The organism is Nostoc sp. UHCC 0302 (assembly GCF_038096175.1).
Lineage (GTDB): Bacteria > Cyanobacteriota > Cyanobacteriia > Cyanobacteriales > Nostocaceae > UHCC-0302.
The window spans coordinates 6,924,423-6,982,093 of record NZ_CP151099.1 but is presented as its reverse complement, the minus strand read 5'-3'; the positions used below and the strand labels follow the sequence as shown (position 1 = coordinate 6,982,093).

At 41.3% G+C, this 57,671-nt stretch carries 53 protein-coding genes and 1 pseudogene (2 of these 54 cut by a window edge); 24 read left to right on the top strand and 30 right to left on the bottom strand.

Features of this window, described 5'->3' with window-relative positions:
• Positions 1-439: the 5' portion of a 30S ribosomal protein S4 gene (gene rpsD, locus WKK05_RS30180; protein WP_341526683.1), read on the bottom strand. Its footprint begins 170 nt before the window's first position; the window shows 439 of its 609 coding nt (coding positions 1-439); its start codon is at positions 437-439; its stop codon lies beyond the left edge, outside the window.
• Positions 440-810: 371 nt separating this feature from the next.
• Here rpsD and WKK05_RS30175 point away from each other — a divergent pair, with 371 nt between their 5' ends.
• Positions 811-1,506 carry a hypothetical protein gene (locus tag WKK05_RS30175; protein WP_341526682.1) on the top strand — a complete coding sequence of 232 codons (696 nt, stop codon included), beginning with the start codon at positions 811-813 and terminating at the stop codon, positions 1,504-1,506.
• Positions 1,507-1,777: 271 nt separating this feature from the next.
• On the opposite strand, the gene hetR is transcribed toward WKK05_RS30175, so the two are convergent.
• The 4 genes from hetR to WKK05_RS30155 form a co-directional block, all read right to left on the bottom strand.
• Entirely contained in the window at positions 1,778-2,677 is a 900-nt protein-coding gene (gene hetR / locus WKK05_RS30170; protein WP_341526681.1) for a heterocyst differentiation master regulator HetR, read from the bottom strand.
• A 1,244-nt stretch (positions 2,678-3,921) separates the two neighbouring features.
• A complete protein-coding gene (locus WKK05_RS30165) occupies positions 3,922-6,225 on the bottom strand; it encodes an EamA family transporter (protein ID WP_341526680.1) in 2,304 nt (767 codons plus the stop codon).
• Between the two features lie 663 nt (positions 6,226-6,888).
• Positions 6,889-8,193, bottom strand: coding sequence for an inorganic phosphate transporter (locus WKK05_RS30160; RefSeq protein WP_341526679.1), 1,305 nt, complete (start codon positions 8,191-8,193; stop codon positions 6,889-6,891).
• A gap of 88 nt (positions 8,194-8,281) precedes the next feature.
• The gene (locus WKK05_RS30155) at positions 8,282-9,331 is read right to left on the bottom strand and encodes a zinc-dependent dehydrogenase (protein ID WP_341526678.1); all 1,050 of its coding nucleotides are present in this window, start codon (positions 9,329-9,331) and stop codon (positions 8,282-8,284) included.
• 305 nt (positions 9,332-9,636) lie between these two features.
• Between WKK05_RS30155 and WKK05_RS30150 the strand changes: the two genes are divergently transcribed.
• The 3 genes from WKK05_RS30150 (at position 9,637) to WKK05_RS30140 (ending at position 13,434) form a co-directional block, all read left to right on the top strand.
• Positions 9,637-11,406, top strand: a complete 1,770-nt coding sequence (locus WKK05_RS30150; protein ID WP_341526677.1) for an FAD-dependent oxidoreductase — start codon at positions 9,637-9,639, stop codon at positions 11,404-11,406.
• A 107-nt stretch (positions 11,407-11,513) separates the two neighbouring features.
• Positions 11,514-11,735 (top strand): hypothetical protein, encoded by a 222-nt coding sequence (locus WKK05_RS30145; RefSeq protein ID WP_341526676.1) that lies wholly within the window; start codon positions 11,514-11,516, stop codon positions 11,733-11,735.
• 644 nt (positions 11,736-12,379) lie between these two features.
• Positions 12,380-13,434 (top strand): IS630 family transposase gene (locus WKK05_RS30140; RefSeq protein WP_341525019.1). Its coding sequence is split into 2 segments (ribosomal slippage): positions 12,380-12,772 and positions 12,775-13,434, totalling 1,053 coding nucleotides; the frame shifts between segments, so codons are not numbered across the junction.
• Between the two features lie 189 nt (positions 13,435-13,623).
• Here the strand turns inward: WKK05_RS30140 and WKK05_RS30135 are convergent.
• Positions 13,624-14,682 (bottom strand): methyltransferase domain-containing protein, encoded by a 1,059-nt coding sequence (locus WKK05_RS30135; protein ID WP_341526675.1) that lies wholly within the window; start codon positions 14,680-14,682, stop codon positions 13,624-13,626.
• Between the two features lie 308 nt (positions 14,683-14,990).
• Here WKK05_RS30135 and WKK05_RS30130 point away from each other — a divergent pair, with 308 nt between their 5' ends.
• Positions 14,991-15,191, top strand: coding sequence for a hypothetical protein (locus WKK05_RS30130; RefSeq protein WP_341526674.1), 201 nt, complete (start codon positions 14,991-14,993; stop codon positions 15,189-15,191).
• A gap of 251 nt (positions 15,192-15,442) precedes the next feature.
• Here the strand turns inward: WKK05_RS30130 and glnA are convergent, their stop codons facing one another.
• Positions 15,443-16,867, bottom strand: a complete 1,425-nt coding sequence (gene glnA / locus WKK05_RS30125) for a type I glutamate--ammonia ligase (protein ID WP_341526673.1) — start codon at positions 16,865-16,867, stop codon at positions 15,443-15,445.
• Positions 16,868-17,226: 359 nt separating this feature from the next.
• Here glnA and apcB point away from each other — a divergent pair, with 359 nt between their 5' ends.
• The 4 genes from apcB (at position 17,227) to WKK05_RS30105 (ending at position 19,228) form a co-directional block, all read left to right on the top strand.
• On the top strand, positions 17,227-17,736 hold the full coding sequence (gene apcB, locus WKK05_RS30120) for an allophycocyanin subunit beta (RefSeq protein ID WP_341526672.1): 510 nt from the start codon (positions 17,227-17,229) through the stop codon (positions 17,734-17,736).
• 170 nt (positions 17,737-17,906) lie between these two features.
• Entirely contained in the window at positions 17,907-18,095 is a 189-nt protein-coding gene (locus tag WKK05_RS30115) for a hypothetical protein (RefSeq protein ID WP_341526671.1), read from the top strand.
• Between the two features lie 41 nt (positions 18,096-18,136).
• Positions 18,137-18,271, top strand: a complete 135-nt coding sequence (locus WKK05_RS30110; RefSeq protein WP_341526670.1) for a hypothetical protein — start codon at positions 18,137-18,139, stop codon at positions 18,269-18,271.
• 138 nt (positions 18,272-18,409) lie between these two features.
• Positions 18,410-19,228 (top strand): TlyA family RNA methyltransferase, encoded by an 819-nt coding sequence (locus tag WKK05_RS30105; protein ID WP_341526669.1) that lies wholly within the window; start codon positions 18,410-18,412, stop codon positions 19,226-19,228.
• On the opposite strand, the gene WKK05_RS30100 is transcribed toward WKK05_RS30105, so the two are convergent.
• From WKK05_RS30100 to WKK05_RS30085, 4 genes are all read right to left on the bottom strand, one after another.
• Positions 19,225-19,458 carry a Calvin cycle protein CP12 gene (locus tag WKK05_RS30100; RefSeq protein ID WP_341526668.1) on the bottom strand — a complete coding sequence of 78 codons (234 nt, stop codon included), beginning with the start codon at positions 19,456-19,458 and terminating at the stop codon, positions 19,225-19,227. The genes WKK05_RS30105 and WKK05_RS30100 overlap by 4 nt on opposite strands.
• A gap of 685 nt (positions 19,459-20,143) precedes the next feature.
• On the bottom strand, positions 20,144-20,944 hold the full coding sequence (locus WKK05_RS30095) for an EndoU domain-containing protein (protein ID WP_341526667.1): 801 nt from the start codon (positions 20,942-20,944) through the stop codon (positions 20,144-20,146).
• A 224-nt stretch (positions 20,945-21,168) separates the two neighbouring features.
• On the bottom strand, positions 21,169-22,560 hold the full coding sequence (locus tag WKK05_RS30090) for a cytochrome P450 (protein ID WP_341526666.1): 1,392 nt from the start codon (positions 22,558-22,560) through the stop codon (positions 21,169-21,171).
• Between the two features lie 171 nt (positions 22,561-22,731).
• Positions 22,732-23,703, bottom strand: coding sequence for a terpene synthase family protein (locus WKK05_RS30085; RefSeq protein ID WP_341526665.1), 972 nt, complete (start codon positions 23,701-23,703; stop codon positions 22,732-22,734).
• Between the two features lie 487 nt (positions 23,704-24,190).
• On the opposite strand from WKK05_RS30085, the gene WKK05_RS30080 reads away from it, so the two are divergent.
• Positions 24,191-25,245, top strand: a protein-coding gene (locus WKK05_RS30080; protein ID WP_341525019.1) for an IS630 family transposase whose coding sequence is annotated in 2 segments (ribosomal slippage) — positions 24,191-24,583 and positions 24,586-25,245 — 1,053 coding nt in all. Because the reading frame shifts where the segments join, the coding sequence is not laid out codon by codon here.
• A 419-nt stretch (positions 25,246-25,664) separates the two neighbouring features.
• Here WKK05_RS30080 and WKK05_RS30075 read toward each other — a convergent pair.
• Positions 25,665-26,243 (bottom strand): annotated as a pseudogene (locus tag WKK05_RS30075) (Uma2 family endonuclease).
• Positions 26,244-26,382: 139 nt separating this feature from the next.
• On the opposite strand from WKK05_RS30075, the gene WKK05_RS30070 reads away from it, so the two are divergent.
• Positions 26,383-27,711, top strand: a complete 1,329-nt coding sequence (locus WKK05_RS30070) for a hypothetical protein (protein WP_341526664.1) — start codon at positions 26,383-26,385, stop codon at positions 27,709-27,711.
• Positions 27,712-28,002: 291 nt separating this feature from the next.
• Here the strand turns inward: WKK05_RS30070 and WKK05_RS30065 are convergent, their stop codons facing one another.
• Both WKK05_RS30065 and WKK05_RS30060 read right to left on the bottom strand, forming a co-directional pair.
• Positions 28,003-29,370, bottom strand: a complete 1,368-nt coding sequence (locus WKK05_RS30065) for a DUF3370 domain-containing protein (RefSeq protein ID WP_341531232.1) — start codon at positions 29,368-29,370, stop codon at positions 28,003-28,005.
• Between the two features lie 40 nt (positions 29,371-29,410).
• Positions 29,411-29,923 (bottom strand): peptidase C15, encoded by a 513-nt coding sequence (locus WKK05_RS30060; protein WP_341526663.1) that lies wholly within the window; start codon positions 29,921-29,923, stop codon positions 29,411-29,413.
• Positions 29,924-29,982: 59 nt separating this feature from the next.
• Between WKK05_RS30060 and hisH the strand changes: the two genes are divergently transcribed.
• Together hisH and rsmD are read left to right on the top strand one after the other, a co-directional pair.
• Complete coding sequence (gene hisH, locus WKK05_RS30055; RefSeq protein WP_341526662.1) at positions 29,983-30,618, top strand: imidazole glycerol phosphate synthase subunit HisH; 636 nt, start codon at positions 29,983-29,985, stop codon at positions 30,616-30,618.
• 147 nt (positions 30,619-30,765) lie between these two features.
• Positions 30,766-31,338 carry a 16S rRNA (guanine(966)-N(2))-methyltransferase RsmD gene (rsmD, locus tag WKK05_RS30050; RefSeq protein ID WP_341531231.1) on the top strand — a complete coding sequence of 191 codons (573 nt, stop codon included), beginning with the start codon at positions 30,766-30,768 and terminating at the stop codon, positions 31,336-31,338.
• 55 nt (positions 31,339-31,393) lie between these two features.
• On the opposite strand, the gene petG is transcribed toward rsmD, so the two are convergent.
• The gene (gene petG / locus WKK05_RS30045) at positions 31,394-31,513 is read right to left on the bottom strand and encodes a cytochrome b6-f complex subunit PetG (protein ID WP_341531230.1); all 120 of its coding nucleotides are present in this window, start codon (positions 31,511-31,513) and stop codon (positions 31,394-31,396) included.
• Between the two features lie 211 nt (positions 31,514-31,724).
• Here petG and WKK05_RS30040 point away from each other — a divergent pair, with 211 nt between their 5' ends.
• The gene (locus tag WKK05_RS30040) at positions 31,725-32,099 is read left to right on the top strand and encodes a cytochrome c (RefSeq protein ID WP_341526661.1); all 375 of its coding nucleotides are present in this window, start codon (positions 31,725-31,727) and stop codon (positions 32,097-32,099) included.
• Positions 32,100-32,459: 360 nt separating this feature from the next.
• Entirely contained in the window at positions 32,460-33,248 is a 789-nt protein-coding gene (locus WKK05_RS30035; protein WP_341526660.1) for a peptidylprolyl isomerase, read from the top strand.
• 23 nt (positions 33,249-33,271) lie between these two features.
• Here the strand turns inward: WKK05_RS30035 and WKK05_RS30030 are convergent, their stop codons facing one another.
• Together WKK05_RS30030 and WKK05_RS30025 are read right to left on the bottom strand one after the other, a co-directional pair.
• Positions 33,272-34,996 carry an ABC transporter ATP-binding protein gene (locus tag WKK05_RS30030; RefSeq protein WP_341526659.1) on the bottom strand — a complete coding sequence of 575 codons (1,725 nt, stop codon included), beginning with the start codon at positions 34,994-34,996 and terminating at the stop codon, positions 33,272-33,274.
• 363 nt (positions 34,997-35,359) lie between these two features.
• Positions 35,360-35,965: a VTT domain-containing protein gene (locus tag WKK05_RS30025; protein ID WP_341531229.1), complete on the bottom strand. Its 606-nt coding sequence runs from the start codon at positions 35,963-35,965 to the stop codon at positions 35,360-35,362.
• A 149-nt stretch (positions 35,966-36,114) separates the two neighbouring features.
• On the opposite strand from WKK05_RS30025, the gene WKK05_RS30020 reads away from it, so the two are divergent.
• The gene (locus tag WKK05_RS30020) at positions 36,115-36,897 is read left to right on the top strand and encodes an ABC transporter permease (protein WP_341526658.1); all 783 of its coding nucleotides are present in this window, start codon (positions 36,115-36,117) and stop codon (positions 36,895-36,897) included.
• Positions 36,898-37,092: 195 nt separating this feature from the next.
• Here WKK05_RS30020 and WKK05_RS30015 read toward each other — a convergent pair whose 3' ends face one another.
• A complete protein-coding gene (locus tag WKK05_RS30015) occupies positions 37,093-37,815 on the bottom strand; it encodes a Uma2 family endonuclease (RefSeq protein WP_341526657.1) in 723 nt (240 codons plus the stop codon).
• A gap of 574 nt (positions 37,816-38,389) precedes the next feature.
• On the opposite strand from WKK05_RS30015, the gene WKK05_RS30010 reads away from it, so the two are divergent.
• The 5 genes from WKK05_RS30010 to WKK05_RS29990 all read left to right on the top strand — a co-directional run bounded on the left by WKK05_RS30010 (position 38,390) and on the right by WKK05_RS29990 (position 43,368).
• Positions 38,390-39,115: a pyridoxine 5'-phosphate synthase gene (locus WKK05_RS30010; protein WP_341526656.1), complete on the top strand. Its 726-nt coding sequence runs from the start codon at positions 38,390-38,392 to the stop codon at positions 39,113-39,115.
• A gap of 180 nt (positions 39,116-39,295) precedes the next feature.
• Complete coding sequence (locus WKK05_RS30005) at positions 39,296-40,012, top strand: ester cyclase (protein ID WP_341526655.1); 717 nt, start codon at positions 39,296-39,298, stop codon at positions 40,010-40,012.
• Positions 40,013-40,076: 64 nt separating this feature from the next.
• The gene (locus tag WKK05_RS30000; RefSeq protein ID WP_341526654.1) at positions 40,077-40,406 is read left to right on the top strand and encodes an MgPME-cyclase complex family protein; all 330 of its coding nucleotides are present in this window, start codon (positions 40,077-40,079) and stop codon (positions 40,404-40,406) included.
• A 265-nt stretch (positions 40,407-40,671) separates the two neighbouring features.
• Complete coding sequence (locus WKK05_RS29995; protein ID WP_341526653.1) at positions 40,672-41,310, top strand: hypothetical protein; 639 nt, start codon at positions 40,672-40,674, stop codon at positions 41,308-41,310.
• A 459-nt stretch (positions 41,311-41,769) separates the two neighbouring features.
• Positions 41,770-43,368: a DUF4070 domain-containing protein gene (locus WKK05_RS29990; RefSeq protein WP_341526652.1), complete on the top strand. Its 1,599-nt coding sequence runs from the start codon at positions 41,770-41,772 to the stop codon at positions 43,366-43,368.
• Positions 43,369-43,460: 92 nt separating this feature from the next.
• Here the strand turns inward: WKK05_RS29990 and WKK05_RS29985 are convergent, their stop codons facing one another.
• From WKK05_RS29985 to WKK05_RS29965, 5 genes are all read right to left on the bottom strand, one after another.
• Entirely contained in the window at positions 43,461-45,521 is a 2,061-nt protein-coding gene (locus WKK05_RS29985; RefSeq protein ID WP_341526651.1) for a ribonuclease R family protein, read from the bottom strand.
• A 121-nt stretch (positions 45,522-45,642) separates the two neighbouring features.
• Positions 45,643-45,858, bottom strand: a complete 216-nt coding sequence (gene rpsR, locus WKK05_RS29980) for a 30S ribosomal protein S18 (protein ID WP_341526650.1) — start codon at positions 45,856-45,858, stop codon at positions 45,643-45,645.
• 2 nt (positions 45,859-45,860) lie between these two features.
• On the bottom strand, positions 45,861-46,055 hold the full coding sequence (gene rpmG / locus WKK05_RS29975; RefSeq protein WP_341526649.1) for a 50S ribosomal protein L33: 195 nt from the start codon (positions 46,053-46,055) through the stop codon (positions 45,861-45,863).
• Between the two features lie 43 nt (positions 46,056-46,098).
• Complete coding sequence (locus WKK05_RS29970; protein ID WP_341526648.1) at positions 46,099-46,656, bottom strand: RDD family protein; 558 nt, start codon at positions 46,654-46,656, stop codon at positions 46,099-46,101.
• Positions 46,657-46,898: 242 nt separating this feature from the next.
• Positions 46,899-47,081, bottom strand: a complete 183-nt coding sequence (locus WKK05_RS29965) for a hypothetical protein (protein ID WP_341526647.1) — start codon at positions 47,079-47,081, stop codon at positions 46,899-46,901.
• A 78-nt stretch (positions 47,082-47,159) separates the two neighbouring features.
• On the opposite strand from WKK05_RS29965, the gene glp reads away from it, so the two are divergent.
• Together glp and WKK05_RS29955 are read left to right on the top strand one after the other, a co-directional pair.
• Entirely contained in the window at positions 47,160-48,431 is a 1,272-nt protein-coding gene (gene glp, locus WKK05_RS29960; protein ID WP_341531228.1) for a gephyrin-like molybdotransferase Glp, read from the top strand.
• A gap of 301 nt (positions 48,432-48,732) precedes the next feature.
• Positions 48,733-49,218, top strand: a complete 486-nt coding sequence (locus tag WKK05_RS29955) for a hypothetical protein (RefSeq protein WP_341526646.1) — start codon at positions 48,733-48,735, stop codon at positions 49,216-49,218.
• A gap of 215 nt (positions 49,219-49,433) precedes the next feature.
• Here WKK05_RS29955 and WKK05_RS29950 read toward each other — a convergent pair whose 3' ends face one another.
• The 3 genes from WKK05_RS29950 to mnmE are packed head-to-tail and all read right to left on the bottom strand — an operon-like array spanning position 49,434 to position 52,134.
• Positions 49,434-50,204, bottom strand: a complete 771-nt coding sequence (locus WKK05_RS29950; protein ID WP_341526645.1) for an SDR family NAD(P)-dependent oxidoreductase — start codon at positions 50,202-50,204, stop codon at positions 49,434-49,436.
• 7 nt (positions 50,205-50,211) lie between these two features.
• The gene (locus WKK05_RS29945; RefSeq protein WP_341526644.1) at positions 50,212-50,715 is read right to left on the bottom strand and encodes a GNAT family N-acetyltransferase; all 504 of its coding nucleotides are present in this window, start codon (positions 50,713-50,715) and stop codon (positions 50,212-50,214) included.
• 24 nt (positions 50,716-50,739) lie between these two features.
• Positions 50,740-52,134: a tRNA uridine-5-carboxymethylaminomethyl(34) synthesis GTPase MnmE gene (gene mnmE, locus WKK05_RS29940; protein WP_341526643.1), complete on the bottom strand. Its 1,395-nt coding sequence runs from the start codon at positions 52,132-52,134 to the stop codon at positions 50,740-50,742.
• Between the two features lie 181 nt (positions 52,135-52,315).
• On the opposite strand from mnmE, the gene WKK05_RS29935 reads away from it, so the two are divergent.
• The gene (locus WKK05_RS29935) at positions 52,316-52,516 is read left to right on the top strand and encodes a hypothetical protein (RefSeq protein WP_341526642.1); all 201 of its coding nucleotides are present in this window, start codon (positions 52,316-52,318) and stop codon (positions 52,514-52,516) included.
• A 128-nt stretch (positions 52,517-52,644) separates the two neighbouring features.
• On the opposite strand, the gene WKK05_RS29930 is transcribed toward WKK05_RS29935, so the two are convergent.
• From WKK05_RS29930 to WKK05_RS29915, 4 genes are all read right to left on the bottom strand, one after another.
• Entirely contained in the window at positions 52,645-54,036 is a 1,392-nt protein-coding gene (locus tag WKK05_RS29930; RefSeq protein WP_341526641.1) for an alkaline phosphatase PhoX, read from the bottom strand.
• Between the two features lie 350 nt (positions 54,037-54,386).
• Positions 54,387-56,003, bottom strand: coding sequence for a mucoidy inhibitor MuiA family protein (locus WKK05_RS29925; protein WP_341526640.1), 1,617 nt, complete (start codon positions 56,001-56,003; stop codon positions 54,387-54,389).
• Positions 56,004-56,318: 315 nt separating this feature from the next.
• Entirely contained in the window at positions 56,319-57,248 is a 930-nt protein-coding gene (locus WKK05_RS29920) for a LysR substrate-binding domain-containing protein (protein WP_341526639.1), read from the bottom strand.
• 232 nt (positions 57,249-57,480) lie between these two features.
• On the bottom strand, positions 57,481-57,671 hold the 3' portion of the coding sequence (locus WKK05_RS29915; protein ID WP_341526638.1) for a BMC domain-containing protein. The gene runs 595 nt beyond the window's last position; 191 of the gene's 786 nt are visible here — the last part of the coding sequence; its start codon lies beyond the right edge, outside the window; it ends in the stop codon at positions 57,481-57,483.

The window sequence follows — 57,671 nt, the reverse complement described above, 5'->3', positions numbered from 1 at the left end:
TCCGGGATTGTTCCCGATCCCTAACAGAAATTACATCACCGGGACGGGTTTGGTAGCTAGCAATATTAACTACACGACCGTTAACATTGACGTGACCGTGATTCACCAACTGACGAGCTGCTGGGATAGTCGGAGCTATACCCAAACGAAAAACGGTATTATCCAAGCGCATTTCTAGCAATTGCAGCAGCACTTGTCCGGTAGAACCAGTAACACGTCTGGCTTTCCGTACATAGCGGAGCAGTTGCTTTTCTGTCAAACCATAGTTGAAGCGGAGCTTTTGCTTTTCCTCTAAACGGATAGCGTACTCAGAGCGCTTCTTGCGGTTCTGACCATGCTGCCCTGGCGGATAAGCGCGTCTAGCACTTTTACGAGTTAATCCTGGCAGGTCGCCCAAGCGACGTACAATTCTGAGGCGTGGCCCTCGATATCGGGACATGAGTTTCCTTAATCTAATCCTGTTTAAACTTTACCCAGACATTCCATTATAAATAGGAGTAAATCATAATTTCCATAAATTCTCAATTTTATCATTAGAGCTTTATGCTAGTAGTCTGTCAAAGCAAGTTTGTGGGCTTAGTAGCAGCAATAAAAATTATTATTCTCTTCCTCATCCCGAGTTGCTTTCAAAGATATTACTAGGCAAAGAGACAAGGTAGAGAATAGGCTGACTAAACTTCAATGATTTTGAGTTCTGCAAAGCGGCAGTGGCTACTGGGATTGATTTGATGCTACCGTCCAAATTCTCTGATTACAGAGGATTTACAGCGTATTTAAGTTAGCATAACCTTGGGTGTTTGGAGAACGGCAATGTTCCGGAGCAAAAAAGTGGTTAGCAAAGGTAGAAATAAACAAGGCAGTTCTGCCTCAAAAATGTTTATAGCGCCAGTTGTGGCTGTAGCTGGCTCGTTGACAATCAGTTTACCTAGTATGGCTCTCAGCCTTTCATACAGCAACGATTACCGTGTCTGTGCTGCTCAACTCCTCAAAGCAGGCGTAACGTCAGAATATGCAGCGCAGGGTTGTGCAACGGCAATACGTCCAAGAGACTTGGCTTCATGCGTGGTTTACATTAAGGATCGTACAAAAATTAGTGGTGCAGATGCATTGTCTTCTTGTAGCCAGTCCCGCAATCCCAAGGATTTAGCTTCTTGTGTGGTTGGTATTAGCCGGAATACTGAAGAGGCAATTAACCCAGCAGTTTTAACTTATTGTGGTCGTAGTTTGTTACCTGTGACCTTTGCTCGATGTGTGGTTGGCTTGCGAAGTGAAATTGAATTAGCCCCTGCTGTAGCTTTGGATACTTGTATTGATGCTAGTGACAGAGTTAGCGGCATTTCTTCTTCGCCAACACCGCCAACTGGACAACCTGGGGGATTCAATCCTACTTATGATACTATCCCAGTTCCGACACAGCCTATTGTGCCGACACAACCTAGCGTACCAACGCAACCTGCTGTGCCAACACAACCTACTGTGCCATCACAGCCTAGCAATAGTAACTAAAATACACTGTTTCCAGTGAACAACAAGATTGCCGACTTCTTGAAGAAGTCGGCAATCTGACGATTTCAATTTTCACAAATCAATTAGGATTACTACAGATCAGCCTTATTTATGGTGCGATTGCGCTGCACACATTGCTTGAGGCGATCGCTCAAAACACACTAGAAAAGCCAATCACATCAAAACAGTTCGTAATTTACAGTCTTTCAACTACAAATTACTAATAGTTATTCATTCAAAAGTCACAAAACTACTTGTGACTTTTGAATTGTCAGTCTTCTGTTTTACCAAAAGCTGTCTGTAAAGTCATTGGAATACCACCTTCTTGGTGATATTTATCTGCCCAAGCGCGGATAACTTCATCTAATTCTTCCATCGCCTGCTCCAATCGGTCTGCTTGGATATCAAGTTCTTCCAACAAGCGCATGGAGTTTGGCCGTCGTTCTGCCCAGTTTTTCATCATTCGGAAGTAGCGAGCAGTATCTTCCACCATGATGTAAGTGCGCTCTTGGTCGTCGGCTGGAGCATAGAAAGGACGAGTCAGAGCATAGAAGGGCATTCCCCAGGGAGAATCAATGCGTGTCACTGTGCCTGAGTAGATCAGACGACGCTTGATGTGTTCCCCCAAGGCTTCACTTAAGGGCATTTGGTGTTCGGGTGGCAAGTCCTCTTGCGATCGCTTGTGCAGAAACTCAATCAAATCCAGAAACTCAAAGGAGGTAACTAACTGAGCATCAGGAAGATTAGTCGGCAGTTTCTGCTCTATTTGTTTTTTTTCTTCACTTGTCAGACTGGTTCCAGGAACGCGCGATCGCCCTGGTTGCCAAGGAAACTTTTCTAACCAGATATAAGGCAATTGAATCAGATAGCGAGGTTCTTGAGAACCCAGCATCTTCAGCAGCTTGCCTTCTGTTAGCGCCTGCCTGACTTCTTCTACAATAATCTTTACCCGTTTCGGCTCCAGGTGGTGCAAATGACCGGTCATTCGCAGGTTTTGTCCCTGCTCTAGATAGGTCATGTAAATTGCACACTTTGCTGCTGTTGCCGCGGCATCTAAAAATGCCCCATGCCTGTGCCCACTCGTCCGCATGGCACTAAAAGCCAGATAAAGCATGATCTGATCCATCGCACTGGGGCTTAGACGTTTAATCAGATCTATGTCGTTACTCATATTACAGACAATTGAATAGCACGTTTACAGAATTTTTTTCAAATGAAAATAGGTAGTATACACCCAACTGAAGGTAATGTCTTATCTTCAGAATATTTAATATGCGATAACTCTGAAATTTGTGGTAGCTAAAATTGCTATTTACGCAAATTTTCTGAGATAGGGGCAGAACTATTGCTTTTACTATAGCTGCCTTTGCGTCTAACCAGAAAATCATAGACTTCGCCAAGCCTCTTCCAGTAGAGGTTTGCATACCACCAGTTAATTTTGTTCCTAGTATCTCACAAAGCTTGAGAGTTATTTCCACATTTGCCCTCCTTCACCAGCAACAACGGTAACGCTGTTTACACTTACTTGTGTGATTGTGCCGCATCCGGTCAAAAATTAGCTGGTGTTGTTAATTAGTGATATCTATTACTCAAACAAGATGGAAATTTTGGTAGTACACAGGTAGCTAGAGATAACTAGGAGCCATCTAATTTCAGATTTTAGATTTTGCGGAAAGTCGTAGCTGAGGCTCTCGCAGATTCAGACTTTTCAAGAGGATTTTGAATCGATTCCACAGATAAATCTGGGAGTTTATACCATCAAGGAAGTGTCGCTCAGTTTTGAGTGACTAGCCTACTAAGTGCGGTAACATTCACAAATTAAACCACACAGCACGTTGTGAAATATTCTCTTCACAACCTCAAGTGATGTCTTTTCGATAGTATACGCAGTTGACTTAATAGCGAATTGTAGACATCAAATAAAGCAGGTAATTTCAATTTCCAGATACCTTTTATTTTTCCACTATCGCTACTTATCGTAGCATTTTTTTGTTAACCAAATATAAAGCCACATTGAAATCGGCATAAAGTCAGGGATTTTTGACTTTTTTATTATTAATTGTTAAATACTTTATCTTCACCTAAAATCAAAAATTCCTGAGATATTTCGCAATAATACTAAGTAAATAACTAATTTATACTTTGCTTTTGATAATCTTATACAGAAACAGCAATACAGATTTAGTGAACTGTATAGCCGTCAGATTTTGTTAATAATATTTATGTTTATACTTTTGTATTGTTAGTCTCTATTACGCTGTAATGTCCTAGTAAGACAGATAAGAAAACAATAAGTTTTGTTGGTTGAGAAATATCTAATAGGTAGGTTTGCTTTTATTTGTTGGATAGTGAGTCAGTGGGAAAGGTTGCGAAGAGCGATAAATAAAGATACGTAGGCTTATAGCCATTGCTCATTTAATTAGTAGAACTCGATGACTTAACCTGCTGATTTCGCATTTTTTCAAAGCTGAAAGCAGCTGCACCAAAAGTTACTAATAATACTCCGATAATTTGTACAATATCCAGGTTTTCTTGAATAAGTAACCCAGCAAAAATCACGGTTAAAACTGGAACACTGCTACCGATGATTGCCGAACGTGATGCGCCTAGATTACGAATGCCAAAAATATTAAACAAATAGCTAGAAAGGGTCAATACACCCAAAATAAAGGCACTTAAAATAAGTTCCAGCATTTTAGATGGGTTAACTTGCAAGTTCCACTCGCTTGGTAAAGGTAGCATTAAACAGATAAAGCTTAGCACCAACATAGTGCTGAAGTTAATTAAAGTAAAAGACACAGGATGCAGCTTATCAGCACATATCCGCGTCAAAAAGACGTAACAAGCAAAAGCGATCCCAGAAATAATTGCTGTAGTGGTTCCTAGTGAAGTATTAGCGATCTCAGTACCGGCAGAACCAGCTAAAACTAACAATTCACCGCAGAAAATCGCGGCGATCGCACCTGCACCAAATAAGTTAGGGCGATCGCGAAACAGTAACCAGGACAGTAAACTAGTAACAATTGGATAGACAAAGAAAAGTGCGATCGCCATTCCAGTCGAAACTTGACCGATAGCAGTATAGATTAGCACCTGGGACAAGAACAAGAAGCATCCGCTCACAACCGACAACAGCAAAGTTCGCTGTGTTGTTACATTTGTCGAGGTGGGATTTCCCCGAACAGAATCAGCTAAGTTTTGTAGGTCTTGCCACACTCGTGGATGTAGTATGGGAGCCAAAAGTATCATCAGTGGCACTACCACCATAAAACGGATCGTCAAAACTAAGAGAATATTCCCCAAAGTCGGTGGAAGTAAACGTTCCACATCTAAGACACCAAGAATTTGGGAACCTTCATGGAATATTATCTTGATGGCTACGTTGTAAAGGGACATGAGTACTGTTGACAGTACAACCAACAAGAAACCCGTTTGAATGGCAGATAAACCTTGGGAACTACGCGATGATGATCGCGAGGGTGTTGCTCTTTGTCGTGGTGCTGGTGCAGTCGGAGGCTCTAATGTAGTTCTACTCTTTGAAAAGTCCCTATTAAGGACAGAAATTGGCTCGGTGGTATTTCGTTTGGGTAAAGATTTTCCTTCTTGTTGTGGAGTTGGCGTAGTAGCAGGAGGAGATATAGGTTTGCTATTTGACAAATCTTTGCTAACAACAGAAATTGGTTCGGTTGGTTGAGCAGCGTTTACCTTTGGTGGTGGTTGTGTTCCTTCTTGCGATGGTGTTTTCGGTGCGGCAGGAGGAGATACAGTTTTGTTTTGAGAAAAGTCTCTACTGACAATAGAAATAGGTTCGGAGGCTTTTTCTTTTGGCTGGGGAAGCGTAGCAGCAGACTCTGGCTTAGTTTGGCTTTCTGACGATTCTTTCGGGATGACAGAAATTAGCTCAGCGACGTTTTCTCTTCTTGGCAACAGCGCAGCAGCAGACTCTGGCTTAATTTGGCTTTCTAACGATTCTTTCGGGATGACAGAAATTGGCTCAACAACGATTTTAGCTACTTCACCAACTGGCGGGGATTTCTCCGCAGAACTCTTCTTCTCTGGCTCAGTCAGCTGCAAGACAGTCGGCAAAGCTGCTGTTGCTGCCTTTCGCGCAGTTTCTTCTATTGTTTTCTCTAGTTTCCCTTGCAGCCGAGTCACGAACTCCGCTAAAATCTCTTCCCCTTCCTGCTGTTGGCTGTGCATCCGAGACAACTGTTGGGAAAGATTACTTTGATAATTTTTCAGTTCCTGTTGCAGTGAGTTAAAGGTAATAGTTACGGTGTCATCCAAACTGCCAAACATATGTTCGACTTTTTCATTGATCTCACCCACTATTTTGTTACCCACCTCAGCTGACTTGAGCGTAGCTCGTTCAGAGGAGTTTCCTTCTATTGCTTGCGTAGCTACACTCTGCAAAGTCGATTGCAATTGTGAAGATATATGCTTTGCCAGAACTTCTGCCAACTGACGGATTAACACTTGCTGTTCTGTAATCTGCCGTACTTGTTGCAAATGTTCTTTTTCTTCTTGCAGGGTTTGAATGTCATCAACTAAACGATCTTTTTCCGCCTGAAGCCGCTTTACGTCTTCTTGCCACGTTCTAAGGACAGTTTGCTGGAGATTCTCTAAATCTTCAACTACAGCCCAGAGCGCATTTTCTGCTGCTCTGGATAGTTCGCCTCTGACTCGTGGGTTTTCTGGTTGCTTCTCGAATCGCCCCATTAGCTTTTAACCTCTAACACCTTGACGATAAAGCTGCTTCCCTGACATTTCACTCGATTGGCGCTCATACTAATTTTCTGTATTTTGTCAGATAAACCAAAAATTTTAACAGTACTTCCGCATTTCAACGTAATTTTGTCACGCTTAACACTAGGTTGGCAAAGCTTTTGCTACAAAGCAGTTATGCTGAAGAGGCATTGCTGAGAATCTCTTCCTTTGTGCCTCTATGTTGCCCGAAGGGCTAGTTAAATTTGCCCCACTGTACCACAGGTATTGTCTTCAGCATTTTGATTTCTATCCACTATTCGCTAGTGAGATTTTTACTTCTCAAAAAATCTCACGCAAAATAAATAGTTATTGGTTTTATGGCGATAGTAATTTTCAAAGAGTTGTAGATGCGTGCCTTTGTAACACAAAATTGACTAATTTGTGAGACAATCTGGAAATTCGCGTGAAATGTAACTTGCGTGACAGTTTACATCTCTAATGGAGATTAGAGTATTTTGTTGTGGAAATTCAAAATATTTTCATCCCCTGCACAACATTCTAATGAATGAGCAGCCATTCTGCAAAAATGCACCTTGACTTTCGTGTTGTAGCAGCACAGTTTTTACTGTCTACGGATGCTAGGAAAGAGAAAATTTAGTGAAATATTAATAATTCTTAGAGAAAGAAAACCTGGGCAATTTTAAAGAACGTAGCACTGAGGATAGCACTCAACGGCACGGTGATTAGCCATGCAGCGGCGATGCCTTTGAGAGTTTTAAACTGAATCGATTTGATGTTTTGCACTAGCCCAACTCCAACTACACCGCCGACAAGAGCATGAGAGGTGGAAACAGGTAAACCTAGTCGCGAGGCTAGTAGGATGGTGGTAGCGGTAGCAAGTTCGGCACAAAATCCACTGCTAGGTTGCAAAAAAATGATGCTTTCGCCAATCGTGGCAATGACTTTTTTACCCCAAATTGCTAAACCACTAACAATACCAACACCGCCGAGGATTAAAATCCAAAGGGGGATAATAATGTTATCTGTGGGTACGCTACCAGTACGATTGATGTAGACGATCGCAGCTAGAGGAGCGATCGCATTTCCAACATCATTAGAACCATGAGCAAAGGCGACAAAGCAAGCACTTAGAAGTTGGAATCGCGCAAATAAGCGTTCAACAGGATTGGGGAGTAGGGACTTGGTATTGGAGATTGGGGATTTCTTACTCCTGTTATCCTTATCCTCCCCTCTCCCCATTTCCTCCAACTGTTGCCAACTAATAATAGTGAGTCCAACTGCTGCGACTGTACCTGTTAACAGTGGTATGTCGTAGGCAGGGATTTTGAAACCAACTTGCTCAATCAAAATATTAGTTAGAGGTTGAGTCAGCGAGGGTAGTACAATCACGCCGAAGACTCCCAGTAGTAAAGTACTCAACCAAGGAATCCACTCTTGTAACTGCACTAATGGATTTGGTTGCTCTAAAATCCAACGCTTGATTTGACTGTAAAATAAAGCAGCGATCGCACCACTCATAATCGGCGTTAAAATCCAGCCAATGGTAATTAAACCAATTGATGACCAATCAATTGCACCGGCTCCCAAAGCTACCCAACTAAATCCAGCGATCGCACCTACAACTGCATGAGATGAGGATACAGGCAAACCGCGTGAGGTGGCAATTTGCAACCACACCCCACTCGCTAGTAGGACAGTTGTCATCCCGATAACTAATGTTTGGGGCGTAGCGGCGAATAATGCAGGATTAGCAATTTTTGTCGCTAGGGTTTGGGTTACCTCATGCCCAAACAATACAGCACCCGTAAACTCCAACACTCCAGCAATAATTAGCGCTTGTTTCAAAGTAACAGCTTTGGAACCTACAGAGGTTCCCATTGCATTAGCAACATCGTTTGCTCCGAGGTTGAAAGCTACATAGAAAGCTAGTACGGCGACTGCAATTAGGGTAACAAGCATTTTATTTTGACTAATTGAAAATGGAAAAGTGTAGGAGTGGGGGAGTAATTTTAAATTTTGAATTTTGAATTGTTTATTTCCTCTTCCTTTATTGGGGATAAATTAAGATTTTGTAAGTTTCCGGTGTCGGTGCGATCGCAACTTCCACTGCTGCTGATAAATCTTTTAATGGATAGCGATCGCTAATTAACGCTTCTACATCAATCCGCCGATTAAACACGATATCCGCTGAGAGGCTTTGAAGGCGATAGGATGAACTATAGCTGCCCATTAAGTCAATTTCTCGGCGATAGAGAAGATTGGGATTGATGGGAATTTCCAATTCATCGGGGAATTCAGCGAAGAATAAGATTTTGCCGCCTTTACGGGTACAGTCAATCGCTTGAAAGAAAGCTTTATCACTGGGGACAGCTAGGAGTGTAACATCAACACCCACTCCATTAGTCAGGGCATGAATTTTGGCTGGTAAATCGGGATCACGAGCATCAAAAGCCGCCTCTGCCCCGACACTCAAGGCTTTTTCAATTCTAGAGGGCAGTAAATCGGTAGCGATCGCTTTAGCTCCAAAATACTTTACCAACATGATAAACATTAACCCAATTGGCCCTGCTCCAGTGACTAATACAGTTTGTCCAGGAGCAATTTGAGCTTTTTTGACTGCCTTCAAGCAGCAGTTTGTTGGTTCGACAAAACTCGCTTCTTCAAAACTGATATGATCAGGGATGGGAATTAACCCACCATTTTCCACGATATGACCGGGAACTTTGACATACTCAGCAAAACCGCCGCCGCTAGCGTTAAACCCTGCGGTGGTAGAGATATTTTTGTAAACATTGCACATTGAAAAATTATCATTCATGCAGTAGGTGCAACGCATACAGGGAATGTGGTGCATTACCGCTATCCGTTGTCCCACTTGCCAACCTTTTACCTGAGAGCCTATTGCTGCGATCGTCCCGGCAGTTTCATGTCCAAAAATGCGTGGCGGTTCGTACAAAGGATAACGAATTTTTTTAATATCTGACTGACACAACCCCACTACCCGCACTTGTACCAGCACTTCATCTGGTTCCAGCGTTGGGACTGGGATATCTTCGTAAGACAGTTGATTGACGCCTCTAAATACCTGTGCTTTCACGTTGGTTTTTCACCGAGCAATGATACTAGATGTAACATTTAGTGGTTCAGGTTAGGTTATGAAGTTTGGGATTTAATGTTGTTTGTAAATGTTAAGCTGTCGGACATTTAGCTTGCACATTCTTTTTTGTGTCAACTCTTGTGGGTTGGATATCTTGCCTACCTTAAATATCCAATTTAAATATACATTCAGCTTATACCGTGAGATGCCACAAAGGAAGTTATTTATACCTTCATTTCGCAAAGTATATTAAAACTAGCTTGTCTGATGTAGCCTAACTGGGTAAACTCCAGTGAGGTTAAGCAATGGTTAATCAGATATATAAAGTTGAAGTCTTAGTTGTCGGCGGAGGAACCGGAGGTACTGCGGCTGCTATCCAAGCGGCACGACGGGGAGCCAAAACTATTCTCGTGAGTGAATTTTCCTGGTTGGGGGGAATGCTGACTTCGGCAGGGGTGTCTGCACCCGATGGTAATGAATTAGTCGCTTTTCAAACGGGGTTATGGGGTGCATTTTTACAGGAATTGCGACACCGACAGCCAGGGGGATTAGATAATAGCTGGGTCAGCTTTTTTAGTTACGATCCTCGTATTGGGGCAAAAATTTTTGCAGACTGGGTGCATGAGTTACCAAATCTGCACTGGATTTATGGACAAGTGCCTCTGGAAGTTTATCGGCAAGGTAATTCTATTACTGGTGTTCGTTTTGCTGATTTTACTATTACAGCCAAGATTATTCTTGACGGCACAGAATTAGGAGATTTATTGGCTCTAGCAGAGATACCTTATCGCTGGGGTTGGGAATTGCAATCAGAATGGGGAGAACCTAGCGCACCAGTTACTTTTAACTCTTTGACTAAACAATATCCAGTGCAAGCGCCCACTTGGGTAGTGATTATGCAAGACTTTGGTGAAGCCGTCGCCCCAGAAATCCCAGTTGCCCCCAACTATAATCCATCACTGTTTGCAGGTGCTTGGGATGGTTATGGTGCAGAGACATTTTTGAATTACGGACGTTTGCCTGGGGGCTTATTAATGATTAATTGGCCAATCTGTGGCAATGACTACGGTGTAGGAGTAGAGCGTCTGATAGAGTCAGATCTAACCAAATGTGAATTCCTCCAAGAATCTCGCTGGCACAGCCAAAATTTTGCCCATTTTATCCAAAATCAGCTTGGACATCGCTATGGTTTGGCAGAACAATTGTTTCCACATGCTCCTACAGCTTTTGCGCTACATCCCTACTATCGGGAAAGCCGCCGCCTAGTGGGACAAAGCTATATCAAAGAACAAGATATTTTGCCAGTACCAGAAGGTAGAGTTGCAGACATATTTAATGATGCAATCGCCATAGGTAACTACGCTAATGATCACCATTATCCTGGGATAGATTTTCCACTACAACCTAAATCTATCCGTTGGGGGGGACGTTGGACTGGAACTCCTTTTACCATTCCCTACAGTTGTCTAATTCCAACTGCTACAGATGGGTTTTTAGTCTGTGAAAAGAATATTTCTGTGTCACATATTGCTAATGGGGGTACCAGACTACAACCTGTGGTGATGGGCATTGGACAAGCAGCAGGAATGGCAGCTGCAATGTGCGTTGAGTTGAACTGTCAGCCAAGGGATTTACCTGTGAAGGCGCTGCAAACAGCTTTATTGCAAGATAATCGTTCTCCTGCGGCAATCATTCCTTTATTTAATCTTCCACCCAATCGTTCGGATTGGTTGCACTGGCAACTGTATTACTTAAATAACCCCCAAGCCTATCCAGCTAGTGGTGATTGCCCTTGTCCATCCGAGGATAGATACGATTATTCTGCTATCGACAAGGTATCAATAAACGAAAGTGACTGTTTCAAAGGCATTTTTCACCGCTTGGATAACCAGGATTATCAATTAGCTGTTACTGCACCCGTGGAAAAGCAAGGGCAATTTTGGCAACTTGTGACTCTGCGATCGCATATTGATGAACAACTGCAAGCTTGTCCCCATGAACAATTAATCACAGTTTGGGGTCGTCAGAATCACGTCGGTAACTGGTTACTAGTTGAAAAACTCGATGTAGGATAAAAGTAGTTTATTTTCAGTAATCAACAATACTTTTTAGCTAATTGTCCGGATAATCATAAAAAAGCTCAGTAACAGTGAAGTAGAGAGTTCTAAAATAGACATCTGCTATGCGTGCTGCCATTTCACTTTTAGTATCGAGTCTGGTGTTCGGCTCCTTAGCTTCTAACTGCCAAGCAATGGTCAATCACTTATCCTATGAGCTGCTTTCTACATCTACTTCGGAATACTTGCTCTCAGCGAACAAAGCGACTTCAAAAGATCCGGCTCATCGTGGTAGTGGACGCAAAGAGTTAATAGAAAATTCGGGAAATATTTATCCTGCTATTTAATAACTACTGTAGGGTAATGCTTCTTATAGCAAGGGATTAAAGTACCAAGAAACAGGGTGTTGTTAATTTAAATCTTCTTTTACAGTGCCTTCCAAGCAGAGATATAATAGTCGCCACAGAAAAAACTTTAGCGATCGCCCAGTATTTCAACTGCAAGCTCTGTATATAGTTGGTGTTAACCCTTGCGCTCAAAATTTGAACTAAACTGATTGCCTGTATTAAACGCATTACTCTTCTCAAAAGCCACACAACTGTTGCTCGTATACTAGAGAAGTTCTGCGTTTCAATCTTCAACCGCTCTAGAAACAGATGTGACTTAGGGTATTAGTTAATCTAAAGTACGTCTAATTCATATTTTTTGCTTGTTGAGGAAACAGGCTTAAAACAACTTCATTTTTCTTCAAAAGCTTTTTATGAGTTTTGTAGACGCAAAGCAGCTTCCCATAAAGCCCTTCTCAAAAATAGACGCTTATCGCGCAGCGTCTTCATCAAGAGAAAGGTGTATTAGCTTGATTTGCGCCATTGTCTACAAGTTGGTTTTTCTTACAGCTAACTACTGATGAAGCTAAGTAGGTAGGTGCCAAAAAAGTCAGCTATGTTAAGATATGTAAAGACTGATAATGCATCTACAAGGTAGTTGGTGTATGGGTGCGCGTTTAAGGGTATTTCTGACTCCTGAGCAAGACCAAACTTTACTAAATCTGAGAAAACAGGATGTACCACAGAAAGTCAAAGACAGGGCGGAAATAATCAGGCTAAATGCACATGGTTGGTATGTAGAGAAGATAGCAGATCACTTTGATTGTCACAAAAAAACAGTCACAAAAGTTTTGCATCAATGGCAAAAACTGGGCACAGAAGGGCTTTGGGAATCTCCTGGGCGAGGGGGGAAACCAAAGTGGCTTGAGGATGACATGATATTTTTAGAAGAATGCCTCAGAAACGAGCCACGCACATACAATAGTTCTCAGTTAGCTTTGAAGTTGAAAACAGAACGCAACGTTGAGATGAGTGCCGACAGATTAAGACGGGTACTCAAAAAAAGGGGGTCGATTGGAAACGGACAAGGAAAAGCCATAAAGGAAAACAAGACCCAGTAGCACGAGCAAACAAGCAAGCAGACCTAGACATGTTGGAATTAGCTGCTGCCACTGGTGAAATAGACCTGAAATACCTAGACGAGTCAGGGTTCTGTATGTGGAGCGAACCTAGTTATACATATTACTTTAGAGGTGAGCAAAAACGGTTAGAACAGACTAAACGCCGTGGTCGCAGATTAAGTATTATCGGGCTTCTCCAACCTTTAATCAGTTTTGTTTACGGTTTAGTTATCGGTGGTGTTGACCGTAAATCTTATATAGAAATGATGGAGAAAGAAGCCAAACAAGCCCAAGAAACTGGACGTATCAGCGTGATTGTGCAAGATAACGGGCCAATACATCGCTGCCAAGAAGTTCAACAATTGTGGAAAAAATGGGAAAGTCAGGGTTTGTACATCTTTTTTCTCCCGAAATATTGCTCAGAAATGAATCCAATTGAATTGGAATGGCAACATCTCAAGAAAGATGAGTTATCCGGGCAAGCATTTGATGATGAGCTAGATCTCGCTTACGCCGTCATCAATGGTGTTCAAGCTAGAGGAAAAAAAAACAATCACAACACACATCGTGTAAAATTTAGCTCTAGATTATCAACTTAAGATTTTGTTACATAGTAGAAAATTTCGGTGCCTACCTACTTAAATATTAAGAATGCTCTCCTAGATCATCTTAATTATCTCATCTAAAAAGACCAAATGCACAATTGTACATTTGGTCTTTTTGGACGAATTGTTCAATAAACAGGTCAGGTAAGATTAGATTGGAAACCAGTCCCGTTTTTTGGTGTATTAAACTGGTTTATGAGCAATAAAATATTTGCTTGCAAAATGGATTTGTATTTCAATATTCACAAAACCTGCTTTCTCTAAACGTTCTACCAAGTTATCAGTAATATAATGCCTGTAGTAAGGTTCATGGAAATTTTCAGGGAAAGCGTCCATCATAGGCTTCATCTCCAATGAATCACTCAACTGAACTGAGTCACATATAATAAACACTCCCCCTGGTTTTGTCACCCGGAAGCATTGCTCAATCACTAGTTGGCGTACTGACGCTGGTAACTCATGAAAGAGAAATACAGAAGTTACAGCATGAAAATAGTTATCTAAATAAGGTAACTCTTCAGCATTTGCTTGTAAAAGTTGTGGCAATACCCCTGAAATTTGAGATAGTAGCTCATTTGCCTTACATAAATAAGTTGGCGAAAGATCCGTTCCAAATAATGATGCTTGAGGTAGAGCAGCCCGAATCAGTTTCAATGTCCGCCCAGTTCCACAAGCTACATCCAAAATGCGGACTTGCCGTGGTGAAACAGACTCAAAAGTTTTCAACCCTTTCTTCAAGGGAGCGAGAATACGCCGCCGCATTAAATCGGCTGTTCCATTAAAAAGAAGTTCGACCTGTAAATCATATAAGCTGGCTGAAAGGTCGCTTAAGTAGCCACCGCTTTGGTGATGGAAGTTCTGCACGTAGTAGCTAGGATAACCATCAGTCTCTATTTCTGGAGAAAAATCTTGATATTTCTCTTGATTAGCCCGTTCCCAGATTTGAGGTAAATCAAGCAACACTAGCGGATAGTAGCGAAAAAAATCTTCCCAAGAGTTTTCAAACAGTAAGCTTTTGGGGTAAATACCGTTTTCGGCATCTTGCCAGTCTATTTCTAGCAGTTGATTCAATCGTTCTTGAAATTTGAGTAAAACCTCGTTGGGAATAGGTTTGCTTTTCTGATTTAGGGTGGGATATAAGAAGCTCCTTAACTGTAAACTTACCGTTTTATGAGCCAGACTAAAGAAACTCTTGCTTTGTTGAAAGGTCTGATAGGTCAGTTTAGTGAGAGTATCAGGCATAAAAATAGCTCAAGCTTTAACTACTGAATACTTATATGTATAAATAACCATAACAAATAAATTATCTCTCCTTAGAAAGGTAGATACCCGAAAGCGAGACCAAGCTAAAGCCAGATGTTACTCAGAAAGCGGAGTTTGGAGCTATTTTTTCTCCTTATGGGAAAAACTACCTAAAATTTTCTTGAAATTTTCACAAATATAAAGTTTTATAAAAACATCTATTCCGTAACTTATGATACAGAATTTTTTGTTATAGTTATAGAGCAGCTAAAAAATATATTCACTACAACTATTCGGAGGACTATGTTATGTCTATTGCAGAAAAATCTCGTGCGTTAATGGTGCGTCAATATCAGCAGGTCAAGAATCGCCAACAATCTATGCTGATGCGTGCTGCACAAGAACTTGGCCTTCCTGAAGAAGCATCCCATTACTGGAATCCTATTCAAGGAAAGATAGATCCCACTACTCGAATGATTTATGGACGCAGCAATGCCACAATGAGCTAGGTTGCAAAATTTATTAATTAGATTTTTTGAGTAAGGGCGCACAGCTAGCTAGTTGTGCGCCCCTGTTGCATTGCATCTTCTAAAAAAAAAGCCACCCTAAAAGGTGGCAAAATTTATGCTTTTATACCAATTCGCCAAAACAAGGCTACAGATTCTCTCCCTAGAAACCCAAATAAAATTTGAGTACAGGTTTATTGCAATACACGCCTAATAATTACGATGTACCTATTGGTATTAAATACGACTGTTGATTAAGCATCGTAATAAAGGTAAAACTCGTAAGGGTGAGGGCGTAGCTGTAACTGCTTGACTTCGTTAGCTAGCTTGTAATCAATCCAATTTTCAATGAAGTCTTCAGTGAACACGCCTGATTCTGTTAAGAAAGCGTGATCTGTTTCTAAGGCTTGCAATGCCAGTTCTAGAGAACCCGGAGTTGAAGGAACCTTCGCCAGTTCTTCTGGAGAAAGTTCATAAATATTCTTGTCTAGAGGTTCACCAGGATCAATTTTGTTCTTGATGCCATCAAGACCAGCACAAAGCATGGCAGCAAATGCCAAGTAGGGGTTAGCGGTAGCATCTGGACAACGGAATTCTAACCGCTTGGCTTTGGGGTTAGTGCCAGACAAAGGAATACGGATAGAAGCAGAACGGTTACCTTGGGAGTAAGCCAAGTTCACTGGTGCTTCATAACCAGGTACTAGACGCTTGTAAGAGTTGGTACTGGGGTTAGTAATTGCCAACAGTGCCGGTGCGTGTTTGAGGAGACCACCAATGTAATACAATGCTGTTTCGCTCAAACCAGCATACTTATCACCAGCAAATAGAGGTTTGCCATCTTTCCAGATAGACTGGTGAGTGTGCATCCCGGAACCGTTATCACCAAACAATGGCTTGGGCATAAAGGTAACGGTTTTGCCGTGTTTCTTGGCAACGTTCTTGATGACGTATTTGTAAATCAGTAACCAGTCGGCCGCTTCAACCAACTTGCCAAAACGGAAACCTAGTTCGCTTTGACCACCAGTAGCAACTTCGTGGTGGTGCTTTTCAATAGGTACACCTAGTTTTGCCATTGTCAATAGCATTTCTGTTCGGATATCTTGGAAAGAATCCGTGGGCGAAACTGGGAAGTAACCTTCTTTGTAGCGTGGCTTGTAAGCTAGGTTCGGCTTTTCATCTGTACCGAGTTTACCAGAATTCCAAGCCCCTTCTTCAGAGTCTAAGAAGTAGTAGCCTTCGTTAGCAGTTTGGCCAAACCGGGCAGTATCAAAAATGAAGAACTCAGCTTCGGGGCCAAGGAAGGCTGTGTCACCAATACCAGTAGAAACTAAGTAATCTACTGCTTTTTGGGCAATAACGCGCGGGCAACGGTTATACCATTCTCCCGTACGGGGTTCTTTAATGCTACAAATTATACTTAATGTTGGCTCAGCCATGAATGGGTCGATCCAAGCAGTATTTGGATCGAGTACCATCGTCATGTCTGATTCGTTGATTGCTTTCCAACCCCGGATGCTGGAACCGTCGAAAGGTACGCCATCAATGAATGAACTCTCATCGATTTGGTTTTGGTACACAGTCAGGTGCTGCCAAGTTCCTGGTATATCGATGAATTTAAGATCGATCAGTTCAATTTTCTGATCTTGAATTAACTTCAAGACTTCTTGTGGGGTTGTCATTGTTACTCCTTCTCTACCAATTATCCTAAACTAAAACCAGAATCTGCCAAAGCATCCTAACCCTGCTGATCTGAACCAAGTATGTGATACACGCGAAATATCTTAAATACTGGACAATAAGCGATTTTGTAGTTTATGTAACAGATATCTTGTTTACAGGTTATATTAACCTTTCCCCGATCATCTGCACAAAACTGGAAAGTTCATCACATAGGGGTCAACTTTGGCATAGAATCCATAGATAGTGGATACATTGTTTTTGTGCCGAATCTATTTTTAATAGCACAAAAGTTTACTGGTGCATAAGTGCAGCCAAATAAATATCAAACCATAGATAGCAATGATTGGGAGAAACAGGAATGCGCGATGCAGTTACAAGTTTAATTAAGAATTATGACGTGGCTGGACGGTATTTTGACCGGAATGCGATCGACAGTCTAAAGTCTTACTTTGAAAGTGGCACAGCACGAGTACAAGCTGCGGCAGCGATAAATTCTAATGCTGCGTCACTTGTCAAGCAGGCTGGTTTAAAGTTGTTTGAAGAACTGCCGGAGTTGATTCGTCCTGGTGGAAATGCTTATACGACTCGTCGTTATGCGGCTTGTCTGCGAGATATGGACTACTACTTGCGCTACGCTACCTATGCGTTGGTTGCTGGCAACACAAATGTATTGGATGAGCGCGTGCTGCAAGGGTTACGGGAAACTTACAATTCTCTAGGTGTACCTATTGGGCCGACGGTTCGCGGTGTCCAAATTATCAAAGACCTCGTTAAAGAACAAGTATTAGCAGCAGGTGTGAGCAATACTGCTTTCGTGGATGAACCCTTTGACCATATCACTCGTGAGCTGAGCGAGCAAGATATTTAGCATCTAGTCCTAGCGACTAGAAATCGCGGAACTATACAAACAAAGTTCGCGTAAGTGGACTGAACAAATATCGCACTTTGGCTTGATTAGCAAGGTGCGTTTACTTTTATTAATACAAAAAAATTATTTATTGTCTGACAAATTAATTAGTATTACAACGGGAATAACTAATGGAAAAATTTTATACCTGCTTTTATTTAGAGGCTAAAGAAAAATATCCCGATGTCCCAACCTTAATTCTTTGCTGTCAAAAAGGTGAAAAAAGCAAGAAATGGGATGGTCATCCTATATATCTACCTATGTTAGTTTTACCTAAACAAAAATTTGTTTTAATGTTTAATTATGATGAGGATGAATAGGTGATATTTTGAATTAGCGATCGCGCCTCTGTAAAATAGTTTTGTTAGATTCAAGTTGTGTTTTGGGAGCTAACTTTCGACTAATCGCAGCCAAAAAAATCTACTATGCCACAGTCATTAAAGCACTTATAGCAGATGCGATCGCTAGATTAAATACATTAGCTTATGTTATCTGAACTAAAACCGTCATAAGCCACAATAGAAGTTGCCGATGTTTGAGGCACTGATTATGGAAGTAATATTAACCCTAAAAGACTTGCTTGTTAAAGGCGATGTTCAAGGATCATTAATTATAACCTGGAGAGTCTAGTTAATTGGCTAAACAGAGGCTCGACACACTATTAGTAGAACTGAATTTATGTTCTTCTCGCGCTTTAGCACAACGGCTAATTCAAGCGGGAGAAGTTAGCGTTAATCAGCAGGTAATTGATAAACCTGGGACAGAAGTTAATATTTCGGCTCAAATAAAGGTTAAGGAGCGATCGCTTTTTGTTTCTAGAGGTGGTGAAAAACTCCTCAAAGCTTTGACAGAATTCGCTATTCCTGTAGCTGGACGCATTTGTTTAGATGGTGGCATTTCTACAGGTGGCTTTACCGACTGTCTCTTGCAAGCTGGAGCAAAACAAGTTTACGGTATTGATGTTGGTTACGGCCAAGTAGACTGGCGTTTACGAAATGATTCAAGGGTGATTTTGCGCGAACGTACCAATTTGCGCCATCTTACACCGGATGAGTTGTATGGAGAGAATGACTCTATCCCTGATTTGGCGGTAGTGGATGTATCGTTTATTTCTTTAAGCAAGATTTTGCCTGCTTTGTGGCGCCTAACTCAAGAACCACGGGAAGCTATATTGCTAGTCAAGCCACAGTTTGAAGTTGGAAAATCCCGTGTGGGTAAAAAGGGTGTTGTGCGAGATTCTAACGACCAAGCTGATGCAATTTTCCAGGTGTTGCAGGCAGCTCAAGAACTAGGATGGAAATATAAAGGCTTAACTTGGTCGCCGATTACTGGCCCGGCTGGGAATATTGAATATCTTTTATGGTTGAGAACCGAAAGTGAAATACCACCGCCCGATTTAGAAGCAATTAAGCAAATGACACAATCAGCGGTGGTAGATTTGCGTGAGAGTTAAACGTCGTAGATTAGACATTCTACTGCTTCTGGATGGCGATCGCAGTAGTTGTCTAAAGATGTTTTGTTTTGTTTTGCCTGCTGTTGGTGTGATTTCTCGGCTTGCAATTCTTCCACGATATCCCAGGCTACAGCACAACCAGCAGAGTCAATGCCATTGAGATCACAGGTTGTCCGAGCTTCGGTAATTGCTTCTTCAATAGCTTGCTGAAGATTTAAGGTTGTAGTCATGATACTTTTACTTATGTTTGTTGATAAAGATTGAGTATGAGTTTCTAATGACCCCAAGAAGGTCATAATTCCAGTTTAGATACGCTTACTAAAAGAGTATGGTGGTGAACACCGTCATCTTTTTAGCAAACTAGAGTAGGAATTACCGTCTTATCATCGTTTAATCAAAAAGGTATAAACTTTTTAAGCCTTGTGGATGATCTCAGCGGAAAGCGTATACCTTTGCGATCGCTAACAGAAATTTGGTAACTCAGCACTACTAATTAGCATGGTCATCTTCTCAATTTTGTATCCCAAATTACGAATGCAGATCAATTGTCAGAATAAATTGATACAAGTTGATAACTTAAATAAATTTAACAGTTAAGCTGCATAAAGCTAGGGAAAATACTTAAAAAACTTTGGCTAATTATTGCTAAGGACACAAGCAAAGTTATAAATTTTGGTTTTTTTAATAATGTAGATATCTGCAATCACCATAATAGACTGACTTATAGTCTTTCTTGAGTATTAGATCATGTCTAATTTTGACCATAATCCACTTTGACTATTTTATAACTCCCTTATCATGGCATTTTGAAAAATCTTTGCAACAAACAAATTGACGATAGAGGTATACAGATGTAGTTTCCCAGCCATTTATTTACCGTAGATCTATTATTTTTGAGTTAGTAGCAAGAATAAATTAACTTCTACATTTTGCTCCTTGGGGAGTAGCATCAGGATAAAAGGTAATAATTGCTTGTTCTTGCCGCACAAAAACTGTAGGAAAAGAATTTCCTGTTTCTTTGTCGCGTACATTATAAATACAGGAACCTTCACTATTCCCTTGAAGTTTAAATATTTGGGTTGTATCTAGAAGTATTTCTTCAGCATTGCTAAGGTAACCATAACCTTTAATAACATCTGTGACTGTGCGATTTCCCTGTTTAATTATTACACCCATTGTATAAATTACACCAGGAACTACTTCCTCTCGCCGCTGATTATTTGCCAGTCTTCCGCCAATTCCGTCATTTTGTAATTGCAAATACCTGCCATAAAAATGCAAGCCTCCAATATCATTGGCGTTATATATTTCGCCACAAAAAATATGTTCAAACGCCCGACGTTTGAACCAAATATTGGTTAAATCTTCTAAGAATTGTGCTTTTTCACGACGACCCGGACGCAGTTCACCACCGCTAACTTGCTGAAGTTTTTGCAGCACATCCGGGTAAAAAAATAACAATTGCTTAAATTTATTGGTGCTGACTCTTGTCCCAACAGGGCCGCAAACTTTTAGTACAGCTTGGTCAAAAGAATTTAGTAGCGGTGGAGATGGTGTAATATCTAATTTCTGCCCAGCAGGGAAACCAACAGGAACAGGGTTATCGACATTATCAAAAAATGGTAGAAGTTCCGGATCTTGCTGTGACTGCGCTTGCATAGAATTTTGCCAACAAAGTGGGGAAGCCAGCAGCAAAATAGCAAACACTTTTACCATCTGCTTAACTCTATGGTTCGCAGAATTAGGCTGCATAAATTGAAGTCGAATTACTTAGATGCTAGTCTAGCAGAGATACATAAATAGACAAAGCAATTAAGGCTATTTTGGCAATCTTATATCATTCATAACAAATAATAACCCCGGTTTCTTAGAGAAGCTAGGGTTTTGAAGCTTTCAATTCAAATAGGATTGTTATAGTTTTATGCCAACATCTTAGACAACTAGACAACGGGTGTAATTTCCCTAGCTACTAGGGACTCTTGACGCACACGCTGCTCTATAATTACCATCTTGACTCCATTGCCTGGTGCAAGAGTAAAACCTCGGCGGTGAGGTCGTTCAGGCCGTTGATCAGCTAGTGCCAACTGATAGTGTGAAAGGGCAGTTGCCAACACCAGTTTCATTTGAAATAAGGCCAAAGCTTCGCCAATACAACGACGGACACCGCCACCAAAAGGTAGAAATTCATAAGGAGAAAATTGGCGTTCAAGAAAGCGCTCTGGTATAAAATCGTTAGGCTGATAGTATAAATCTTTACGGTGATGAGTGAGATAAATACAGGGTAACAGTACCATCCCAGGCTCTAAAGGATGTCCTAGTAGTTCAACCGATTCTCGCACTACTCTGGGGAAAGAGAACATTACGCTGGGGTAAATTCGTAAGGCTTCATGACAAATAGCCGTAAGATATGGTAGTCGAGAAATGCTCATCGGATCTGGGGAATCACCGAGGGTATCCAATTCTGCAAGCAGTTTTTCACGAACTAACGGCTTTTGGTGAATCCAGTAGAATGCCCAAGCTATTGCCGTTGAAGTAGTTTCATAGCCAGCGAGTATCAAAGTGATCAACTGGTCGCGCAACTCCTGATCTGTCATTTGTTCACCAGCTTCATCCCGTGCTGACATTAGCAGAGAGAGTATATCGATTCGTTCTGGATCAGGTTGTTGCCGACGTTCGGTAATTTCCGCAAAAATCAAGTTATCAATTTGCTGGCGATCGCGCAGAAACTTTCCCCAAGTACTCCAAGCTCCTAAATCTTGTTGCAGGAATGGGAAAAAGAATAAGCTAGTAGTCAAGGGCGATTGAAAAACCTCCATCATTAATGGTAGTAATTTCTTAAGTTTTTCAAATCGTTCTCCTTCATACAAACCAAGGACAGCTTGTAAGATTACTTGCATAGATATATCTTGTGCTAAGTTACGAGCTAAAAATGGCTTATTTAGTGGTAACTGACTCAAAACTTTTTCTGCGAGACTACAGATAAGTTGACCGTAATTTCGCATTCGCTCTCCATGAAATGCAGGCATCACAAGTTGTCGTTGTCTTTTGTGACTATTACCCTCCAGCATTAGGACTGAAGATTTGCCCAAAAGAGGTTCCAAAATTATATTTAGATCACCGACAGATGCAAACTTCTTTCTATCATTAGTTAAAATTTCCTGATTTGCCTGGGGATGGTTGACAAAAATCACCGTGTCTCCAAAACCGATTATTTTAGCAGTAAAAATGTCGGGATATTGTTGAGCAGCTGTTTCCATATAACCTACGGGGTCAGTAACCCAATGAAGTCTTTGTACTAAGGAAGGAGTTTTGAGAGGGTTAGGGAATGGCATATAATTTTTATTTTGAAATTGTAGTAAACCAATCGTTATTCTTTTTTACTGCCTGAATTTATTAACGCAATCAAGCCACCTTCATTTCATGAAACTTCAACGCACATTAGCTTAATGTCTAGCTCTCATCTCTGACTTGGCTGTAGTTCAGAAACCTAGTGTAAAATTTTATTATTTGAATTCTGTTAGCTCTAATCTTTCTGAACTCTGATAGCGATAAGAGCGAGCATACCAATCAAGGTTGCCACGAATCCAATTATGCATACCCGATATATATTTGGCAAGTTCAGTATCTAATTCTTCTCCAAAAGATGGAAGAGATGCTTCTAAGTCTATTAATGAGCGTACCTCTTGATCGTGGATTTCCGTAACACGCTCAATAGCTTTTTCGAGAGAAAATTGCTCTTGATTATGCAGGACGAATACTAAATTGTGAACATCACCACTTGCTATTTCCCTAGATGCTGAAAATATATCATTCGACCAAGCGATGATATCAGTTGTAATCAGTTCTAATTTTTTTACAATACTTTGTTCTTTCAAAATATTAGGAATTATTAACTGATGGCAAAATTCAGTTAATGCTAGTACAGCATAAACCCCCACGCTTGACCTACGTAACCTGATATAACTTTCTACATCAGGTACAATTCCGTTGGCGCGGTTAGTTGCTTCCCAAACACATCCTTGGAAGTAGTCTTCCAAGCAACTGATGAAGTAGCGGAACCATTTGATGCTCCCTCTTTCGAGAGTCCGTTGTCTTAAGTCAGTTAACGCGTGGCTAAATAGTATATCTTGACTATTAAGTTCTGCACCGTTCAAGATTTCTATAAATCTTTTATGCAAAGTTTTGAGGACTTCAGGTTGTTTTTTTAACTCTGAGAGATCACATTGATCATCCCAAATAAATACCCAGCTTAACCAGTCATTTGCAATTTTCAGTTCTTCAAGATTGCTATGAGGGTAAGCGCTTGCAACTAATAAAAAAAATCTTGACTTACAGAAACGCTGATAAGATGATTCATTTGCTAGGAGCTTGAAGCGAAGTACCCATTCAAGAGCATACCCTTCTAAAACACCAGCATACCTGTTGATTTGAGATGTAAAAGGACAATATAAACTAGTAGAAATTAAATTTGACATAAAATCCTATTAATCAAAGTTAACGTAATGTTTTGCAGTACAAAACAATCAAATTAAGGAATTAAAGGAATTATTAGTATTCCTATTAATTTGATTTATGCACACAGTTAGCTGTCACACTATATTTGATAAAGTGCGTAATACCAGTAGCTATAAGTTTAGTGATACATTGATTTCAGCGATTTTGCGCCATTAACTGTAGCAAAATCACAAGAACTTGAGATAAATCATGTTGACACCACTATTGGTGGTGTTTAAAGGTATATGAAATTTCTAAACTTAATAGTTATTATTCAATGTTTTTTTTTAAAAGATAACCGTAATTCTCTCTAATTAAAAACTGTCTAGCGACAGCTATTTTTTTGTAACTAATAATACTGGCGTTTAAGCCAAAAAGTAGTAATAATACTAAGTAGGTAGGTGCCAAAAAAGTCAGCTATGTTAAGATATGTAAAGACTGATAATGCATCTACAAGGTAGTTGGTGTATGGGTGCGCGTTTAAGGGTATTTCTGACTCCTGAGCAAGACCAAACTTTACTAAATCTGAGAAAACAGGATGTACCACAGAAAGTCAAAGACAGGGCGGAAATAATCAGGCTAAATGCACATGGTTGGTATGTAGAGAAGATAGCAGATCACTTTGATTGTCACAAAAAAACAGTCACAAAAGTTTTGCATCAATGGCAAAAACTGGGCACAGAAGGGCTTTGGGAATCTCCTGGGCGAGGGGGGAAACCAAAGTGGCTTGAGGATGACATGATATTTTTAGAAGAATGCCTCAGAAACGAGCCACGCACATACAATAGTTCTCAGTTAGCTTTGAAGTTGAAAACAGAACGCAACGTTGAGATGAGTGCCGACAGATTAAGACGGGTACTCAAAAAAAGGGGGTCGATTGGAAACGGACAAGGAAAAGCCATAAAGGAAAACAAGACCCAGTAGCACGAGCAAACAAGCAAGCAGACCTAGACATGTTGGAATTAGCTGCTGCCACTGGTGAAATAGACCTGAAATACCTAGACGAGTCAGGGTTCTGTATGTGGAGCGAACCTAGTTATACATATTACTTTAGAGGTGAGCAAAAACGGTTAGAACAGACTAAACGCCGTGGTCGCAGATTAAGTATTATCGGGCTTCTCCAACCTTTAATCAGTTTTGTTTACGGTTTAGTTATCGGTGGTGTTGACCGTAAATCTTATATAGAAATGATGGAGAAAGAAGCCAAACAAGCCCAAGAAACTGGACGTATCAGCGTGATTGTGCAAGATAACGGGCCAATACATCGCTGCCAAGAAGTTCAACAATTGTGGAAAAAATGGGAAAGTCAGGGTTTGTACATCTTTTTTCTCCCGAAATATTGCTCAGAAATGAATCCAATTGAATTGGAATGGCAACATCTCAAGAAAGATGAGTTATCCGGGCAAGCATTTGATGATGAGCTAGATCTCGCTTACGCCGTCATCAATGGTGTTCAAGCTAGAGGAAAAAAAAACAATCACAACACACATCGTGTAAAATTTAGCTCTAGATTATCAACTTAAGATTTTGTTACATAGTAGAAAATTTCGGTGCCTACCTACTTAGGTATTCATCAAGATGCACTAAATTTTTTAAAGCGAACTGCCAAGAAGCCAAGTAAGAGGAAGGTAATGATTAAGTGCAAGTTTATAAATAATTTGTATAACAATTAATAATATTTTTCTGCCATAACCGCACTTCTTTAAAAGGCCAAGGGTAATAATGACTAATTGCAAAGCAATCTCTCATAAATCATTTTTTACTAAGGAGAGGAGAGTGCTTACTTTACTCAAATGCTCTGTAAGGTTCTGACTGTATTGCACCGAAGTGAGAAATACTATAATTAATATCGAATTTCTCAAGCGAGACCTCTCGTAGCTTTTATACTCAATGGCAGTAGGGAGTAAGGGACTTAAAAAACCGTGCGGATCGTTTTCAAAGCTTATGATTGAGGAGATTCAAAAGTAACATCTTCATATACATCTGCGATCGCACACTGAAAATCTACACTGGCAAGATGTATATTATCCCCTTTGCCATAAGGATAAAGTACCCATTGTCCATCTGCGTTGCGGCGAAAACTTTCCAAGCTGATCCGAGTTTGACTCACAAGCACATATTCTTGAAGTGACTCCATCTGTCGGTAGTCAGCAAATTTATCTCCGCGGTCAAAGGCTTCTGTTGTCGGAGATAGCACTTCTATAATTAAACAGGGATAACGCACAAAGTTATCAAAAGCTTTATCTCGTTCGTCACAACTTACTACAACGTTGGGGTAGTAATAGATGTTACTCAACTCAATATGTGCCTAGGTATCTGATATGTAAGCCTGACATCCGCTGCCGCGCAAATGATTTCTCAGCATTGAAGCAATATTGAGAGAAATAACTACATGGGTATTGCTTGTACCTGCCATTGCGTAAACTTGTCCCTGGCGATATTCATGCTTGATAAGACTAGTTTTTTCTCCTTGAAGATAGTCTTCAGGGGAAATATAGGTAGAATTGGAAGTTGCAACCATCTGTGTCGACCTTGTGTAATGCTTTATATCTAGTTTAAAAGACGCTGTTAGAAGTAGAGATCAACTTCTGGCAACAATAAAAAACTTTGTAATCTGTTGGAACGTTATAATCTACATCTGTTGCACCGAGGATTGACTTGTGGATGCCATATTAGAGCGATCGCATGAACTTAAACAAGCCTTAGTCGATTTCGTCCTTGATGCAGAAGGCGAACTTGCACAAGCGCTGGAAACCTATGCGGCGAAGCAGTTGCGCCGGGGAAATGGAGATACTACACAGCAGGATTTAATCATCGATAGCTTTATTACAGAAGGCAAAGTCGGTGATAAATCACCCTTAGAATTGTTTATTGCCAGCCATCCAGATTTACAAGAAAGCGATCGCAAACTGATCAACAGCTGGCATCGTAGTTTTATTGGCTTATTTGTCATAGCTAGTATTCTCCCTGATGGTTTGGAGTTGACCAACTGGCTAACAGATAAACACTACATTGTCAAGCCAAATAATACTCAAACATTACAAGCAATAACTCGACTGAAAGTAGGAGAAATTTTACTAACTCGCATTTCTCCAGTTACTGATAGCTACTGGATGTTCTCTGGCCCTTACACTTTGATGGGTAAATTGGGCAAACCAAAACTTGCTGTAGCAATTGGTAATTTTAAAGATAACTATAAAAGTAATCTTTACAGCGATGCACCCGATTTGCTAGAAGAAGCTTGGCAGTCAGTAGCACAATATCATCAACAGTTCGTTGACTTTTTTGGCGCTGATGAAATTACACTATCTGGATACCATCTGAATAAAAAAATAGCTGAATTCCAAGAAGTAATCACAGAGAAAAGCTTGGCAGCAGCCGGAATCGATACTTCTAAATCCTTAGCTGAAGTAGCAGAGGAAGCTGGGATTGACGATGAGGAAATTAAAGCAGCAGCAGAAGAATTTGGTGCTGACTCAAATGCAGTTTCTCAGATGTTTAGCAGCAAAAACGGCAAGAGCAAAATGGTGATGCCAAAGATTGATTTACCTGCTGAACTCAGAAAAGCTGAACAGGTAACAGCTATTTCTCATCCTCGCTGGGGACAAATGTTTTTACCAACATATACTAAGATACAAACAATTTTATCAGCAGAAGATTGGAAAAGTGTGGAAGGGGCTGAAAAACTACTTCGTTACTACCTTGAAGATAAAAGTATTAATACTTTTATCTGGCATCGATTAGCGCAGCAGTATCCAACTAACTTAGAAAATGTGTTGCGAATATTTCTGCAACGTCCAGAGTTTCGCCTTGAAAGCGACTTGAACGCACTTTTGCAAGAGTACTCTAAACCGATTGAGCCAGAATTACCAGAAATTGCCAGTGTTCCGATACATCTACACAACTTATTTCAAGAAGCTTTAGCAGACGTGAACAAATCTAAGCCTAAAAGCAAGGGACAAAAAAAGACAGCAAAAGGTTTTCAATAAAAAAATTGTTGATGAAAATTTGATGTAGAGACGTTGCATTACAACGTCTCTACAGAATGTTAATAGTAGAGTTTTATCAGTAAGTTGACTAATATTTTTTGGTAATGGCTAATTGCATAAAAGCTATTACCAACTCAATACCTTTCGGTTAAGGAACTTTTTGGTTGAGGCAGGCGGGGGGAGTAGAGGGGCAGGGGAGGAAATGGAAGAAGAATTAAAAAATGCCTTCAATATTTCCTCCAATTCTCCCCCTGCTTCCCCTGCCTCCCCTGCTTATCCGAAACGTATTGATTACCGACTTTCTCCCTGGGTCGAAACTGTTAAAACTTGCGGTGGTGTAGCATCTGGCGGATAGAGAAAGTCTACTTCAACAAGGGAGCGATCGCCTGCTTTCATCTTTAGTGACACCAACGGTTCCCCTGCTTGGCCTTGTTTTTGTACCAAATGCACAAACTCGGTTTGAGGCTGACCTTGAGCATTTTTGTAATGCACCCGCACTGTACCACGAAATAATACTTGACGGGCTGGTGTACTAAAAAAGCGTAACCCTGGCTTGACTAACTGATCCTCCTTGAGTGGCGTTTGCATAGACACACTCACAGTCTGAGGATTTTGAGTGTTGTTATACAGCGGCAACTTTAAACTATATTGAATTCCATAGTTGCCATGAGCGCGATATGCCGTATCAGGATAGCGCACTAGCATGGTTGCACTCTGAACTTGACCAGTTCCTAAAGTACCACGATGCACAGTACTCAAACCATAAGAAAACGCTTGACCTGGCTGGGGAATAGTTAGATACCTAGCTTTAGGATTATCTACTAATAAAGCTCTCCACTGTGTACCACTAGCCACTCCTGCTACACGCCCATAAACAATAGGCTTGCTAGTATCTTCTAAAGGAGTGGGGACTTTATCTCGTGGCCCAGATAAATCACCATTATTTAGTAAATTTTGCCATTCTTCTAGATTAGGCGCACGTTCACTACCATCAGGATTTACCCGCGCAAACATGGCTAGGCTAGCTGCATATACATTGCCATTACTCCACAGTCTGATTAAACTAGACCGACCATTTAAGGGTGGTATCAGTCCCTTCACAGGGATTGGTAAATTTAGTAACATCTGACTTTTCCCAGGCGGAATCTCAATTTGATCTGGGAAAATATTTTGTCGCTGTCCTCTTAATACATCAGACATGACGCGATCGCCTGGGCCTGCAAAAACTGTACCCAAAGGATTTTGGCTAAATGATGGTAACTCAATAAATGGTGCATCTGGTTGACTTAAATAACTCGCCGCTTGCAAAATATTGACCTTCACTGGCTTTGAACCAGGGTTATACAAAATTATTCCTAAATAGAGAGATTGAAAATTTTCTGGTGGTTCTGCTTTGGCAACATGGTGGGCAAAAATATCAAATCGTCCCCGAAAGGGAAAATTTAAATGTGCCGTTGGTACTTTTTTACCATTTGGTGGAAACGTCGAGAGTAAAATCCCTTCTTTCAAAACTAATTCTGGACTATTACTATTAAACGTTGGCACTTTGTCCAACTTCCCTGGCAAAGGACGGACTTCTTGTGGTTGCACCACTTCTTCTGGTGGTGGTGTGGCAGGAGTTAATTGTGCTAGCAAAAAATTTAGTAACAATGGCAACATAAAATTAGCTATTTTCTTTACCATACAGACAACAAAAACTTTATAAAAGAGCCAGTTTGTTAATAATTAATACGAAATCGGTCAGAATTTCGCTCAAATTTTCTTCATTTATAAGTGGAACGTGAACAAAGATACAACGCGTCGAGAGTTGGCTTTGACACAGGTATTCTAGGACTGAATAATAAAGACCCTCACAGACAAATTTCCCACAGTCATGGCTAATCTCAATTGCCGCAGTTCCCGCCACTAATTGCTCTAAATCAACTCCTGTATGCAAAATACTTTCTCCACAGCTAGCACGTAATTCCACACTTAATTGTTTACGGCTAGCTGCCATGCCACAGCAGATGATGCAATCAGGTTGCATTTCATTGATTTTTTCAATTACCTGACAGCTAGCAATCTGTACATCAACGGACAACTGGCGCAAAAAAGTTAAAGCATGGGGGATCAACTCAAGTTTGGTAACTTCTAGTAATAAATCATCTGAAGAATTTGAGAGTTGATCGCTTAGCCAAGTGTCAAAAGAAGTTAATAGTATTCTTTTCTTCATAACAAATATTATTTAGAATAGAAAAAACCCTCCATAATAAATTTACAAGGAGCAGGTGAATGCCAGTTATTGCGGTCATAGATTATGAGATGGGAAATTTGCACTCAGTCTGCAAAGGCCTAGAAAAAGCTGGGGCAACTCCTAATATTACTTATTCTCCAAAGGAGATAGAGCAGGCAGATGCAGTAGTCCTGCCTGGTGTAGGAGCTTTTGATCCAGCAGTGCAACACCTGCGGGCGCGGGGTTTAGAGCAACCTATTAAAGATGTGATCGCATCTGGCAAACCCTTTTTAGGAATTTGTTTAGGACTGCAAATTCTGTTTGAATCAAGTGCAGAAGGTACTCAACCAGGGCTAGGAATTATTCCTGGAAAAGTACGACGCTTTCGTCCAGAACCAGATATTACTATTCCGCACATGGGTTGGAATCAGCTGGAAGTAACTCAACCAAAAAGTATTTTGTGGGAGCATTTACCCTCTAATCCTTGGGTGTATTTTGTTCATTCTTATTATGTTGACCCAATAGATGAGCAAATCCGTGCAGCAACCGTTACACACGGTACTCAAACTGTAACAGCTGCGATCGCTCGTGAAAACCTGATGGCAGTTCAATTTCACCCAGAAAAATCTTCTAATATTGGACTGCAAATCCTGTCTAATTTTGTTGCTCAAGTCCGCGAAAAAATTGTTGCATAATAGTTTTTTGTCCTTTGTTATTTGTCATTTGTTCAAAATTTATGACTAATGACCAATGACTAATGACTAATGACCCTTACGGGTTCGCCAGTTGTTCATGGGGGAGACCCCCAAGACCACACTGACTCACCAATGACAATTGAAGGAATGAGCCTGAGAATTTACGGGAATCGCCAGATTAAAACTTTACCTGGAAAAGAAACTAGACCCACAAGTGCGCGGGTTAGGGAGGCAGTTTTTAATATTTGGCAGGGAGAAATAGCAAGTTCTCGCTGGCTGGATCTTTGCGCTGGTAGTGGTTCGATGGGCGCAGAAGCTTTGTGTAGAGGAGCCAGCTTAGTAGTAGGAATTGAACAATCGAGCCGAGCCTGTGCCATTATTCAACAAAACTGGCAACAGGTGGCTGATGCTGGACAAGAATGGAAGGTATTGCGCGGAGATATTATCCAGCAGTTGAAGGCTTTATCCGGAAAGCAGTTTAACAGAATCTACTTTGATCCACCTTATGCGAGTGGATTGTATCAGCCAGTTTTAGAAGCGATCGCTCACCATCAGCTTTTAGATCCAAGCGGCGAAATCGCAGTTGAACACAAACCCCAAGGTTGGACGCCACCAATAATAGACACTTGGGAAATTTGTCGCCAGAAAGTTTATGGCAATACAGCGCTTACTTTCTACAGAAATGTGAGGGAGCAAGAGGAAATAAGGGAGAAATACTAGTAGATTTCTAACTCCTGTACAGACGCGCCGTGGCGCGTCTGTACTCAGAAATGCTTCAACCTCCTCCCAACAACTGGTTGTCACGCTTAAATTGCTTATAGGCAGCGTAAAACAGTCCAGCGAGGGTGACGACAATCAAACCAAGGACAATACCTGATAGCAGGGGTTCAACCACTGTAAATCTCCTGTTTGCAATTATTAAATATTCGTTTCCTGTTTTTGATTTTACCAAATCTGGGATGAATCCTGCGTTCCACAGCGTTTTTGGAGTGCATTTGCCTACAGAAAAATCATCTTCTGTGCTTGCAGACACAATCAAGAACTTTTAAGCTATGTGTAGGAACATGAAAATTTTTTAGCACACCTCGACTTTCACAGCAAACCTTTTGGATAACCAGATTACCAAACCTGAAATTCTGATTCAGCGGATCGCATTGTTGGCTCTGGCGATACTGCTAGCAGTCCCTTTGGGCTTCTTTGGTGTACAGTTGGTTCGAGCCGCCGATCCATACGTTAAGAGTGTTTTATCCTTGAAAGGAGATCCAATTCAAGGACACGCTATCTTTCAGATCAACTGTGCTGGTTGTCATGGACTGGAAGCAGATGGCCGAGTAGGGCCTAGTTTGCAAGCTGTCTCAAAGCACAAGTCTCGGTATGGATTGATTCACCAAGTGATTAGTGGCGACACTCCACCAATGCCTAAATTCCAGCCTAGCGCTCAAGAAATGGCGGATCTTTTGAGCTATTTAGAGTCGTTGTAGCTTAAAACTTATTAAAACCGATCCCGGTTTTGAATTAGATTGAAGAACATAAATTTGTAGGTAATATATATTACCTACAAATTTATGTATTTTAAAATATTGAATCAAGTTTAAAATTTACATTTTCTGCCTAACTTCCTCAGTCTTATACAGGGATTGGGGAATTGTTTTAAGTATAATCTTTGATAAAAACTTATATAAAATGTATATTTTAGATGATGTCAGTAAATCATTATCTCATTGTTGCAAAAGAGGTTGGCGTGCCTAAACTCGTTGGGATTAATGCAAAATCTCTCAGTAAATGGGCTACACTGTAGCTTCTTTGACAGGTAAGTTATTCCTAAATATGCCCGAAAGCTAATGACTGAAGCGCTCCAAATCGGTAATCGTACGATCGCAGCTAGTGAACTGATTCCCTTACTGGCAAGTTACCAAATGTTGCCACAGTTGCAGCGGGAATTAATTATTGATGAGGCGATTGAGCAAAGCTCACGCTCTGGGAATGTAACAATAGAATACACCCCAGAAGAAATAGCCCAAGCTCAACAGCAGTTTTACGCAGAAAAACAGTTAAAATCTGAAGCTGACATCCAAGCTTGGATGGTATATCAAGGACTGACTCCGAATCAATTAGAAAATGTTACTACGCGTAAGCTCAAAATTGAAAAGTTTAAGCAAGCTACTTGGGGTAACAAACTGGAATCTTACTTTTTTCAGTGCAAAGGAAAACTAGATAAAGTCATTTACTCTCTACTACGAACTCAAGATGTAGGAATTGCCCAAGAACTTTACTTTCGGATTCAGGCAGAAGAAAAGTCTTTTGCAGAGGTAGCTAGGGAATTCTCACTAGGGCCAGAAGCCCAAACTGGTGGGTTAGTAGGCCCAGTTGAACTGAATGCACTACATCCAACTATGGTGCAAATGCTCCATAGCAGTCAACCAGGGCAAATACTGCCCCCTACCCGAATTGCTGAATGGTTTGTGATTTTGCGGTTAGAAAAATTTATTCCAGCACAATTAGATGAATCGATGAAAGTCCGCCTGCTGAATGAACTCTTTGAAATGTGGCTACAGGAACAGCAAAGGCAAATTGTATCTGTATCAAATGATGCAGATGAGGGAGATGAAGAGCAGGGGAAGAATAACTAACTCTTGACCCTTAACTCTTGACGTTAACTAAACTGCTGAGCATAAAATCGCGCATAGCGATGCTCAAGTACTAATAATTCTTCATGGGTTCCTGATTCGACAATTTGTCCTTGTTCGAGAACTAAAATGCGATCGCATCTTCTTACCGTTGATAAACGGTGAGCAATAATAAATACAGTCCGGTTCTGCATGAGTCTTTCCAGCGCTTCTTGTACCAGCGCTTCCGACTCAGAATCTAATGCAGATGTCGCCTCATCTAATATTAAAATTTGTGGGTTAAGCAAAACAGCACGAGCGATCGCAATTCTTTGGCGTTGTCCACCCGATAAATTTACCCCGCGTTCACCTACCCAAGTTTGATAACCATCCGGTAGTTCACTAATAAACTGATGGGCGTTAGCAATTTTCGCTGCTGCTGCAACTGCTTCCAGATCAAAAGAGTTTTGTCCAAAAGCGATATTTTGGGCAATTGTTCCAGAAAACATGATGGTTTCTTGGGGAACAATCCCAATTTGTCGCCGCAGACTATGCAGTTTGACATCGCGAATATTAATACCGTCAATCAATATTTCACCAGCTTCGGGATCGTAGAAACGGGGGAGAAGATTGACAAAAGTGGTTTTACCTGCACCAGAAGCACCCACGAGTGCGATCGCTTCACCTGGCAATACCAATAAACTAATATCTTTTAATACAGGTTCACCGGGTTTATAGGCAAAGCTCACATGACGATATTCTACTTTGCCACTTACGGGCGGGAGGGCGATCGCATTTCGTTTTTCTACCACCGTCGGTTGAATTGCCAACAATTCAAAAACTCGATCAACAGATGCTTCGCCCTGTTTAAATTCGTTGTAGTTGTTAGTTACATGGCCAATGGGGTCAATTAATAACCCGGCAGCAGCTAGGTAACTGAAAAACTCAGCCACCGTCAAGTTATTTCGAGATATTTGCCATGCTCCCACTATCAATATTGATAATGCACTTAAGGCTTCCAGAAATCCCACTATCGGAATCTGTATGGCTTTTAAGCGTTCTGCTGAATATTTAGCTTTGAGGCTGCGTTCTGCTTCATGCCCAAATCGGGCGATTTCATAATTTTCGGCAGCAAAAGCTTGTACCAAACGGATACCGCTAAAAACTTCCGTGAGAATTGCCGATAAACCTGATACACGGTTTTGACTTCTTAAAGAATACTTACGTAACCTTTCGCCAAACCAGCCAATCAAAATAGCCATCAGCGGCGCAATTATTACTGTTGCTAGTGTCAGTTGCCAATTCAGATAAATCATGTAAATCGGAATTGCCAACAACTGCAAAACGCAGGGGATGAAGTCATGAGATAGTTTATTTACTACCTCACCAATCCGGTCAACATCTTCCGTGAGGCGGTAAGATAAATCACCTGCTTTTGCTTTTTCAAAGTAGCTGAGATTTAGCTTTTGAAGATGGGCGTATACTTGTTGGCGGAGGTGAAAAGCAACTCTTAGGGAGGCTTTCGCCATGTATATATCTTGTACAGACTGAAAAAAACCTCTGACAAGAAAGACTACACTACAACTGCCAGCTAGCTGAGCGATCGCTACTACATTACCTTGTCCAAAGGGAGTTGCCAATTTCCCAGCCAGATTAATCAGCGTTAATGTTGCCAGCACATATCCCAAAATGCCGATAAATCCCTTGATAATATTTTGCCATTGGGGTCGAATATAAGGCAGCAGTTGCCAGTAATTAGAACGCGTTTTCAAGCTCAAAGATCCACAACAATATCTTCCTATGTTTGACGCTACCAGCTTTTGCAGAGTTTCTGAATAGTTAATTTTTACTGGTGCCGAAATTTACTTCTATTTTCATAAACTACGTAAATTACACGTAAATTAAGTATAAAATATAGCAAATCTATAAGTATTTAGATTTTTGAGATTAAATAGGCAACAATTAATACAAATCTCTAACTTATTGCCACTTGTTTGCTTTATTTTATATCTTTATTTTACTAGTCTATTAAGTAGGGATACACATCTGTGCGTCCCTACTTCAACCAATTTAAAATCAGATATAAATCCAGCTTTTTATTATGTGTTTAACTCTTAAGTTATCAAAGCAATGTTTTATTGTTTATTTGCTCTGCCTTCTTGTACAAGATGAAGAATTGATGGTAGCAAAGAAACAACTATAATTAATCCAATAATGGGTAATAAATATTTGTCTACCTGTTCCGGTGGCAAAGATTTACCTAAGAAAAACCCTAAAAAAGTAATTCCAAATGTCCAAATGAAGCCGCCAATTAAGTTGTAAGACATAAATGTCCGATAATGCATAGCACCGAGTCCGGCTACAATCGGCGCAAAAGTTCGTACAATTGGTACAAACCTTGCTAATACAATCGTTTTCTTACCGTGTTTTTGATAGAATTTTTGGGTTTTCACAATATGTTTTTTGTGAAATAACCATGAATCTTCCTTCTGAAATAACCTTCTACCAAATCTATTGCCAGTAGCATAGCCAACATTGTCACCTAAAACTGCACAAATAAAAGCACCACCAATCAGAATCCAAATATTCAATAAATTCTGAGATGCGACAAATCCCGCAGTGAATAATAAACTGTCCCCAGGCAGAAAAAAACCAATTAATAAACCAGATTCAGCAAATATAATCCCCCATACTCCAAAATAGCCAAGTGATTTAATCAGTTGTGGTAAATCTAAATGCATATAATTTCTTATCTTTATAACAGTAGGCATACAAAATCTTAACATTCAGCAATTTTTCTGAATCAAAAATAATATTAAGTTTAAGTAAAGTTATTTTGTAATCATAAAAATGTGATCACAAGCAGTAGATATTGAGTTTCGGGTGCAAAATGCGAAGATATTTGAAAGTATTAGGACGATTTTGGAGTGCTGCCATTGCTGCTGAAATGGAATATCGCATTAACTTCCTCATTGCTACCCTCAGCAGTTTAGGTAATCTTGCAGGTAGCCTGTTCGGACTATTCTTGTTTTATGGTAATGGCTACACTTTTAGTGGCTGGTCATGGGAAGCCGCTTTAGTAGTTGTAGGGATTTTTACTTTACTGCAAGGATTTTCTGCCACCTTTCTGGCCCCGAACTTGAATCGTATTGTCCGCCATGTGCAAGAAGGCACATTAGACTTTGTATTATTAAAACCAATCCCTAGTCAGTTTTGGCTTTCTATGCATACTGTTTCACCTTGGGGACTGCCGGATCTTATCTTTGGTAGCATCATGATTGGCTACGCAGGCAGAAGGCTAAATGTAGGAATAAGCAACTATTTAGTTAGCTTAGTACCGTTGTTTTTCGGTTTAGTGATTCTCTACAGCTTGTGGTTCATACTAGGAGCGACAAGTATCTGGTTTGTGAAAATATATAATGCTACTGAGGTGCTGCGCGGTTTGTTAGAAGCCGGAAGGTATCCGATCGCAGCATATCCCACTGCTTACCGTTTTTTCTTCACTTTTGTGATGCCAGTAGCTTTTTTAACTACCATACCAGCCGAAGTAATACTGGGGCGTGGGCAAATAACTTGGTTAATTGGTGCGTCAGTATTGGCATTAGTGCTGTTTTTAGTTTCTACTTGGTTTTGGCGGTTTGCACTACGATTTTATACTAGTGCTTCGAGTTAGATAAATGGCGATCGCCCTTTTCTACCGAATTTTTACTTGAAATTAGTAAATTTTTGTAAAATTCAGCTACCCAGTAATCATCTTCTCCGGGATATATAATTACTTGTCTCTTCATAAAAAAATGAGCTTGGCCAATTCAACCTGAAAGTAAAACTCAAAACTGTAGTCCAAGCAAATCAAAAAAGCCAAAAACTGTCACAAAACATCTGGATTTTCCCCTAGTTCCCTTAATCTAGCCGCTAAACGCTCTGCCTGTGCAAGTGCGGCTGGCTCTCTTGCAGCAGCAGCCTCCTCTGGTAACAAAACCAAATTGCCAGCCACATCATAAAACCGCAACCATATCGCCGTTTCTCTGTCTATTGTCCCCTCACTCGTTCCCAACCATAAACTTAAGCGCTTACACCATAGCCACCCACGCTCATTTGGTGTCAAAGGTTGATACTGCTGATTATCATCTAAATGCCATCCTTGCAAAGAATTAGGATCAAAGGGATCATAGACGAAATAATCTGAGGTACGGAAAGTTTGTTCGTAAAGGTTTTTCTTAATACCCTTGTCTATTGCTGCCGTAGATGGTGACATTAACTCCACGATTACATCAGGATAACGACCATTTTCCTCCCAGACTACCCAGCCTTGTCTAGAGCTATTGCCGTCAACATTCAGCACTGCAAAGAAATCTGGCCCACGGAAGTCACGATTACGAACTTGGGCGCTACTGTAGTAAATAAACATATTGCCCCCAGTGAAGAAATCATTGCGATCAGCCCAAGCTTGTTGCAATGACCGAATCAAAACATTTATGGCAATACGGTGGCGATTTGATTCCAAGGGTTTACCATCATCAAAAATTAAATCTGTAGGTGGCATGGGGGGTTCCCAATCCACAATGGCTGCTGGATTTGTCTCAGTAGTCATGAGCGATCGCCTTTCTCGGGAAGCTTTAGATTTCTATGATAATCTGCCGAGAGCTTCCTAAATTAAGACGTACAAATTACATTTAGGAACTTCCTATTAAAAAATATTTAACTATTGATTACAGATCGTACGGTGTGTTATCGCGTCAGCATAACGTACCCTAAATCTGATGGTGCGTTAGGACTAAAGTTTATAACACACCCTACTAAATAATTTTTTTTGCAAGTCACTTAACCTAATTTCTAAAATTCAAAATTATTGTGACTTCTAATAATAGTTAAATATTGCTGAACATATTAATTGATTAATTCAATAATTAGGAGAAAAAGAAATTATAACTAAATTTTAGAAAAATATTAATGCTAGCTACTTAGTAGTAATTACGCCTGTATTGGTAACGTTACTATAAACGCTGTTCCTTCGGGAAATATTGAATCAACATGAATTGTTCCCCATGTCCTTCTACAACAATTTGATCAGCGATCGCAATAGAAAAAAATTCTGCCCAATCCCCGATGCCTCAATATTTCCGGTAAAATCAAGTTCTGAGGACTGTGAATAGGGAGTATTAAGGTTGCCTACACTTGGTGTTAACATCGACCACATTGCTACCATCCGGCAAGCGCGGCGGACGGTGGAACCAGACCCCATAGCAGCGGCAGTGTTGGCAGAATTGGGGGGTGCAGATGGTATTACGGTACATCTGCGGGAAGATCGGCGGCATATTCAAGACCGAGATGTACGTTTGTTGCGGCAAACGGTCAGAACGCATCTTAATCTAGAAATGGCCGCTACAGATGAAATGCTAGCGATCGCTCTCGACATCAAACCGGATTATGTGACTTTAGTACCCGAAAAACGGGAAGAAGTCACTACAGAAGGCGGTTTAGATATTGTTGGGCAAATTGCTAGAATAGGTGAAATAGTTGATAAATTGCAGAACGCTAGCATTCCAGTCAGTCTTTTTATAGATGCTGAACCTGCACAAATTGAAGCATCTGTCAAGGTACAAGCACAGTTTATTGAACTGCACACAGGACAATATGCTGAAGCTAAAGATGAAACTAATCGCCAGCAAGAATTAGCAGTGTTAGCAAAAGGTTGCGAGCAAGCAATTAAAGCTGGATTGCGAGTGAATGCTGGGCATGGACTCACCTACTGGAACGTTTACCCAGTGGCTGCACTTCCAGGAATGGAAGAACTGAACATCGGTCATACCATCATCAGCCGAGCAGCCTTAGTAGGCATAGAAAGAGCAGTCCGCGAGATGAAACAAGCTATACGAGGGAATGGGGATTAGGGACTGGGGGCTGGGGACTGGCGACTGGCGACTGGGGAGACAAGGGGGACATAGGGAGAGAATGATAACTCCTAACTCCCAACACCCAACACCCAACACCCAACACCCAACACCCAACATTTAGAGGGGTTGTAACTGCGTAATCTGGAAATTTCAAACTAAATCTGAAACAAAGATTTTATGAGCGCAACAGAGTCTAACAACCTGCCACTTTGGGTACACGATAGAGATCAAGTGATTGCAGCAAGCACTGATGCCCAATGGCGTTATCAGACACCTCCTGATTATTCCCGCTCTAAAAAGAATCTTGCCCAAGAGAGTACACAAAATCATCTTGAGGGTACATTAGAAGCGATCGTCCAAAACTTGGTGAGAACCTTTGAGATGGAGGTATCATTCAAGACTAACCCACAGCAGTGGTTGTCTGTTGTGAATGAAAAGTTTCGGGTAAGTACCAATGGCGGAGTAGATTACACAGCAGCAGATTTATCAGCGCAAGGTACTTACAACTTATTCATGGCTGATTCAGAACATTATAAAGCTTCAGAAGAAAGCTTTGAATCATCTGCAAAAGTCTTCCATACAACATTTCCCCAGGGATTTCCTTGGGAAGTGCTGGAAGTTTTCTCAGGCCCACCAAATGTCACATTTAAATGGCGGCATTGGGGACATTTTAACGGTACATACAAAGACTATGCCCCTACTGGAGAGACAGTGGAAATTATCGGTATGAGCATTGCTCACGTAACCGATGACTTAAAGATTGTTTCCTTGGAACACTACTTTGACAACAGCCTGTTTTTAGAAAAGCTCACAGCTGCTGGCAAACAGGCAAATGTTGACAATCAAGGAAGTGGTTGTCCCTTCTCTTGGTTCAAGAAATTCCAGAAGAGTTAGTTTGTAAGGGTACAATGCTACACACTGTACCCTTAAATTATGTAATAGCAACCAAAGGAAGAAAATGCAAACATACTACTACGTTTTGGCAAGTCAACGCTTTCTCCTAGAAGAAGAACCGATAGATGAGGTTCTCAAAGAGCGTACCCGTTACTACCACGAACAAGAAAAAGAAATAGATTTTTGGTTGGTTAAGCAACCAGCTTTCTTAGAAGCGCCCCAATTTACAGAGATAAAGGCGAAGTGTCCACAACCAGCAGTAGCAATTATTTCTACTAATTCCCAATTCATCACTTGGTTAAAATTGCGATTAGAGTACGTGAACACAGGAGAATTTCAGGCTCCTTCTGAAACTATCTCCGATGCCTTAGCATCACTTGCTACAGTGTCTTAATTTGAAGATTGGGCATTGGGAGTGAGGAGTAGAGACGCGATTATGCTCTTACGAGAAGCCACTCTTCGAGCGTCTACGCGTCTCTACAGGAATTAGGAGTTAAAAGTTATTCTCCCTTGCCCCCTGCCCCCTGCTTCTTAAGAGTTCTCAATTTCCTTTAGGAGGAACAAATTATATTTTTATAAAATCTTTTAAGACACGGCAATTTACCTATCTAACTTTTGTGCAAAGATTTAAGACTTTACCAAGTGTTTTAGTATTAGCGATGTCTACGACGAGCTTCGCTTACGCGGGGTTGAGTGGTGGCACAAGTTCTGTCTTTGCCCAACAAGCCATTCCCGCTTGTCAACCCCCGAATGCGGGTGAATATCTTTTGTTAGTAGTCAGTCCCACAGCAGATAATCAAAAGCAACTGCGTAGTGCCTTACCACCTGAACTTAAAACCATCACCTGCAAATATCTTAATGAAACGGTGACGCGGATAGGAGGGTTTAATAAAATTGACGATGCCAATCGTTGGGCGAGGTATGTTAGCAGTATTGTGGGATTGTCTGCGATCATTACCACTCGACCGACAACACCAGATGTGCAGCCAACTGTGCAGCAGCCATTTGTGCAGCCACCTCAGCAGACAATCAGTTATAGTCCCCAAGCTTTAGGACAAGGTTATGCGGTACTAGTGGATTATTTTAACCGTCCAGAATTAGCAAATAACGTACAACAAGTGGTAGGAGGTACTGTAGGTTTTGCTTCTTATGGACAACGCCCTTACTTGCTAGCAGTTCATACTACTAACCAAACTGAAGCCTATAACACATTGCAGAAACTGAACGATCGCGGTTTTTTTGCCATCTTAGTAGATAGTCGTAAAGTGATGTTGCTGCGGTCAACTGTACGTTTATAGTGATAGTCAATTACCTACAGTTAACCCAAAACTGCCATAACAAGCAATAGGCTCAGATAAGATAATTTCCATAACTGCTCATCTCTGTAGAGACGTTATATTGCAACGTCTCTACTTTTACAAAAATTATAATGATGAAAATAGTTTCATTCACCTTTTTAAGGCAAGTAATACAAATTTTTATTTAAAAATCTTATTTGATGTATGACGATTGAAAGCTACATCTCGCTAACTTATCAAAAAAATGGAGATATTTATTATCGAGCACGAATGATTTAGTATGGCTATAGTACTAACTACAGTTACAACAGCTAGCCTTGATAGATGTATTCCTACTAAAATTATTTCTATTTGTTAACAAAATATTAGTGATAGACTAAGGCAAATTTACTAAAAAGTTAATTAGTCTTAATTTTCGTTAGAGTAGGATAACAATTAAAGTGTGAGGAACGATAATAAATGCGAGTTTTACTAGTATATCCAATATTTCCTAAAACCTTTTGGTCATACGAAAAAATTTTAGCGTTAGTAAATCGCAAGGTCTTGTTGCCTCCTTTAGGTTTAGTAACAGTGGCGGCAATCTTGCCTCAAGAATGGGAATTCAAGCTTGTTGATCGCAACATTCGTCCAGTTACAGAAGAAGAATGGGCATGGGCAGATGTAGTAATTTTGTCCGCGATGATTGTCCAGAAACAAGATTTACTGGATCAAATCACAGAAGCAAAGCGACGGGGTAAGTTAGTCGCAGTAGGTGGCCCTTACCCTACTTCTGTACCTCATGAAGTTCAAAATGTTGGCGCTGATTTTCTCATTTTAGATGAAGGGGAAATTACTCTGCCCATGTTTATTGAAGCAATTCAACGGGGCGAAACCTCTGGAACTTTCCGCGCCACAGAAAAACCGGATGTTACAAATACCCCAATACCTCGCTTTGATTTATTAGAATTTGATGCTTATGACATGATGTCGGTGCAGTTTTCGCGCGGGTGTCCTTTCCAGTGCGAATTTTGTGACATTATTGTTCTCTATGGTCGTAAACCGCGTACCAAAACCCCAGCACAACTTTTAGCAGAGTTAGATTACCTTTATGAATTGGGTTGGCGGCGGGGTGTGTTCATGGTGGATGACAACTTTATTGGCAACAAACGAAATGTCAAATTGTTGCTCAAAGAGTTAAAAGTCTGGATGGCAGAACATCAATATCCTTTCCGGTTTGACACTGAAGCCTCAATTGATTTAGCACAAGATCCAGAATTAATGGAGTTGATGGTTGAATCTGGCTTTGCTGCGGTGTTTTTGGGAATTGAAACACCAGATGAAGATAGCTTGCAAATGACGAAGAAGTTTCAAAATACCCGTAGTTCTTTAACTGATGCAGTGGAAGCCATTATTAAAGCAGGTTTGCGCCCAATGGCTGGGTTTATTATTGGGTTTGATGGCGAAAAAGCAGGTGCAGGCGATCGCATTGTCCGTTTTGCGGAACAAGCAGCGATTCCCTCTACTACTTTCGCAATGTTGCAAGCGCTACCAAACACCGCATTGTGGCATCGCCTGAAAAAAGAAGGACGACTACGGGAAAATCAAGACGGCAATATTAACCAGACGACTTTGATGAACTTTATCGCCACCCGTCCTTTGGAAGATATCGCTAGAGAATATGTTGAGGCTTTTTGTGCTTTATACGACCCAGTAAAATACTTGGATCGCACATACCGTTGTTTCTTGAAGATGGGTGCGCCGAGTTGGAAAGCACCAGCCAAAACGCCAGAATTGGTGGTTATAAAAGCGTTGTTGATTGTGATTTGGCGACAAGGAATCAAGCGGGAAACCCGCTGGAAGTTCTGGCATCATTTATTTAGCATTATCAAGCATAATCCAGGAGTTGCCGAGCATTACCTCTCCGCCTGCGCCCATAATGAGCATTTTCTTGAGTATCGCCAAATTGTCCGTGACGAAATTGAAAGTCAACTGGCCCAATATTTAGCACAAGGCGCAGAAAAACCTTATGTGCTAGTGAAGGAAAAAGTAGAAGAAAAAGCTGAAGCAGTAGTTAGTTAAGCGCTGTCATAATGTGATGGGTAATTTAACTATTACCCATTATGAATTTCTTAATTTCCTTCTTTACTGCTCTAAATCAGTTGAAGCTAGGATTAATTCGCAGCTATTTGGGCTTCTTGATAAATTATTTCCTGGAACTGGATCATATCTTTTTGCGGGTCAGCAAGGCTAACTTTTACTAATATTTGTTCGCCCAATCTCACGATGCGTCTAAAAGACATTGGCAACTGTAAGCCCAAATCTTCTAACAGAATTAATGCTAAGTTGCTGTCTTCCCGTAGCCACATCAAGACTGTGACCTGCCAAACTTGCTCTGGATGACGGCGTAAATACTCTAGAGCATAATATCTATTAGTTTGACGTTCCACCATCGTTACCTCTTGGGTAGTCGTGGTCACAGTCATCATCACTTCTTTTAGTGCTTCCGCTGAAAATGGCAGAACCTCACCGCGCAAGTGGGCTTTTAATTGAAAGTGGGTAAGCAAGTCACTGTAGCGGCGAATAGGAGAAGTTGCTTGAGTGTAAGTATTTAAACCTAAACCAGCATGACGCAAAGGCGTGATGCTCATTTCACTCTTAGGCATACAACGACGCATAGCGCAGGCGCGAACAAATCCTGCGGGAAGCAAGAGTAATTCTTCTTCTGGGGGTAATTCTGGCTGTGGTTGACCACGAAAGGGCAAAGGAATATTGTGAGCTTGACCGTAGCGAGCTGCAACTTCACCGGCAAGAATCATCATCTCTGCTACTAGTTGCCGGGACGGGGAATCATCTAAGATGTCAATGTTGATCTCGTCATCTTTGACTTTGATCATTGCCTCCGGCATATTAATGCTGATGGCTCCTTGAGCATATCGCCAAGTTTTACGCCGCTGCGCCCAAGTTGCGATCGCTTTAATTTCTGGCTCGGCTTCCACGCCTAATTCCAGCATTTCATCGACATCTTCGTAGGTAAGGCGGTAAGTCGGCTTAATCAAGCTGGCATGAATGCTGTAATCTTGTACTGCCCCGTTAGGATCTAAAACAACACCAAAGCTGAGGGCGTAACAAACCTTTCCTTGTACCAAGCTCATTGGGCCAGTTGCCAATAGCTCTGGGAACATGGGAATCATCCCCGTAGGTAGGTAAACTGTACTACCTCGCTTTCTAGCTTCTAAGTCTAAATCATCTTCTGGTGCTAACAAGCGAGTGGGATCAGCTATGTGTATCCACAATCGCTCTTTGCTATCAGGTAGTATTTCCCAACTTAGACCATCGTCGATCTCGGTGGTACTTTCATCATCAATTGTATATACCTTGAGGTGAGTCAAATCCAGGCGATTTGCATCTAAATCGGTCGGTGGGAAATCCAAACGCTGCTGCGCCACTTCTAATACCTTGTTGGGAAATTGAATCGGAATTGACGAACGACGCAGGAACAAATTTTCATTAGGATTCCACCACCCCAAGTCCACCAAAAGTTGAAAGGCTCCTTGAGGAGTCGCGGAGCGTCCCAGCATGGTCATAGTTTCCAAAACTGGAGCTGGAGGAGGATAAGCACGAGCCAAAGAGTCATAATTGACACCCATCCGCGCGGTGTCAGCAAGTAGCGCTGCGTATTTTTCCAGTCCTTCTATGCGCTGGCGATCGTGGCGCTGCCATTCTACTGCTTCACCCTTGAGTGCCTGCTCTACACGAGCCAAAAATTCCTGCTGTCCCTTAGCTTTGAGAGCCTCTACTTCTATCTGGTGCTTGCGTTCTGCCACCTGAGCAGCAGTTCGCGGCTCGTAAGCCTCGCCTTTTTGCTTGAAATAGAGTTTATCTTCTGATAACAAGCAGTAGGCGGCGTAACAATAAGGCGGATCTGATTCCGAAAAAAGCAGATTCGCCATTTGGTCTGGGGTGACTGTTTCCCCATCCTCTACTAATAATTCCCAAGCCACTTCCAAGCTAGATGGATCTAAATAAGGCTGAACCTGTTCCAAAAAGCTGTTTATTTCAGATAGCTTGTATGTTTGACCGTTGACTGTATAGGTAATTTGTCTAGGCGCGAGGCTGTGGGATTGACCGCGTTCATCTACCACAAACCAGCGGGTTTTTCCGTCTGGACGTTCTACGATCCCCAGACGACGATCGCCTTGAACCCTAAATTCAACTAGCGTCCCCTTCTCCACAGCTCTCGCACTTTATATTTAGTAAACAGTTTAAATACTTTATACGTTTTAGTTAAGAGTTAGGAGTTAGGAGTTTTGATTCTTAACTCATCACTCATAACTCATCACTCATCAAAGAAGTTTACGCTTCCGCGTTGATAAATGGCAACAAAGCCACAATCCGCGATCGCTTAATTGCTAATGTCAATTCTCGTTGTTGTTGAGATGTCAGTCCAGTTATCCGACGTGGTAATATCTTGCCCCGCTCGGTGACAAACTTACGCAGCAAATCAACATCTTTGTAATCGATTGGTTCTCCTGGCTTGATTGGGGACAGGCGACGGCGATAATAGCTCATCTCTACTTAATTTCCTTGTGAACAGTGTGTTTGTTGCAGTGGGTGCAGAACTTGTTCAGTTCTAGCCGATTAGTTGTGTTGCGGCGGTTCTTAGTGCTGGTATAGCGTGAAACACCAGCAGAGCGCTTGTCTGGGTTAGTGCGGCATTCCGTACATTCAAGTGTCACGATTATGCGGGCACCTTTACTCTTAGCCATAATCTTACAAACAGTAAAGCCTGAGGAGAATTAACACAAATTACTATCTTCTCACATTTCGCCGTACATTATCAAGTAGTCGCTTGACTTTTATATCTAGCGAGTAGCCTCGACGTGACGAAACTATGAAAGTTCCGGCATAGCGATCGTGCCAAGCTTGCCGCATCTGAGTATCAGAGAAGGCAGAACTACAATCAATTGCCAGGGGAAGTATTAGAAGTATAGCAGTAGGATTGGCTCTAATGTTGGTTAAAGCAACTGCCACTAATAGCGCACCACAGCCAATAATCGCTTCGCGCTTCGACAGAGCTTGTAAATCTGGAATTCTGCCCACTACTTGCCCATTTTCGACTTCCAACACTTTTAAATCGAATGCCCAACGCCCTAAACTTTGTCCTTGATTGTTGTATACCAACACTACCCGCAAAACCAGCCAACCGATGATAAAAACTAGGATTTGAGCAAATTGAATACCGATATTGCCGCTTCCTAGTAAAGAACTGATTAACCAAACAACGATAAAATCAAGCCCCAAGGCCAAACCTCTGCGCCCAATCTCAGCCTTGGGATAGTGTTTTGGGCGAACTCGTTCGATGGTCATACAAAATAAGTGTTTTTATTTAGGGGGTGGGGAATAATCGTTGCTCCTGTTTTCAATATTAAGGTGAGGGCTGAGATACTGAGTGGGCTTTAAACAAAAGAAGCTTTGCATCTTAAAATTATGCGGATAATTTTTAGTTTCCTCACAAAGCCACATCTTTAACCCAGTTAATTCCTTCTCCACACCAGTGAACCAGCAACCAAAGACTAGAATCTTTATCCAGTGCTGGTAGGACACGGAAGTTAAAAACCTCTTGCCACACTTCCACGCCATACTGAGATACAAAATCCGCCTCCAGCTATTTCAACTGTTGCTAAGTGCGATTGGCTTTGCCACTGCCCCTTGGGCAATCGCCGATAGCAGTCAATAACAGCCAGTATGGGAATGATTGTAGTAATTGGGATTTGGGTAGCTACAGATTTCATTCAGGATAATATATTTTCTTGATTGAGTGGTCAGTGTTACTTTACAGGCATAAAGTTCAAAAGTTGGAGGCGATCGCTATGCTACCAGTCAGCGATGCAGAAGCAACTATATTAAATTTGGTAAAACCGTTAGATCATCAACGGGATACAGAAATTGTAGATTTATTAGCAGCAGATAGTCGCATTTTGGCAACGCCTGTCACCAGTCCGCTGGATTTTCCTCATTGGGATAATTCGGCAATGGATGGCTATGCTGTACGTTACGAAGATGTGCAGCACTCTAGCGAAGAAAAACCAACCGTTTTGTCAATTGTTGAAGAGATTCCTGCTGGATATCAACCCAAATCCACAATTCAAGCAGGACAAGCAGCGCGGATTTTTACGGGTGCAGTCATGCCAAAAGGTGCAGATACTGTAGTCATACAAGAGAGGACACGCCAGGAAGATAACCGTGTTTTTATCTTAACTACACCAAAACTCCAAGATTTTGTTAGACACAAAGCATCTTTTTACCAAGCTGGAACACCACTACTACCAGCAGGGATTAGGTTAAATGCTCCAGAAATTGCTGTGTTAGCAGCTGCACAATGCCCACAATTAAATGTTTACCGCCGTCCACGGGTGGCGATTTTTTCAACAGGTAATGAGTTGGTAACACCTGAGAAACCGCTGCAACCAGGGCAAATAGTCGATTCTAATCAGTATGCCTTGGCAGCTTTGGTAAGAGAAAGTGGGGCAGAACCGTTGATTTTAGGTATTGTGAAGGATGAACCAATTGCCCTTCAGGAAGTTATTGTCCACGCCATAGCTAACGCCGATATAGTTCTTTCTTCTGGTGGGGTTTCAGTCGGAGATTACGACTATGTTGACAAAATTTTGGAGTCATTAGAGGCAAAAATTCACATTCGTGCTGTGGAAATGAGGCCAGGAAAACCCCTCACCGTTGCCACTTTTCCAACTTGTACAGACGCGATTAATCGCGTCTATACGAAGCACTCAACACTTTATTTTGGTTTACCTGGGAACCCGGCTGCTGTGTTGGTGACTTTTTGGCGGTTTGTGCAACCAGTCATTAAAAAACTTGCTGGAATTGCTGAAGGTTGGGAACCAGTATTTTTGAAAGTGCGATCGCATGATGAGTTGCGATCGGACGGCAAGCGAGAAACTTATATTTGGGGACGTTTAAATTTAACTGATGGGGTTTATGAATTCTACAAAGCTGGTGGTAGTCATAGTTCTGGTAACTTAATTAATTTAGCTCAAACTAATGCCTTAGCAGTTTTACCAGTGGGTAAAACATTAATTTCCGCAGGAGATGAGGTACAAGTTTTGCAGATTATAAATGCGTAATTTAGGTAAACATAGTAGCAAAAAGCTGTCGATCTATGTTAAAAGCGTGAATTATTCCTAGTAGTTTGTCAACCGAAAATTGAATAGTTAGCGCGGTATTGAATTACAGCGCTAACTACGAACCTTTCAAATCCAAATTAATAGAGAGTAAGACCAACTACCAATTGTGTAGGGAAAGAATGATGATACCGAAAGCAGCTTTTTTACTGCCAAGTCAGGAGCAAGAGGCGATGTAATAAATGTTCCTATTCCCAGTGATTGGGTAATTGACTGGAGAAGGTTTTTCGAGATTGACCCAGCTGTGCCATTTAATCCTAGCCGCAAGCTAGATCCTTTTTTAGTTGAACCCTTGAAGAATTTGCCAAATGTACCACAACCAAGTTCCCTGGCTGTAAGAAATCTGCGTCGCGGTCGTAGTGTTGGTTTGCCATCTGGTCAAAGTGTAGCTCGGTTCTTAAAATTAAAACGATTAACTAGGGCTGAAATTGCTACTGGGCCAGATGGAGCAGTTGCAGCTAAACATGGGTTTGATATTGAGTCACCGTTATGGTACTACATTCTAAAAGAAGCCCAAATCCAGGGTCAAGGACAGCGTTTAGGGCAAGTAGGAAGCCGTATTCTCGCTGAAGTTTTTGTTGGTTTACTAGAAGAAGATAGCAGCTCATTTTTGGCGATTAACCCAGATTGGAAACCTATACTACCTGCTAAAACTTCAGGTACGTTTACAATCGTGGATTTATTAAAATTTGTTGGAGATATTAATCCAATTGGTGATGCAACTAGTTGATGTGTAATGGGAACAAGTTATATCTGAATTAAATACATGGGTAGGGGTGTATAACTCTACGCCTCTATCCACGAAATTTGTAGCCTGATTAAAATGAAAAGGTATAACTGGTGATATTCAAATAGGCGATAGCTGTACTCCTTCCCTACGGGACGCTATCGCGAACGCTTATCGCACTTTATCCATTACTCTGTTGCAAACTCAGTAAACTTCTTTTACCAAGGCAATCTGCTTCCATCCCAAGAAAAAAATTGTCCACTATCGCTTTCTTGAAGTTGTTCAATAACAGTCAGCAATTGCTCAACAGTGCGCTCTACTAAGAATAATTTCTCCGTAGGTACATTGCTTTGGAAAGGACTAGAAAGGCGTGTATCAGTCGTACCAGGATGCAATGTCACTACTAAAGTTTTAGGACAACTTCTGCGATACTCAATTGCAACAGTTCGGATAAACATATTGAGTGCAGCTTTCGAGGCGCGATAACCATACCAGCCACCAAGTTGATTATCGCCAATACTCCCAAGTTTGGCAGAAATAGTTGCAAAAACACTACGTTCTTGATGACGCAATAGAGGCAATAAATATTTAGCCAGTAAGACAGCACCAATACTATTTATCTGAAAGTAACGCAGCAAATTTTCTGAATTTAGCTGTTTTAAGCTTTTTTCTGGTTGTAAAGTCCCCTCATGCAGCAATCCTACACAGTTAACTACTAAATGTAGCTTGTTAGTTTTGGTACGTATCTGTTCCACACATCCAGAAATATGTAACTCATCAGTAATATCCATCAATAAACAAGTTAATCGCTCTGAATTTTCATCTGCAAGAGCGATTAACTCAGAAGCAGATTCTGGTTGCCGATAAGTTGCATAAACTTTAGCAATTCTGTCATCTTGCAGCAATCTTTTCACAAAACCCAAACCTATGCCTTGGCTGGCTCCAACAATTAATGCGTGGGCAGGATTAATTTCATCAATAAAAGACATATAAGTATTAGGTCACTTGTGAAAGTATTTCATATTCGTAACGAGAAACAAAATAAGCGCCAACTTGTCTATCACTGTGATGACGGAAACCAAAGCGTTCATATACTGCTTTGAGGCGTGGACGTGAAGCATCACAATCTAGACGTAAATAATATCTACCGAGAGTTTGTGCGTGTTCGATTGCCCAAGTTAGTAATGCGGAAGAAACTTTACCACCAGAGTAACGCCGTCGAACTGCGAAGCGATGTATAAACGCTGAATCTTCCTGAGAAATATCTGGCCAGAAAAGTAAATCCTCAAGCTGAAACCTAATTGTACCAGCAGGTTCACCAGCCCACTCAGCAATAAAATACAAGCCGTTAGTAACATCTTTAGAGATACTTGCTGGCGAAACCTCACTATCATGCCACAAAGGGATACCACGCTGTTGAAGCCACGAAGCTGCTTCTAACAGTACATCTGAGACTATCAAAGTATCCTGTATATTTGCTTGGCGAATTGAGATGTACATCGCAGCTTTATGTTCTTTGCCTTTTTATTTGCCTATACAAAACCTACTAAAAATTCTGTCAAGTACTGATTCTGTTACTTCCTCACCAGTTATTTCTCCTAGTGCTTGAATTGCGCCGCGTAAGTCAATTGTCCAGAAATCAAGAGGTAACTGATCGTTAATTGTTGCTTGCACTTGTTCTAAAGAAATTTTAGCTTGAGTTAAGGCGGCTGCTTGCCTTTGATTAATTGCTAAATCCATATCAGCAGCTTGGACTTTTCCAGCTTGAACTATCTCTAAAATTGCTGTTTCTAATTCTTCAATCCCTTGGTTTTGGGCTGCGGCTGTGAAAATTTGAGATTGGGAATTTGGGATTTTAGATTGAAGAGTTTTCCTTTCAGTTTCTTTGACTAAATCGATTTTGTTAATTACCAAAATCAACGGACGGTGTTGCACCTGTTCGTAAATTTCTTGGTCGCCTTGCATCCAACCAACTGAAGCATCAATTGTCAACAATACTAAATCAGCTGCACTGGCAGCACGACGCGATCGCTCAACGCCAATTTTTTCCACTTGGTCTGCTGTTTCTCTAATCCCCGCTGTATCTAATACTTGTATGGGAATTCCCCCCACAACTAGCTGAGATTCCACCACATCACGAGTTGTTCCAGGTAAGTCTGTGACAATGGCGCGATCGCTCTGGCTCCAAGCGTTCAATAAACTGGACTTACCAACATTGGGACGCCCGACAATAGCTACTTTTAAACCTGTACGTAGCAGTTCACCTTTATCTTTAGTTTCTAATAACCTAGTAATTTGGCCAGCAATTTGATCAATTTCTGATATGATGCCTTTATAATCCAACGGTGCTAAGTCTTCCTCAAAATCAATCCTGGCTTCAATTTCTGCCAAGATATCTAAACAGTTAGCGCGTAACTGCCGAATTGGATGAGCTAATTTTCCCTGTAAACCAGCTAAGGCAGTTTGAGCAGCTTGAGGCGATCGCGCTCCAACTAAATCGGCAATACCTTCAGCTTGTGTTAAATCCAATCGCCCATTTAAAAAGGCGCGGAGAGTAAATTCTCCGGGTTGGGCTAATCTAGCACCATTTTCCAAACACAGTTGCAAGACTTGCTGCACTGCCATAATTCCGCCGTGGCAATGGAATTCCACCACATCTTCACGTGTATAAGAACGGGGTGCTTTCATAATCAGCAACAGAGCTTCATCCACCAGTTGTTGCGTCTGGGGATGGCGGATGTAACCGTAGAGAATGCGGTGAGATTCCCAAACTTGACGCCCAGGTGTGTGAAACAGAGTTTGAGCTAGAGCCATCGCTTGGGAACCAGATACCCGCACAATCCCCACACTACCTTGTTGGGGAACAACAGCAGTTGCGATCGCGGCGATGGTTCCAACAGTGGCAAAGAGTTCCGACATGAGCGCCTTTTCTAGCAAAACATTGCATATATATGCTTAGCGTAGCAGGAGTAATCGGATGGCAACTGGCAAGGTAAAATTTATCTGAAGGGTAATGCCTGAGAGTGGAGAGTTAAGAGCAGAAATCATAACTCATAACTGATAACTCATAACTCATAACTTTTACAGAGAGGAATTCACTGTGGAGCAGAAAATTGACTGCGCTGTAGCCTGCGTTAACGGGTGTGTTTTAGGGGATAAATGTCCCAATATCGAGTACAGAGAGGCCGCGGCACAATTTGTCGAAGAGACTTCCTTAGACGAAATGCTACAAATGGCTGAAGAACGTCTGCGGAAAAGAATGACGGAACCACCAAAATGGGTTTTGCCTGAAGATCCATAGTATTTCCGCCAACAGGCAGAAGCAAAACAAAGCTGAGGCTAAAGAATATTTTGATCTACACTAATTCTCGCTCTCTTGCTTCTGCTGTTCAACGCGGTTCACCTCCTGTTAAGGAGTTGTAAGTAACCTTATGCTCGTTTTCTGTTCCAAGGGCCCCAAATCGCACAGGTAATCCCAGGACTCTGGATATTTACAAACAATGTGTGGCCATCAGGCGAGAAACACGCACCTGCGAATTCACTGCCGCCGCCATTAAAAGCATTGGCTGCAAACCGATACAGTTCACCATCTTGATTAACTCCAACCACATATTCAATACCGCTACCATCTTCACACAAGAAGAGGTCTCCGAAAGGAGCCACAGTAATATTATCTGGGAAATTCAGTACTTCAATATCAGGAGACTCTACAACTAAAGTGAGAGTGCCAATGTTAGGGTCATAATTGTTGGGTTTGTAAGCAAAAACCTGCCCTTGTCCTACGTTACCACCACTAGTGCAAGTAAAGTAAATCAAGCCATTGCCATAGGAAGCACCTTCACCTCGTGAAAAGATAGCTGCACCCTGGCTTTGCGCTTGAAATCGTACAGAAGCGGTGAAGTCATTAGTAGCAGGATCAACATTCTCAATCTTTACCCACTTAACTGGCAGTGGTGTATTTTTGTATTTAAGAAAATCCTTGCCTGTATTAACTTTAAACATTCCTTCAATAACAAGAGCCTCAAGCACTCCACCACTGCGGAGATTGCCTTTTTGATGAGGACGGAAGCGATAGAAGCAGCTATTTCCATCGTCTTCAGTTTGATACACCCAGCCAGTGTCTGGATCAACCGCGACTGCTTCATGGTTAAAGCGTCCCATTGCCACAAGGGGAACTGGCTTAGCTACTTGAATGTCATCTGTTACAGGAACCTCAAAGTTATAACCATGCTTTTTGGTTGCTCCACCGCTTCCAGGCAGAGTCAGATTCTCTTCACAGCTAACCCACGAACCCCAAGGAGTCTTCCCACCAGCGCAGTTACGAATCGTCCCCGCCAAAGAAACAAAATGCTTTTCCACCCGACGGTCAGGGCCAACAACAATTGTTGTTGTGCCTCCCCCAATCTGGTCATATACATATGGTGGTAACGCAAAAGCGCCATTAGGGTTCGGATTCAACTCGTGGTTGCGTACCAGAATGGTAGTGTTCTCAGGGCCAGCAAAAGCAGCCATGCCATCATGAGAACCTGGAACTCTGTTACCATCGTCCATTTTCTGCCCTGTAACTGAGATCACAGTATAGTTAAAACCAGGGGGAAGTTCTAAGCAGGGAGTGCTGCCTAAATCCAATCCATCTAGTAAAATACCAGCGATTTCATCTGCATTTACGGGCAGCTTTTGCTCCAAAGGGCCATAGCCAATTCCTCGTGCAACTTGACCGCGAGCAGCTCTTGCATAAAAAGCTTCCAAAGGAGAAATCATGGTAGCGCCAACAGCACTTGCGCCAGCCAAGGTGAAGAAGTTACGTCTTGATAATTTCATGAAAATACGGTCAGCAAAACCCCAAAATCGTATCAATCATCAGATAGATTTTTGTTTAAAATTTTGGTCATAAAAGGTTAAAATTTAGTATTAATAAAAATGCAAATGCTATTTGTAAACAGCATTTAACTGATGCTATTTGTAAACAGCAATTTAACAGAGCTTCAACCAAACTCTCTTTATTAACTTTAGTAAAAATAAAATATAATTTGCGTAGCTATGTAGCAAAGAAGATATTATTAATAATTTTAACTAACTATTAAATAAAAATTCATCAAGACTAATTTATTAAACAATTAAAATCAAGGTTTGAATAAACAACAATGTTCTGTTCGACCCGTACCTTAATTCTAAATATCTAACCCAACAATTGTTAATTCAGGCGGATGCTCAACGGTGAACTGGTAATATATCTCTTGACGCTCCTGTGCTGGCAGAGTTAACTCCCATTCTAAAATCGCCATTTCACCTAATTGAATTTGTGGGTTGCTGCGAATGAGACGTACTTTAATTTGCTCGGTGCGGCTAACTGGTAATTGTTCAGTTAACTTTAATTTGATTTCTTTGTCGAGTAAGTTAGTAATTATCAACCGATAACCATAGGTAATCCGGCGTTGATTGCTAATGAGTCTTTTATCTACCTGACGTTCAACTAAGTCACGCTCAATTTTTAAGCCTTCATCAATACCTAAGTTAAGTTTGAACTCTTGTCCTGGTGCAATATTTTCTAACTTAGTTGTGCCGATAAAAACATTTTCGCGGAAAATATTTGCTTTACCTGGTAACAGAGTCGCGCCGTTGGGACTATTTTTCACATTGGCTTGCAGATAAGCAAAGCTTACCAAGCGCGGCATTGCGACAAAATCAAAGTTACAAGGATAATCGTCATTGAAAATTGTTGTTTTGTGGGGTGTACCATCGTTGGGAATGTTACCGCCGCCATCGAGCTTAAAGGTAACTACGCTACCTTCTTTAGATATTTCTGCAACAACGGTTTCTGCTTCAATGAGCTTATCCTCTACAATTTCGTCTTGTTCTGGCTGATTTGCTTCAGCAGCAGGCGCAGATGCTGTGGATAGTACAGGTAGATGAGCAGCTCGTCGTCGAGCTACTTGCGGGCTTGGAGTACTGATATACCAAGGTTCAAGTTTGGGCGGGAGTGTACCTAATCCTGGTTTAGCTGTTGAAAGGGTGAGAGCCACATCCATCCAATCTTCGCCACTACTTTGGGTGACTTCTGCAAGGTAGTTGAGATGCACGATATTACTGGAAGTGCTAAAGCGCAAGTCATAGAGGGGAGTCCAACTAGCGCGATTCACTACATAGGATAGTTCTAGTTCAAACTCACCTCCACCAGCAACTTCCACTCCTACAACCAAGTTCAAACTTTCCTTGGGATGAGGAGTTTGAACTTTCTGCAATGAAGTACGGAGTGCTTGCATTTGCTTGTCTAATTCCTGTTGTTGGCTTTTACACTCCCCAGATGCGATCGCATATTCACTGTACTGGCTTCCCAAAAAGTTTAAAAAATCTAAAGTCTCGCTCAAGCTGAGATTTTTCCGTGCCAAACTTTGCGAAAAGGGTTCCTCTACTTTTTCACGTAGGCTTTCAATAAAATTAGACTGCAATGCTAAAGCGTCCACTTGCGCTTGCAGGTGGCGTTGTTCTGCCTCTAGCTGGTGAATTTGCCTTGTCAATTGCGCTACTCGCTCTGCCACAGGTTCTGTAGTATAAATGCGATCGCTGCTCACTCCCAACAAGCGCACCCCTACTGTACCTGAACCGCTCACCCTGACAGAATCAGTTTCTAGAGTTATCGGCAACGGAGTAATAACTAACTCCCGTTCCAGCCCTGTCAAAGACACTACACCCCGCCGTGTAACTAGGGCTTTGTCAGCGTATACTGTTACAGCTACAATCTGACTTTGTACTGCTTTGCGCCAAGATGGTATCTCCGGGTTAACCACTGCCAGTTTTCCCCAATTTTTTATCGTTATGCTGGTTAATTGTCAATGTTTCTCAGCCTAACCGTCAACCCCTTCGAGGAATTGAAAATTCAAAATTGAAAATCACCGTACCCCTACGAAGAAGCAAGCTACGCGGAGCGTCTCCCACTTCTCTCAAAATTATCAACTTCTGAGTACCGAAGCTACTGCTCATACTTTTCTCCTGCCTCACCTCGGCTGCGCTCTTAAGAGCGGGACGCTCGCTACGCTCAGGGCAGGCTCAGGACAGGCTCAGGACAGGCTCGGCGACCACCTGCCTCCTGCCTAACCGTAACTTTACTCAGCCTTAGCACCACTAAAAGTAGTGTTTAGCTCCATAATCTTCTTTGCCGCCTCCAGTAGATAGTCATGATAAGTACGAGCAACAATAGATAGCTGCTTGCCAGACGGGTAAACCATAAACCAGGTTCGCTTAATCGGAAAGTGTTGTACATCCAAAATAGTTAACTCTGAGTTGTCTGGCATTAAGGTATGGCGAGATAAAATCGAAATTCCTAAACCTCCAGCGATCGCTTGTTTAATTGCTTCGTTACTACCCAATTCCAATTTAACTTTTACACTCACTCCTTGTTCATCAAAGAGTTGTTGGACAGTACGGCGGGTTCCTGAACCTGGTTCTCGCATAATAAAAGGTTCATTACACAGAAGTTCTATAGGTATATTTTTTTCCTTAGCTAGCGGGTGATTACTTGGTGCAAAAACTACTAAAGGATTTTCTAAAAATGGCTCAAGATTCACATCCACATTATCTGGAACTTGGCTCATAATATACAAGTCGTCCAGATTATTAGTCATCCGTTCTATAATTCGTTCGTGGTTCGTTACTTGCAGCGAGATATCAATTCCTGGATAAAGTTGGCAAAAAGGGCCTAACAAACGTGGTATAAAATATTTTGCTGTTGTAATTACCGCTAAACGCAATTGTCCTTGTTTTAGCCCTTTTAAATCTGCCACTTTCATTTCAAACTGGGCTATAGTTTCAAAAATCTGCCGACAAGTAGCAAATAATTCCCGTCCTGCCTCCGTCAAATACAAGCGCTTTCCCACCTGCTCAAATAATGGCAACCCTACTGATTTTGTAAGTTGCTTTATCTGCATGGAAACTGTAGGTTGGGTAAGAAACAATTCCTCAGCAGCACGTGTAAAGCTACCGTGCCGTGCTGCCGCTTCGAACACTTTCAACTGGTGCAGTGTAGCTTGATTCAAAAGTGATTCTCCTCTAAAAAGCGATTTATAGATATAAATTTAGTATTACGGAATACTTGCAATTAATATTGCTTTACCCATACAAAGTTATGAGTTTTAGTATAGATAAAACTCTATTGTCGCTATTAAAAGAAAGTTATTTTATTTATGGAGTCGAGAAGTTATTATCAAAATAACAAGCAAAGCGTAAGATGCCTTCCAACTCACGATGAATGTTGAATAACATTATTCATCATTCATCATTCCATAATTCTTCTTGAATTTTTGCAGGTAATTTGGCTAAATCTGGCAACCCTACCATCTCTATTTCCGCAACTTGCTCCTTGATGTTCATCGGCAACCTTATCGGTTGACGTTCTTCTATCCAACAACTTGCCACTGGCAAAGTTTGTTCCAACTCATCTAATGGTCGAGGAATCACCA

What these genes read in the sequence shown, in the direction of transcription:
- WKK05_RS30175 (WP_341526682.1), top strand. Translation starts at nt 811, where the DNA reads ATGTTCCGGAGCAAAAAAGTGGTTAGCAAAGGTAGAAATAAACAAGGC.
- hetR (WP_341526681.1), bottom strand. Translation starts at nt 2,677, where the DNA reads ATGAGTAACGACATAGATCTGATTAAACGTCTAAGCCCCAGTGCGATG.
- WKK05_RS30165 (WP_341526680.1), bottom strand. Translation starts at nt 6,225, where the DNA reads ATGGGGCGATTCGAGAAGCAACCAGAAAACCCACGAGTCAGAGGCGAA.
- WKK05_RS30160 (WP_341526679.1), bottom strand. Translation starts at nt 8,193, where the DNA reads ATGCTTGTTACCCTAATTGCAGTCGCCGTACTAGCTTTCTATGTAGCT.
- WKK05_RS30150 (WP_341526677.1), top strand. Translation starts at nt 9,637, where the DNA reads ATGGTTAATCAGATATATAAAGTTGAAGTCTTAGTTGTCGGCGGAGGA.
- WKK05_RS30145 (WP_341526676.1), top strand. Translation starts at nt 11,514, where the DNA reads ATGCGTGCTGCCATTTCACTTTTAGTATCGAGTCTGGTGTTCGGCTCC.
- WKK05_RS30135 (WP_341526675.1), bottom strand. Translation starts at nt 14,682, where the DNA reads ATGCCTGATACTCTCACTAAACTGACCTATCAGACCTTTCAACAAAGC.
- WKK05_RS30130 (WP_341526674.1), top strand. Translation starts at nt 14,991, where the DNA reads ATGTCTATTGCAGAAAAATCTCGTGCGTTAATGGTGCGTCAATATCAG.
- glnA (WP_341526673.1), bottom strand. Translation starts at nt 16,867, where the DNA reads ATGACAACCCCACAAGAAGTCTTGAAGTTAATTCAAGATCAGAAAATT.
- apcB (WP_341526672.1), top strand. Translation starts at nt 17,227, where the DNA reads ATGCGCGATGCAGTTACAAGTTTAATTAAGAATTATGACGTGGCTGGA.
- WKK05_RS30115 (WP_341526671.1), top strand. Translation starts at nt 17,907, where the DNA reads ATGGAAAAATTTTATACCTGCTTTTATTTAGAGGCTAAAGAAAAATAT.
- WKK05_RS30100 (WP_341526668.1), bottom strand. Translation starts at nt 19,458, where the DNA reads ATGACTACAACCTTAAATCTTCAGCAAGCTATTGAAGAAGCAATTACC.
- WKK05_RS30095 (WP_341526667.1), bottom strand. Translation starts at nt 20,944, where the DNA reads ATGGTAAAAGTGTTTGCTATTTTGCTGCTGGCTTCCCCACTTTGTTGG.
- WKK05_RS30090 (WP_341526666.1), bottom strand. Translation starts at nt 22,560, where the DNA reads ATGCCATTCCCTAACCCTCTCAAAACTCCTTCCTTAGTACAAAGACTT.
- WKK05_RS30085 (WP_341526665.1), bottom strand. Translation starts at nt 23,703, where the DNA reads ATGTCAAATTTAATTTCTACTAGTTTATATTGTCCTTTTACATCTCAA.
- WKK05_RS30065 (WP_341531232.1), bottom strand. Translation starts at nt 29,370, where the DNA reads ATGTTGCCATTGTTACTAAATTTTTTGCTAGCACAATTAACTCCTGCC.
- WKK05_RS30060 (WP_341526663.1), bottom strand. Translation starts at nt 29,923, where the DNA reads ATGAAGAAAAGAATACTATTAACTTCTTTTGACACTTGGCTAAGCGAT.
- hisH (WP_341526662.1), top strand. Translation starts at nt 29,983, where the DNA reads ATGCCAGTTATTGCGGTCATAGATTATGAGATGGGAAATTTGCACTCA.
- rsmD (WP_341531231.1), top strand. Translation starts at nt 30,766, where the DNA reads ATGAGCCTGAGAATTTACGGGAATCGCCAGATTAAAACTTTACCTGGA.
- WKK05_RS30035 (WP_341526660.1), top strand. Translation starts at nt 32,460, where the DNA reads ATGACTGAAGCGCTCCAAATCGGTAATCGTACGATCGCAGCTAGTGAA.
- WKK05_RS30025 (WP_341531229.1), bottom strand. Translation starts at nt 35,965, where the DNA reads ATGCATTTAGATTTACCACAACTGATTAAATCACTTGGCTATTTTGGA.
- WKK05_RS30020 (WP_341526658.1), top strand. Translation starts at nt 36,115, where the DNA reads ATGCGAAGATATTTGAAAGTATTAGGACGATTTTGGAGTGCTGCCATT.
- WKK05_RS30015 (WP_341526657.1), bottom strand. Translation starts at nt 37,815, where the DNA reads ATGACTACTGAGACAAATCCAGCAGCCATTGTGGATTGGGAACCCCCC.
- WKK05_RS30005 (WP_341526655.1), top strand. Translation starts at nt 39,296, where the DNA reads ATGAGCGCAACAGAGTCTAACAACCTGCCACTTTGGGTACACGATAGA.
- WKK05_RS30000 (WP_341526654.1), top strand. Translation starts at nt 40,077, where the DNA reads ATGCAAACATACTACTACGTTTTGGCAAGTCAACGCTTTCTCCTAGAA.
- WKK05_RS29995 (WP_341526653.1), top strand. Translation starts at nt 40,672, where the DNA reads ATGTCTACGACGAGCTTCGCTTACGCGGGGTTGAGTGGTGGCACAAGT.
- WKK05_RS29990 (WP_341526652.1), top strand. Translation starts at nt 41,770, where the DNA reads ATGCGAGTTTTACTAGTATATCCAATATTTCCTAAAACCTTTTGGTCA.
- rpsR (WP_341526650.1), bottom strand. Translation starts at nt 45,858, where the DNA reads ATGAGCTATTATCGCCGTCGCCTGTCCCCAATCAAGCCAGGAGAACCA.
- rpmG (WP_341526649.1), bottom strand. Translation starts at nt 46,055, where the DNA reads ATGGCTAAGAGTAAAGGTGCCCGCATAATCGTGACACTTGAATGTACG.
- WKK05_RS29970 (WP_341526648.1), bottom strand. Translation starts at nt 46,656, where the DNA reads ATGACCATCGAACGAGTTCGCCCAAAACACTATCCCAAGGCTGAGATT.
- WKK05_RS29965 (WP_341526647.1), bottom strand. Translation starts at nt 47,081, where the DNA reads ATGAAATCTGTAGCTACCCAAATCCCAATTACTACAATCATTCCCATA.
- glp (WP_341531228.1), top strand. Translation starts at nt 47,160, where the DNA reads ATGCTACCAGTCAGCGATGCAGAAGCAACTATATTAAATTTGGTAAAA.
- WKK05_RS29950 (WP_341526645.1), bottom strand. Translation starts at nt 50,204, where the DNA reads ATGTCTTTTATTGATGAAATTAATCCTGCCCACGCATTAATTGTTGGA.
- WKK05_RS29945 (WP_341526644.1), bottom strand. Translation starts at nt 50,715, where the DNA reads ATGTACATCTCAATTCGCCAAGCAAATATACAGGATACTTTGATAGTC.
- mnmE (WP_341526643.1), bottom strand. Translation starts at nt 52,134, where the DNA reads ATGTCGGAACTCTTTGCCACTGTTGGAACCATCGCCGCGATCGCAACT.
- WKK05_RS29930 (WP_341526641.1), bottom strand. Translation starts at nt 54,036, where the DNA reads ATGAAATTATCAAGACGTAACTTCTTCACCTTGGCTGGCGCAAGTGCT.